Source organism: Salmonella sp. SAL04214, assembly GCF_046550615.1.
Classification (GTDB): domain Bacteria; phylum Pseudomonadota; class Gammaproteobacteria; order Enterobacterales; family Enterobacteriaceae; genus Salmonella; species Salmonella enterica.
In genome coordinates, this window is the sequence record NZ_JBGDXT010000001.1 from 591,514 (window position 1) to 649,184 (window position 57,671).

The following is a 57,671-nucleotide window of genomic DNA, read 5'->3' on the forward strand; positions in this document are numbered from 1 at the left end:
TCCCGATGCATCCGTAGCTCAGCTGGATAGAGTACTCGGCTACGAACCGAGCGGTCGGAGGTTCGAATCCTCCCGGATGCACCATCTCTTACTTGATACGGCTTTCACCGCGGTATCAATATCGGCAGTAAAGCAAGTTTTCCGATGCATCCGTAGCTCAGCTGGATAGAGTACTCGGCTACGAACCGAGCGGTCGGAGGTTCGAATCCTCCCGGATGCACCATCCCTTACTTGATACGGCTTTCCCGCGGTATCAAAATCTGCAGTAAAGTAAGTTTCCCGATGCATCCGTAGCTCAGCTGGATAGAGTACTCGGCTACGAACCGAGCGGTCGGAGGTTCGAATCCTCCCGGATGCACCATATTCTCCATACTTTATTCTCCGTACTTTCAGCGATGAAGATGCAGATAAGATAGCGGTAATCACCGCTGGCATCAGAAGGATAACGTTGCGTCAGCAACGGCCCATAAGGCGAATAATCCTCCCGGATACGTCACTGCCCCGCAATCGCTTTTCCCCTTATCCTGAACACACCTCTTCATCTCTATTAGCGACAAAATCAACCAATTGCGATAAAGTACTGTCTGGTTATTCGGTTTGCGAGAACACGATGTACGCACGTTATGCTGGTTTGATTTTTGATATGGACGGTACTCTCCTGGATACCGAACCCACGCATCGCAAAGCGTGGCGTGAGGTTTTGGGGCGCTATGGTCTTCGTTTTGATGAACAGGCAATGGTCGCGCTTAACGGTTCGCCAACCTGGCTTATCGCCCAGTCAATCATTGAGCTTAACCATGCCGATCTTGATCCCCTGTCACTGGCGCGTGAGAAAACCGACGCGGTAAAAAGCATCCTGCTGGACTGCGTAGAACCGCTGCCGCTGGTTGAGGTGGTCAAAGCGTGGCATGGGCGGCGTCCCATGTCGGTCGGTACCGGTAGCGAAAGCGCTATCGCGGAAGCCTTGTTAGCGCATCTGGGGCTGCGTCGTTATTTTGATGCGGTTGTGGCGGCAGATCACGTACAGCATCACAAACCTGCGCCTGACACCTTCCTATTGTGCGCCCAGCGGATGGGCGTCATGCCGACGCAGTGCGTGGTATTTGAAGATGCCGATTTTGGTTTACAGGCGGCGCGGGCGGCGGGAATGGATGCCGTGGATGTTCGACTATTGTGAGTGACGGACTGTCGCTCCTGTCTCTGTTTGCCAGTAGTTTTCTCAGCGCGACGCTGTTACCCGGTAATTCTGAGGTGGTTTTGGTTGCTATGCTGGTCTCCGGCGTCAGCCATCCCTGGGTCTTAGTCTTAACAGCAACAATGGGTAATAGCCTTGGAGGGGTAACTAACGTTATTCTTGGGCGTTTCTTTCCGCTGCGCAAAACGTCGCGCTGGCAGGAAAAAGCGACTGGCTGGCTAAAGCGTTATGGCGCAGCCACACTATTATTAAGCTGGATGCCGGTCATCGGTGATTTGTTGTGCCTGTTAGCGGGATGGATGCGCATCCCGTGGGGGCGGACGATCTTTTTTTTGTGTCTTGGTAAGGCGCTGCGCTATGTTGCGCTCGCAGCGGCGGCGGTTCAGGGCATGATGTGGTGGTAATAATTGTAGGTTTGGCATGTATGGCCGCCATTACAGTTATGCTTATTAAAACGATTTGGACAGGCGGGAGGTCAATTTGATCCCGGACGTATCACAGGCTCTGGCCTGGCTGGAAAAACATCCTCAGGCGTTAAAGGGGATACAGCGCGGGTTAGAGCGCGAAACGCTGCGTGTCAATGCTGATGGCACGCTGGCGACAACAGGTCATCCTGAAGCGTTAGGTTCAGCGCTGACCCATAAATGGATTACCACGGATTTTGCGGAAGCCCTACTGGAGTTTATTACGCCAGTCGATGGCGATATCCAGCATATGCTCACTTTTATGCGCGATCTCCATCGGTATACGGCCAGGAAACTGGGCGATGAGCGGATGTGGCCATTAAGTATGCCCTGCTATATTGCGGAAGGGCAGGACATAGAGCTGGCGCAGTACGGCACATCCAATACCGGGCGCTTTAAGACGCTCTATCGCGAAGGGCTGAAAAATCGTTATGGCGCTTTGATGCAAACCATCTCCGGCGTACATTACAATTTTTCATTACCGATGGCGTTCTGGCAGGCGAAATGCGGCGTTACGGAAGGCGAAGCGGCAAAAGAAAAAATTTCTGCCGGCTATTTTCGTCTGATTCGCAACTATTACCGTTTTGGCTGGGTCATCCCCTATCTGTTTGGCGCGTCTCCGGCCATTTGTTCCTCTTTCCTGCAAGGGAAGCCAACCACATTACCGTTTGAAAAAACGGACTGCGGTATGTACTACCTGCCGTACGCGACGTCGCTACGTCTGAGCGATTTGGGTTATACCAATAAGTCGCAAAGTAATCTCGGAATTACGTTTAACGATCTACATGAATACGTTGCAGGTCTGAAGCGGGCGATTAAAACCCCTTCCGAGGAGTACGCGCGGATTGGTGTGGAAAAAGACGGTAAGCGGCTACAGATTAACAGCAACGTTCTGCAAATTGAAAATGAGCTGTACGCGCCCATTCGTCCCAAGCGCGTGACGCGCAGCGGCGAATCGCCTTCAGATGCGCTTCTGCGTGGTGGTATTGAGTACATCGAAGTTCGTTCTCTCGATATTAATCCGTTCTCACCGATCGGCGTAGACGAGCAACAGGTGCGCTTCCTCGATCTGTTTATGGTCTGGTGCGTATTGGCCGATGCGCCGGAAATGAGTAGCGATGAGCTGTTATGTACGCGTACTAACTGGAATCGCGTTATTCTGGAAGGGCGTAAGCCGGGCCTGACGTTAGGCATTGGCTGTGAAACTGCGCAATTCCCGCTGCCCAAAGTAGGGAAAGATCTTTTCCGCGATCTGAAACGCGTGGCGCAAACGCTGGACAGTATCCACGGGGGAGAGGAGTATCAAAAGGTGTGTGACGAGTTGGTCGCCTGCTTTGATAATCCTGAACTGACATTCTCCGCCCGGATCTTACGGTCTATGATTGATGAAGGCATTGGCGGCACCGGGAAAGCGTTCGGTGAGGCTTACCGTAATCTGTTACGCGAAGAGCCGCTGGAGATTTTACAGGAAGAAGAGTTTATTGCTGAACGTGACGCTTCAGTACGTCGTCAGCAGGAGATTGAGGCGGCGGATACCGAGCCGTTTGCCGCGTGGCTTGCAAAACACGCCTGACCCAAAAGAAAAAGGCCACTCACGGAGTGGCCAAAATTTCATCGCTGAAAACAGGGATGATGATAACAAATGCGCGTCTTTCATATACTCAGACTCGCCCCGGAACAAAGAGTTCAGTTTATTTTTAAAAAATTATCGGAGGTGACTAAATGCCATTATTAGATAGCTTCGCAGTCGATCATACCCGGATGCAAGCGCCGGCGGTCCGGGTTGCAAAAACGATGAACACCCCGCATGGCGACGCAATCACCGTGTTTGATCTGCGTTTTTGCATTCCGAACAAAGAAGTGATGCCGGAAAAAGGGATTCATACGCTTGAGCATCTGTTTGCTGGCTTTATGCGCGACCACCTCAACGGTAACGGCGTTGAGATTATCGATATCTCGCCGATGGGCTGCCGTACCGGTTTCTACATGAGCCTGATTGGCACGCCGGACGAGCAGCGTGTTGCCGACGCCTGGAAAGCGGCGATGGCGGATGTGCTGAAAGTGCAGGATCAAAACCAGATCCCGGAGCTGAACGTTTACCAGTGCGGTACGTATCAGATGCACTCGCTCAGTGAAGCGCAGGACATTGCCCGTCATATTCTGGAGTGTGATGTGCGCGTGAACAGCAATAAAGAGCTGGCGCTGCCGAAAGAAAAACTGCAGGAACTGCATATTTAGTCTTATTGGTAAGCGGTTCCAGTATTTAAATTAACCCCGGTCTATGGCCGGGTTTTTTTATTGCTTAATATAATTTGCGTTTATTATATTTGCGGCGAGAATACATTTTAAATTAAGTAATGCCTGGCCTGTTAAATAATAAAATGTGATCTGGTAAACAGAAAAGGCGGATAACTCACGATGCCAGAGTGTATTGATCACATAAACTAAAAATCATAAATAATTAATAGAAAAACATAATGGAATGCGCCAGATATCCAGGTAATAACAAGACTCTACTAATAGCCGGTCGATGGGGTTTTTAGCAAATCTTATCTGGTATACATCAAACTTAAGGGATAAAAAATGAAGGCTAAATATTTGGCGCTGATGATCGGTGCTTGCTTTTCTCATAACCTTTGGGCAGCGAATAATATCACTATTGAGCAGCGTCTGGCTGAACTGGAGCAACGTGTTGTTAATGCTGAAAAACGGGCATCCGATGCCGAGGCGCAAATTCGCTCGCTGAAACAGCAGCAGGTCGCCGCTACGCCGACGGTGAATGTCCAGTCCGCCGAGCCCATTGCAGCAGATAAAACGCCGCCGAAGCTGACCTTATCCGGATTCAGCGATATTAAGTTCTATGGCGATGTCGAATTTAATATGGATGCGGCAAGCCGTTCCGGTAGTCTGACATCGACGAGAACGTCAGCGAATAAAGATTGGGCACCAGGAACCAATGAACGCTGGGATATTAACGGACGCCTGTTACTGGGCTTTGATGGCTATCAGCGGCTGGACAACGGTAATTTTGCCGGGTTCTCTGTACAGCCTCTGGCGGACCTGACCGGAAAAATGAACCTTGATGATGCCGTTTTCTTCTTTGGTCGTGAGAATGACTGGAAAATTAAGGTTGGTCGTTTTGAAGCCTACGATATGTTCCCGCTGAATCAGGATACGTTTATTGAATATTCGGGGAATACAGCGAACGATCTTTACAGTGACGGTTACGGCTATATCTATATGATGAAAGAAGGACGGGGACGTAGCGACAGTGGGGGTAACTTCCTGCTGAGTAAAACCATCGACAACTGGTATTTCGAAGTTAACACATTGCTGGAAAATGGCAGTACGTTATATACCGAGAAGCAGTACCACGGAATGGATTTAACCAACGATAAAAACGTGGCTTACGTCCGTCCGGTTATCGCCTGGCAAAACGGGCGTTTTTCAACGGCGATAGCGATGGAAAGTAACGTCGTTAACAACGCCTATGGCTATTATGAGAATGGGAAGTGGATCGATCAGTCAGATCGTACGGGCTATGGTTTTACCATGACCTGGAATGGTCAAAAAACTGATCCGGAAGATGGCGCAGTGATTAACCTGAATACCGCCTATATGGATGCGACCGATGAGACAGATTTTACCGCTGGGGTGAATGCGCTGTGGCATCGATTTGAACTGGGTTATATCTATGCGCATAACAAAATCGAAGCCTTCAATGCTACTAATATCGATGCCGTTTGTGAGGACGATTGCTGGATCACCGATCCCGGCAATTATGACATTCACACTATTCATGCCTCATATTTATTCCCCAACGTGATGGATATGAAAAACTTTAACATCTACCTCGGTGCCTATGCTTCATGGGTAGAGGCCAATCCGAATAATGGCGATAACAGTGAAGATGCGCGTTACGGCGGGCGTCTGAGATTCAAATATTTCTTCTGATTGTTGGTCTACTAAAAAAGGGATCCGCAGATCCCTTTTATCAGATAGTTAGTGCGCGCCGCCACCGCCGCCGCCCGCACCGAAGGGCGGTTTGGCGAACCACACCAGGCCGAGCAGCACCAGGAAGATCCCCGCCGACATCCAGAAGATTTCGTTGGCGGAAATAATCAGCCCCTGATTCGTGATTTGCTGGGCTATCCAGCCTGATGCCTGTTGGTGCGTCATCCCTAAGCCTTCCAGTTTATCGTACATAGCCTGAGCGTTTGGATTATACGCCGTAATCGACTCCGTGAGCTGCGCATGGTGTAGCGACTCACGATCGGTCCACATAGTGGTGGTAATCGAGGTGCCGATGGAGCCCGCCAGCGTTCGCGTGAAGTTCGACAGGCTTGATGCCGCCGCCAGCCGTTCTGGCGGTAACCCGGAGAGCGTAATGGTGGTCAGCGGCATAAAGAAGCAGGCGACGGCAAATCCCTGAATAAACTGCGGCCATGCGGAAGCGCCGAAATCCATACCCGGTTCGAATGTCCAGGCGCGCCAGTAAAAACAGACGGCGTACATAATGAAGCTGAACGTGACCAGTCTGCGCATATCCAGTTTATGCGCGAAGCGTCCGATAATCGGCGACAAAATTACCGGAATAATACCGACTGGCGCCGACGCCAGACCTGCCCACGTTGCGGTATAGCCGTACACCTCTTGCAAAAGCTGCGGCAGTAGAACAATGGCGCCGAAATAGAGCATATAGGCAAGGCTGATGCACAAGCAGCCAATCGTGAAGTTACGCGATTTAAAAAGAGAAAGATCGACGATAGGGTGATCGTCGGTCAGTTCCCAGACGATCAGGAAACTGATGGCGATGACGGCGACCACGGTCAGGATGATAATTTCCTGCGAGGAGAACCAGTCCAGCTCTTTACCGCGATCGAGCATAATTTGCAGGCTGCCGATGCCAATCACCAGTAACGCCAGCCCGACGGCGTCAATACGTCGCCGTTCGGTATGCGTTTCACGTCCGCGCAGCGTGTGTAACGTCATCAGGACGACGGCGATGCCAATCGGCACGTTGATGAAGAAAATCCATCCCCAGTGGTAATTATCACTGATATAGCCCCCCAGAATCGGGCCGCAAATCGGCGCGACAATGACGGTCATTGACCAGAGCGCCAGCGCAATGGAGCGCTTTGCAGGCGGATAGTTATTCAGCAACAGGCTTTGCGAGAGCGGAATCAGCGGCCCCGCGACCACGCCCTGCACCACGCGGAAGAAGATCAGCATATTCAGGCTGCTGGATACGCCACAGGCCCAGGAGGCCGCGGCAAAGGCGACCGTCGACCACATGAACAGTTTGACTTCGCCAAAACGTTTCGCCAGCCAGCCGGTTAAGGGAATCGAGATAGCGTTCGCCACCCCGAAAGAGGTGATAACCCATGTCCCCTGGCTTAGGGAAGAACCCAGGTTCCCGGCGATAGTCGGAATCGCCACGTTGGCAATGGTGGAGTCCAGCACCTGCATGAATGTCGCCAGCGACAGCGCGATCGTCATGATGACGAGCTGCGCGCCCTCCAGCGGTTTTTGCTGTTGCATCACACGCACCTCAGGATTAACCCGCGTTAGCCTGTACGATGTCGTCGATCAGTTTATTGACCGGCGCGAGATTAATTTCGCGTGCGTTACTTTCGGCAACCGGCGTCGTTCGTACCTGGCTGGCCAGTACCTGACCGTCGCGATTAGCGGTATCCACGGTGACCAGCGTCGATAAACCAATGCGCAGCGGATGTTGTTCTAACTGGCGGGCGTCCAGTTCGACGCGTACCGGCAGACGTTGAACCACTTTAATCCAGTTACCCGTCGCATTTTGCGCGGGCAGCAGGGAGAAGGCGCTGCCTGTTCCCATATCCAGACCGACGACTTTACCGGTGTATTTTACGTCGTCGCCATAAATGTCAGTAATAATCGTCACTGGCTGCCCAATGCGCATATTCGCTAATTGGGTCTCTTTAAAGTTAGCGTCCACCCACAGATCGGTTGCAGGCACCACGGCCATCAGCGGCGTGGTGGGGCTGATTTGCGCGCCAGGCTGGACGGCGCGGCGGGAGACATAACCGGTCATTGGACTGACGATGCGAGTACGCTCCAGCGCCAGCCAGGCGTTACGCACTTCGGTCGCCGCTTGTTGAACCGCGGGCTGATCTTCCAGTTTACTGTTGAGTATCATTGCCTGGTTGGCATTGTACTGTTGAATGGCGACATCCAGCTGTGCCTGCGCGCTGGCGACGGCATCGCGGGCGTGTTGCAGCTCTTCACGGCCAATAAGATTGGCATTACCCAGCGGCACACGACGGTTAAGGTCGCTTTGCGCTTGCGCCAGGGCGGTTTTTTGCACGTCGATATTCGCCTGCAACTGCTTGCTGTTAATCATCAACTGGTGCGTCTGGCGCACGCTGGAGGCCAGCGCCGTTTTAGCTTTTTCAAACGCTTGTTTGGCGTCAGTCTGATCGAGCGTGACCAGAACATCGCCCTCTTTTACAAAGTCGGTGTTATCAGCCCAGACTTTCGTCACGCTGCCTGACACTTGCGCCATGATTTGAACCTGGTTCCCTGCCACGTAAGCATCATCTGTCTCTTCAATATGACGCAATACTAAAAACCAATAAATTCCATATGCCACGGCAATAATAACAAAGAGCAAGGTAAGAAGTAGCAGCGCTGTTTTGCGTTTGCCTTTCTTCTTAGCCGGTTGCTGCGGGGTTTGGATCTCCGCATTTGCGCTCATGTTGTTCTCCACGATCTTATTATTCACATCGGCTGAGCCGACCTGTTGTCAGAAAGGCCAGCAGTAACGCGTGCCGGCCTGTCCGCTTTCCTGTTATTAATCTGGATTTTTGAGCGGGTCGGCGCTTTAGCGCAGCGCCTCAAGAACAGTGCCTTCCTGCTCCATTTGATCAAGACGCGTCAGGAGTTTACGAGTGATGTGCTCAAGTTGATCTTTTTCGGCAGTGCTAAGTGATGACCAGAGTTGATGCAGACAATGATGCTGAGGCGGAAGCACTTCTTGCAAAAATGCCTGACCTTTCTCCGTTAATTGCAGATGCAGGCAACGGCGGTCGTTATCGCTCTCACGACGCTCAATCCAGCCGCGTTTTTCCAGCTCATCTGCAATGCGTGTCGCATTGGTGCGAGATGAACCCAGCGCGCAGCTTAATTCAGACGGCTGAATACTGTGGTTTTCCTGAGACTCCAGCGTAATCAACGCCATAAACAACGTCTCGTTAATCCCTTGAGCCTTCAGCATCTTATTGCGGTTTTCCAGGAGCTTGCCTTGCATGTGCATACAAAGACGAGTCAAAAGAATTTCCTGATAAGGAAAGTCTTCGTGACGGCTGGCGCGAAATTTTAGCATTTGTTCAATGGGCGTAAACGAACTATCCATTTGGGCATGACCTCATTAATTTCAGCCGATATAGTAACGACAGTGACAAATAAAGTAAATGTATTATTAATACAAAATCATTCTTTCAGGCTATAAAGCAACCAATGATACGCAGACTGAGACGTCAGCGGGAACATTGGGCCCGGTAAAGCGCCGCCTGCGGCAAATCCAGGAATGACGAGAAAAGCGTGAGTGCCTGCATGAAAAAATCAGGAGAGAACGATAAGCGGGAGGGGCGAAAGCCAGGTAAACGGCTTTACAACCCGATGCAAAAGCCACCGGAATACCACGGATAGCTATCGGTGAACGACCTTCGAATCCTTGAACGGGCGCTATTGGCCTGGGAGCAGATGGGGATGCAGGGCTTTCCATAGAATTATATTATTCTTCACCGGTATAAAAATAACCATGATAAATGAATAGCATAACCTTAACAGACTGGGGAGCTCCTTAACACCCTAAGGAGCTTAAACAAAGGTAAACACTCACTATCCGCTTAATTTACGGCTTCCTGTCGGTGAAAACCTCGCCACCAGACCAGTAAATTAAGTAAGGCTACCGTGACACCCGCCAGACAAACACCGGCCCAGCCGGCATGTTGCCAGGCGGAGGCGGAAATCAGCGACCCCGCGGCGCCACCGATAAAGTAGCTGGTCATATAGCCGGCGGTGAGCCGGTTACGCGCATCCGGATGCAAACGATAGATGACCGTCTGATTGGTGATATGTACCCCCTGAACGGTGAGGTCCAGTACCAGAATGCCAATAATCAGCGCCAGTACCGAGGTGTGCCCAAGCCAGATCGCCAGCCAGGAGAGTAACAGCAGCAGTAAGCCGAACGTGGTGGTGAGGTGAGATTTACCTTTATCGGCAAATCCGCCAGCCGGACGCGCGCCTAAAGCGCCGGCGGCCCCCGCCAGGCCAAACAGGCCAATCATCCCCTCGGAATAGCTAAACGGCGGCGCGGCGAGCAAAAAGGCCATTGACGTCCAGAGGATGCTGAAATTAGCAAAGGTCAGACAGCCCAGCAGCGCGCGGGTACGCAGCAGCTTATCGTGAATAAACAGGCTGAATACAGAACCCAACAGCTGCGGGTAGTTAAGATGGGTGTCGGATTTGAGCTTTGGCAGTCCGCGCCACAACGCGACGGCCATCAGCGCCATCAGCGCCGACGCTACCCAAAATACGGTGCGCCAACCGCCGAGGTTTGCCAGCAGTCCGGCGACCGTTCGCGCCAGCAGGATCCCCAGCAACAGGCCGCTCATAATGGTGCCGACCACTTTACCGCGGGTGGCGGGCGTCGCAAGCGTGGCGGCCAGCGGAACCAGAATCTGCGCCACCACGGAGAACAGTCCAGTTAAGGCCGTTCCGAGTATCATCATGCTAAGCGACTGACTGCTGGCGGTGATCAGCATTCCGCCAGCCGCCAGCAACGTCATGGAGACAATCAGCGTTCGGCGTTCAAACATGTCGCCGAGCGGCACCAGAAACAACAGGCCAGCGGCATAGCCCAACTGCGCGGCGGTAACGATAAACCCTGCGGAGCTGGCGGAAAGCGAAAAGTGATGCGCGATGGTATCAAGCAGCGGCTGGGCATAGTAGTTGCTGGCGACCGCCAGACCCGTGGCCACAGACATTAAAACGATCAGCGCCGGGCTAAGCCCATGAGTGGGTTTCGTCATTATGGTAATCGTGATTCAGATAATTATTTCCTGGGAAAACAATCATAGCGGATGTTGATGAATAAAGGGGAACGGTGACGTGATGAATCGTGCGCTTTGAGGAGAGATTGCGTTGGCCGGATAGCGGCGCATGAACTGCGCCTTATCCGGCATAAAAAACGATCTTATTTCTGCGCGGCCAGCGCTTCTTTCACCCAGCCGTCAAACTGCTGCTGGTGAGCGTTGATCCAGCCGTCCACGTGGCCCTGAACATCGGCTTCAGACGATTTACCGGCATGCATCATGGCGTTCTGCGCGTTGATATCCGCCAGCGGCAGCTTCATGATGGCGAACAGTTTCGCCGCCGCCGGGTTTTTCTCCGCCCATGCCTTATTGGCGACAATATGCATGGTATTAACCGGGAACCCATAGTTCGCGCCGTTCGGCAGTTTAGTATCAATATTTTTCTGTTCGCCCGGCAGAGAGGAGAACGGCACCTGTAGCCAGACGACATCTTTACCCGGCTTCATTACGTCGCTCACCCAGTACGGGGTCCAGGTGTAATACAGCACCGGCTTGCCTTCTTTAAAACGGGTAATGGTATCAGCCATCATCGCCGCATAGTTACCGTGGCTGACCTCAACGGTTTTTTGCAGATCAAACGCTTTATTCTGGTGATTGATTACGGCTTCGCAGCCCCAGCCCGGCGAGCAGCCCATCATGTCCGCTTTTCCGTCGCCATTGGTATCGAAGATTTTGGCGATTTTCGGATCTTTTAGCTGAGCGATATTGGTGATGTTGTACTGCTCGGCGGTTTTTTTATCGATCAGATAGCCCTGCGCAGCGCCGGAGACGAAGACGCCCTCGCGGTAAAACTTTTTGTCTCCGCCTGCTGCGGCATACATATCATCATGCAGCGGCTGCCAGTTCACGGCGGTAAACGTCGCATCGCCAGAGGCGATAGAGGTGTAGCCTACGTTGTAATCGACTTCACTCGGCTTATTTACGGTATAACCCAACTTTTCCAGCGCCCGGCTGACCAGTAACGTCTGGAAGGACTCTTCAGAAATCGTGCTTTGGATTGGTTGGACGGTAATGCCTTTGCCAGGCAGGTCGGCAGCGAAAGCGCTGGCGGTGACAAGGGTGGCAAACGCTGAGGCAAATATCACAGTATGTCGCATCGTTGTTCCTTTAATTATGGTAGGGAGTTGTAAGCCCGGTAAGCGCAATGTCACCGGGCGTCAGGAGAGTTACTTAACGAAAGGGCGGGTGATTAGCCCAACAGGACCGGTGGTATACCAACGACGGTTACCGCGGCTACGCGAGTCACGCCCGACGGCCTGCGTCAGACGGTCCAGAATGATGGCGAGAATCACAATGCCGACGCCGCCGACGGTTGCCAGCCCCATATCAAGACGACCAATGCCGCGTAGTACCATCTGACCAAGCCCACCGACCGCAATCATCGAGGCGATGACGACCATCGAGAGAGCCAGCATCAGCGTCTGATTAACGCCTGCCATAATGGTGGGCATCGCCAGCGGTAGTTGCACTTTGAACAACATTTGGCGCGGGCTGGCGCCGAACGAGCGCGACGCTTCAATTAAGTCGGCAGGCACCTGGTTAATGCCCAGGATCGTCAGGCGTACAATCGGCGGTAGAGCAAAAATAATCGTCACCACCACGCCCGGCACGTTACCGATGCCGAATAACATGACAATCGGCACCAGATAGACAAACGCGGGCGTGGTCTGCATCGCATCCAGCAGCGGACGAACTATTTTGGCCGCGCGCGGGCTGCGCGCCAGCCAGATTCCCATCGGTAATCCGATCACGACGCAGAACAACAGGGCGGTCAACACCAGCGCCAGGGTAATCATCGCCTGCGACCAGGCACCGATCGCGCCGATGGCGATCAGCGATATCAGCGTTGCGATCCCCATGCCCACGCCGGAAACCTGCCAGGCAATCAGCGCAAAGAGAATAATCGCCACAGGGGCGGGCATTCCCAGCAGCAGTTGCTGAAAGCCGTTAAGAATGTAATCCACCGGCACACGAATCCCCTGAAAAAGGGGACGGAAATGGGTGACGACCCAGTCGATTCCCTCTGTGACCCAGCTATCCAGCGGGATCAGCGTCTTATGGAACGGGTCCAGAAGAGAAAAGTGTTCAGGGGCTGGCGCGGGCGCGCTGTTCAACCAGTCGGTACTGCCGCCGTCCGTGGCTACGCCTGCCGGTGTTCCCCAGGCATCAGCCGTTTGCGTCGTAGTATCGGCCACCTGTGCGGTATCCCACGGATTCGTTTGATCAGCCATTGTTACCCCCCTCGCGATCTAAAGCCTGTAGCAACATACGTTTTGAAATAATGCCAACATACTGGTGTTCTTCATCGACAACCGGCACCGCGCAGGGCGCCTGGCCGACGTGAGAGAGCAACTCGCTGAGTGGGGTTTGCGCATCAACGACTAAAGGGTCGTCGATAAGCGCCGCTTCAATCCCTTGCGCCTGGCTTAATGCCGCTTTTAATGAGTCGATGGACACGACGCCCACGAATTTATTGCCACGCTCAATGACGTAACCATATTCACGGTCTTCGTCCTGTAATAATTTCAGTGCCGAACGGGGACCGAAACCTGGCGTTTTACGAATTAAGCCGACCGGACTGCGACGGGCAATATCTTTGGCGCTAAAGACCTGACTAATATCCACGCCACGGAAGAACGTGCGGACATAATCATTTGCCGGATTATTCAGGATCTCATCCGGCGTACCAACCTGTACGACCTCGCCATTTTGCATAATGGCAATCCTGTCGCCAATACGCATAGCCTCATCAAGATCGTGGGAAATAAAGACAATGGTGCGCTGATGTTTCGCCTGTAATTTCACCAGCTCATCCTGCATTTCGGTACGAATTAATGGATCGAGGGCGGAAAACGCTTCATCCATTAATAAGATATCAGGGTTGATTGCCAGCGCGCGGGCAAGTCCAACACGCTGACGCATCCCACCGGAAAGTTCATCCGGGTAGGCGTGAGCGTAATTCTCAAGCCCCACCTGACGCAAGGCGTCCAGCGCTTTTTCGCGACGCTCTTGCGCCGCGATGCCCGCTAATTCCATACCGAATGCCGTATTATCCAGCACGGTCATATGCGGCATGAGCGCAAATGACTGGAAGACCATCGCAATCTTTTTCCTGCGCACCTCGCGAAGCTCAGCGTCTGATATTTTGGCAATATCAACGCCGTCAATCAGTACCTGTCCGCGGGTGGGTTCAATCAGGCGATTGAGAAGGCGTACCATTGTGGATTTACCCGAACCGGATAATCCCATGATGACAAATATCTCGCCTTCTTCAATGGCCAGACTGGCGTCTTTAACGCCAAGCGATAGCCCCGTTTTTTCCAGTATTTGCTCTTTCGATAGTCCCTTTTCAATATATTTGAAGGCACGCTGCGGATGCTCTCCAAATATTTTATACAGATTCTTCACTTCTAATTTAATTGCCATGCAATAGAATGATTCCTGTTATTTACTTATGTCGATATGTTACCTGATAGAAATAGTTACCTTTTTCTACCCTAACATACTCAGAATCTGAGACAACCCTGAATTTGCTTCTGGCATGAATATTGCGAGGTGCTATTGGCTGTGATTTCCCATGATATAAGGGCTGAACGCGAATGGGGAGGAAGAGATATTTTTTGGAACAACCAGCAAAAATCCACCTGAATTTGAGGAATCCAGGTGAATAATGTCACTCGTATTGAGTGTAGGACATGTTGTAATATTTGCGCGATTTAACCCGGTATTGCTTGAAATAAAGGCATGGGAAATGTAACGTTATTTCCCATGCCCGTAAGGTTAAAAGTTCCAGTCTTCGTCTTCGGTTTCGACTGTTTTCCCCATCACATAAGATGAACCTGAGCCGGAAAAGAAATCATGATTTTCGTCGGCATTCGGCGAGAGCGCAGCAAGGATTGCGGGATTCACGTCTGCCATCTCCGGCGGAAATAACGCCTCATAACCCAGGTTCATTAAGGCTTTATTGGCGTTGTAGCACAAGAAGGCTTTGACGTCGTTAACCCAGCCGGTTTCCGCATATAACGCTTCTGTGTAGCAGATTTCGTTGTCGTACAGTTCCATCAACAAATCCAGCGCGAAAAGCTTTAACTCTTCACGCTCGATTGCCGATAGTTTTTGTAGCGCTATCTGATACTTATAGCCAATATAATAACCGTGAACCGCTTCATCGCGAATGATTAAACGAATCAGGTCGGCAGTGTTCGTGAGCTTACCGCGGCTGGAGAAATACATCGGCAGCCAGAAGCCGGAATAGAACAGAAAAGACTCTAAAAAGACGCTGGCAATCTTTTTCTTTAGCGGTTCATCGCTGACGTAATGAGCCAAAATAATCTGCGCCTTACGCTGTAGCGGCGGGTTTTCTTCGCTCCAGGCGTAGGCGGCATCAACCTCTTTCGTCTGGCACAGCGTGGAAAAAATAGAACTGTAAGAGCGGGCGTGTACCGCTTCCATAAAGCTGATGTTCGACAGTACTGCCTCTTCATGCGGCGTGATGGCATCTGCCATTAACGACGGCGCGCCTGCGATGTTCTGGATAGTGTCGAGCAGCGTAAGACCCGTAAACACGCGAATGGTGAGCTGCTGTTCGGCGGCGCTCAGCGTCTGCCAGGCCGGAATATCATTCGACAACGGCACTTTTTCCGGCAGCCAGAAGTTACTGGTCAGCCGGTTCCATACCTCCAGATCTTTGTCGTCCTGGATCTTGTTCCAGTTGATGGCGCTAATACGAGATAATTTCATATGGCTTTCCTTATAGCGCGCAGGATACGCAGCCTTCAATTTCAGTACCTTCCAGCGCCAACTGGCGAAGCCGGATGTAATACAGTGACTTAATACCTTTTCGCCAGGCATAGATCTGCGCTTTGTTGATATCGCGGGTCGTGGCGGTATCGGGGAAAAACAGGGTGAGCGACAGCCCTTGATCGACGTGGCGCGTGGCCTCGGCATAGGTATCAATAATTTTTTCCGGACCGATATCGTAAGCATCCTGATACATGTCCAGGTTTTCATTGGTCATAAACGGCGCGGGGTAATACACACGCCCGGTTTTGCCCTCTTTGCGAATCTCAATTTTGGCCACAATCGGATGAATGCTGGAGGTCGCATGATTAATGTAAGAAATCGAACCGGTCGGCGGCACCGCCTGCAAATTTTGGTTATAGATGCCATAGCGCATCACATCGTCGCGCAGCTTTAGCCACATTTCTCGTGTGGGCAGCGTAATGCCGCTGCGGGCAAATAGCGTTCTGACTTTCGCCGTTTTCGGTTGCCAGTCGTCCTGTAAATACTGCGTAAAATAGTCGCCGCTGGCATAGCACGACTGCGCAAATCCGGCGAAGGTTTTGCCGCGTTCGCGGGCCAGCCGCATTGAAGTATGCACGGCATGCCAGGTAATGGTGTAAAAATAGAAATTGGTGAAATCCAACGCCTCCGGCGAACCGTAGGCAATGCCTTCTCTCGCCAGATAGCCATGCAGATTCATCTGGCCCAGACCGATGGCATGAGAGGCGGCATTACCGGCGGCTATTGAGGGTACGCTGCGTATATGGCTCATGTCCGACACCGCCGTCAGGCCGCGAATAGCGGTTTCTACGGTACGACCAATGTCCGGTGAATCCATGACGTGAGCGATATTCAGCGAGCCGAGATTGCAGGAAATGTCATGCCCGATGTGGGTATAGTCAAGGTTATCGTCGTAACGGGAGGCGCTATTGACCTGTAAAATTTCCGAGCACAGGTTGCTCATATTAATGCGACCAGCAATAGGATTCGCGCGGTTTACCGTATCTTCAAACATGATGTAGGGATACCCGGATTCGAACTGAATCTCCGCCAGTGTTTGAAAAAAGTCACGGGCGTTAATATAGGTTTTGCGCACGTGCGGATCGGCAATTAATTCATCGTACCGTTCGCTAATGGCGATATCGCCAAACGGTTTGCCGTAGCGTCGTTGTACGTCATAGGGCGAAAAGAGCGCCATTTGCGCGTTTTCTTTCGCCAGCCGGAAGGTGACATCCGGGATCACCACGCCGAGAGAGAGCGTTTTGATCCGGATTTTTTCGTCAGCATTTTCCCGTTTGGTATCCAGAAAACGCAGAATATCCGGGTGGTGCGCATGGAGATAAACCGCGCCGGCCCCCTGGCGCGCGCCAAGCTGGTTGGCATACGAAAATGCGTCTTCCAGCATTTTCATCACCGGGATCACGCCGGAAGACTGATTCTCAATGCGTTTGATCGGCGCGCCCGCCTCGCGCAGATTGGAGAGTAAAAACGCGACGCCGCCGCCGCGTTTGGAGAGTTGCAGCGCCGAATTCACCGCTCGCCCGATCGACTCCATATTGTCTTCGATACGGAGCAGGAAGCAGGAGACCAGTTCCCCACGCTGCTGTTTGCCGCAATTTAAAAAAGTCGGGGTGGCGGGCTGAAAGCGACCAGAAAGCATTTCATCGGTCAGTTGGGTGGCCAGCGTTTCGTCACCCTGCGCCAGCGTCAACGCCACCATTGTCACCCGATCTTCAAAGTGTTCCAGATAACGTTTGCCGTCGAAGGTTTTCAGCGTGTAACTGGTATAGAACTTCCAGGCGCCAAGAAACGTCTGGAAGCGAAAGCCGCTGGCATGGGCGTGCTCGAACAGGCGAAGGACGAAGGCGCGGTCGTAACGCGCGAGGACGGCGTCATCGTAATACCCTTCCCGAACCAGCGTCTCCAGACGTTCATGCTGGCTGGCAAACGTCACGGAATGCGGGCGGACGTGAGCGGCAAAGAAGGCGTCGATCGCCTGCTGGTCCTTGTCGAACTGAATATGGCCTGCTTTATCATAAAGATTCAGCATCGCGTTCAGGGCGTGGTAATCCATGGTTTCCTGCATTACGCGCTCCGGGGTAGTTGTTGCCAAAATTCATTTACTCCTTTTCGGACGTTATCGATGTCGCGTTGTGTGCCCATGAGCTCAAAGCGGTACAGCCAGGGGACGCCGCATTTTTGTGCTATCACATCGCCAGCGCATCCCCAGGCATCGCCGAAATTGCGGTTACCGGAGGCGATGACGCCGCGAATGCGCGCCCGGTTGTGTTCATCATTTAAAAAGCGGATCACCTGTCGCGGCACCGCACCGGCCATCCCGCCGCCGCCGTATGACGGCACAACCAGAATGTACGGTTCGTCTACCTGAATTCGCTCCCGTTCATTGAGCGGAATACGCGTGGCGGGCAGCCCCAGACGCTGCATAAAACGGTGCGTATTTTCAGAGCTGCTGGAGAAGTAGACGAGCGCGCTCATGCGTTTGCCGCGTGGGGTGTCGGGTGCAGACGGTTAATCATGTCCGGACGGAAGCCAGACCAGCTCAAATCGCCCGCCATCACCACCGGTAATTGACGAAACCCTTGCGCCCGGAGCGTATCCGCTGCATCCGGCACCAGATCGACGTTCACCATCTCAAATTCAAATCCACGGCTTTCCATCGCCCGCTTTGTGGCGTGGCACTGGACACAGTTATTGCGAGTGTAAATAGTAATGCTCATGATTCGTATTTCCATTTAAAATGAGAAAACGGCGCGATGAAACGCGTCGGATTGTCGTGTGTTGATACAGGAAATACTAGATGTAGTTGAATTAAGATTCAACCATACAAGATATGGGAATTTTCGATTGATTTTAACGTCGCTGATGAACGCAGCGGGGTAGGGGCGGCATGGCTAATTTCTGCCGGATGGCGGCGTGAACGCCCGATCCGGCCTGCAGGTTGACGCATAACAGAGTTGGCTGACATCTGCGCCATCCGGCAACAATGCGTCACATTCGCATACCAATCGCCAGACGGTTAAAGCAGTTCATTAAACCGATGGCGAAGGTCAGATCGCTGATTTGACGCGCGCTGAAATGATCGAGCAGCGGCAGGTAAACATTATCTTCGGCGTGGGTTTCAGCAATGTGCGTCACCGATTCCGCCCAGGCTAACGCCGCGCACTCTTGCTCGCTGAAATGGTGGCTTACCCGCCATCCTGCCAGCGCATCTAATTTAGCTTGATTTACGCCAGCCTTACGCAGCGCTTTACTGTGCATCTCCAGGCAAAATGCACAGCCATTTATTTGCGAAACACGCAGGTAAATCAGCTCCATCAGAGTGAGGTCAAGCGTGCTCTTTTCCAGCGCGTTTTTCGCCTGCACCAGAGCGCTATAAACCTCCGGGCTCAGTTCATAATAGGGTTGGCGTAACGTCGTCATCATGTTTCTCCTCGTGTTGATGACGAGCACTGTAGCACTATAATGGTCTGTAAAAGAGAGCCATATTTTTACAGAAAAAGCAGACCATATGCCGCGCTATCAGCACATCGCTCGTCAGTTAAAAACGGCCATTGAGCAAGGAGAACTCGCGCCAGGAACGCGTTTGCCTTCCAGCCGAACGTGGGCGCAGGAACTGGGCGTTTCTCGCGCCACGGTGGAAAATGCCTATGGCGAGCTGGTGGCGCAGGGCTGGCTGGAGCGACGTGGCCAGGCAGGCACGTTTGTGAGCAACGCTCTACGGTTTGAGACGGCGCCGCCGATACCCGCTGTTTTTGCCGGAGAAAGTCCGGAACCGAAACCCTTTCAGATGGGGTTACCGGCGCTGGATCTCTTTCCACGCGAGAAGTGGGCGCGAGTGATGGGACGTCGGTTGCGCACGCAGACGCGCTTCGATCTGGCATTAGGCGACGTCTGCGGCGAGGCGATTTTGCGCCAGGCGATAGTCGATTACCTGCGGGTTTCGCGTAGCATTGAATGTCTGCCGGAACAGGTATTTATTACCTCCGGATATGCGGATTCTATGCGGCTAATCCTGCGTACATTGTCTGTGCCGGGAGACAGCATGTGGGTGGAAGATCCCGGCTTTCCGTTAATTCGCCCGGTGATAACGCAGGAGGGGATTACGCTGGCGCCGATTCCGGTCGATGCCGATGGGCTGAATGTCGCGGCGGGGATGCGGGATTGCCCGCAGGGACGCTTTGCATTGGTGACGCCCGCCCATCAAAGTCCGTTGGGGGTGGCGCTGTCGTTAATTCGCCGACGGCAACTTCTGGCATGGGCGGCGAATGTGCAGGCCTGGATTATTGAAGATGATTACGACAGCGAATTTCGTTATCACGGTAAACCGCTTCCGCCGCTCAAGAGTCTGGATGCCCCGCAGCGAGTGATTTACGCCGGAACGTTCAGTAAGTCGCTCTTTCCGGCATTACGTACCGCCTGGCTGGTGGTGCCGATAAAGCAGATTGAGCATTTCCGCCAGCAGGCGTCGCTGATGCCCTGTAGCGTACCGTTGTTATGGCAGCACACGCTGGCTGATTTTATCCGTGATGGCCATTTCTGGCGGCATCTGAAAAAGATGCGCCAACATTATGCTCAGCGACGGTTATGGATTGAAGAGGCGCTGGCAGAACAAGGATTTGTCGTGACATTACAGAAAGGCGGTATTCAATTGGTTATTGAGGTTGAAGGCGATGATAAAGCGCAGGTAGCAAAAGCGAATCAGGCCGGACTGGCGGTACAGGCGCTAAGCCGTTGGCGAGTGGTTTCGTCAGGAAAGGGGGGCATTTTACTGTCGTTTACCAATATTACTTCCGCTGGCATGGCGAAACAGGTCGCATGGCAGCTTCGACAGGCGATACAGTAACCGTTTCGCCGAATGGCACGGCCTGGGCCTGCGGCAATGATGCAGGCCCAATAAAGTATGTCGCCATCCGGCAGCGCACGTCGTTAGCGACGCAGGCTAAGCAGCGCCCCGATAAAAATCCCTACCGCTGCGGCGGTTCCTACGCTACACCAGGGTTTTTCACGCACAAACGTATCCGCGCACCCCATCGCATCACAGGCGGCTTGTTTTACGCGAGTACGACCCTGCATCCGCGCCCGGGTCTCTTTCAACAACGCCTGTGCTTTACGTCGCGCAGCCTCGGCTTCGTCTTTCGCATCGCTTCCCCAGGATTTAAGGACATCTTCCAGACTGTCGGCTAATCGATTGACATCATTCTGAATATCCTGAACACCATCATCGACGTCGTTTCGGTTCGGTTTGTTAAGCATATGATCCTCCATTGATTTCGATGTAGCTTTCAGTGTAGTTCATATTTTTACCTGCTGAGGCTTGTTACGGCGATATCATGCGTTTCTGGACTTTTCTGAAAGCGTTGATAACGCGCTATCGGGTAAGGTAAGCCCGCAGTACAAGAGAATGAGGATAAAATATGTATTTACGACCTGACGAGGTGGCGCGGGTACTGGAAAAGGCAGGGTTTACCGTCGATGTGGTGACGAATAAGACGTATGGTTATCGACGCGGCGAGAATTATGTTTATGTTAACCGCGAGGCGCGTATGGGGCGTACCGCACTGATCATTCATCCCAGATTAAAAGACCGTAGCTCATCACTGGCTGACCCGGCTTCGGATATTAAGACCTGCGATCACTACCAAAATTTTCCGCTCTATTTAGGCGGCGAGACCCACGAACATTACGGTATTCCCCACGGCTTTAGCTCCCGAATAGCGTTAGAACGTTATCTGAATGGGCTTTTTGGCGACGAAAAAAGCGACTAAAAGCGCGACTGGCAATGCCAGTCGCGACGCTAGCTTACGCCTTAGCCTGATGATAGCTGCTCACTTTAAACAGGCGGCGACAATAATCCAGGAAGTAGCCATAAACCGCGCCCATTAACATTGAAACAACAATGTTTGAACTCACGGCGGCCACTATCTGATGCCAGCCGGCACCGACGGTCAGCAAGATGATAATATAAACGGGTGACTGAAAGGTGACATAAGCCAATACATCCGCCAGGTTTTTGGCCCATCCCGCCGGGCTTGCCTTACGCGCGACGCGCATAATCAGATCGCGGTAAACGCCGTATGGCCATGCAATCAAAATGTTGACAGGTATCGCCACCAGCCTGGAAGAAAGCGACTGCTCAAAGCTCATTCCGGAGAGGAATATCTCGATCAACATGTTCACAACAGAACAGTAAACAACCATCGCAAACGTGTCTGCTACGGCATGACGCAAGCGTGACTGTGGAGAGAACATGTTAATGCTCCTTGTAGCGTATCGATCAGAATGAGGTGATGGTTGGTAGTGAAATCATAAAGCACTTTTGTCTTTGCATAGAGTATATCCCTATATAATAACTATCAACTAGTGTAATATTTTTATTTATAGGCTTTTTGTCGATAAAATACTCTGGGATTGTGTGTTTTTTGCTCGCGGCGAGATTTTCGTTGTTGTTAGTCATTAATTACTTTTAAATCAATGCATTATAATGCATTGTTTTTCTGGCGATTTTCAGCCACATTCCAAATGTTGTCAGATGCGATGTATTCTCGGCTAACGGCACGCGCTCTACTTTTCTCAGCATAATTATAGCTATTGCAGGCTGATTTTTAGCATAAAGCTCTGATGATGATTTTTGAATAGTTAATCTCTTATTGTGCTGAAATATTCACTTCTGTATAAGGTCAGCCACCGTGAGGGTCACCGTGGTTACTGAGATACGCAATACGCTATATACGCTATGGATTTCGAGTTGCTTAAAGGCGGCAAGGGAGTGAGTCCCCAGGAGTATAGATAACGATGTGACTGTGGGGAGCGACAAATCTGCCGGGAGCAGATTTGAACGTCGCGTGCGACGACCCGTCAGGGCGAGGCCCATGGATGGGCCGGGTAATCCGTAGCCAACACATAAGCAACTTGAAGAATGAAGGGTATAAACAGCCGAACGGGAAACCTACAGATATACCGTAGGCAGAATAACCTGAAACACACAGGGGGTAATGAATATAACCTTCTGGTTAACAGATTAATATAATTAATCGAGTTATACTGAGTATATCTGTATGAACTTTAGGATCTGGAAATATAATCAATAATCGCATACAATACCGCCTGTAATAGTTTTTGTTTTCTGCGTTAAAAGGTTTTTATTGATATGAATTTGATGTTACAGAACTTAAATAATATCCGCACGCTGCGCGCTATGGCTCGCGAATTCTCCATTGACGTTCTTGAAGAAATGCTCGAAAAATTCAGGGTTGTCACTAAAGAAAGACGCGAAGAAGAAGAATTGCAGCAACGCCAGCTTGCCGAGAAGCAGGAGAAAATTAATGCCTTTCTGGAGCTGATGAAAGCAGACGGTATTAACCCGGAAGAGTTATTTGCCATGGATTCAGCAATGCCGCGTTCTGCTAAAAAGCGCCAGCCGCGTCCGGCAAAATATCGTTTTACTGATTTCAATGGCGAAGAAAAAACCTGGACCGGACAAGGTCGTACGCCTAAACCGATTGCCCAGGCGCTGGCGGCGGGGAAATCTCTGGATGATTTCTTAATCTAATCACGGATAACCTTTAACAGATGGCGCTTCGTTTCCTGTCTCTATTAACCGGGACTCAGGGAACGTTGCGCCATGCTCATTCTGATAAATCAGCACACGCCAAAATCGCCCTCTTCGCAATAGGGGGTGACATCTGCCGCTTTGAGGATCAATTTTTCGCCCTGCTCATTACCGACCTGTACCGCGACAATATGATCCTCGTTGACTTCAATCACTTTCAGTTTCGGCCCACCCATTCGGGGCTGTACGATATCGCCTGGTGTGAACATCACGCTCTCCTGTTGAACAATGGTATAAACCCGCCTTCAGTCTACTACACACCTACCGACGCGCGGTGAAGGTACCGCTTAATGAGTACGGGTATTCCAGGGCATTTTTTCCAGTAGTCGCGCCATTCCGCAGAAGCCGGTCATGCCTGCCAGCATTAACCCGGCCCCGACAAAACCGCTAATGAGGAAAAAGCCGCCGTGGACCGTATAGCCCAGAATCACCCCAAGCAACGTCAACCCGCCGGCGGCGATTTGCACCTGACGCATCAGCGGCAACGGTTGCGATTTGTCTTCTGTGACGGGCAATCCTGCCGCTTTCCATCCATCGATACCGCCTTCCAGTAGACTGACCTGAGCAGGGGCGGCAATGGCCTGTAGTTTTGCTGCATTGCTACTGGTTCGTTTACCTGACTGACAGTGAAAAATAATCTGTTCCGCTCGCAGGTTGGCGGGCAAATCGCCCTGTTCAAGCCGGGAGAGCGGCGCCAGTTGCGCATGTGGAATATGCTCGCGCAGATATTCATCGGCGTCGCGCACATCAATCAGTTTCGCGCCTTGCGCTATCAGCGCTTGCGCCTCACGGGGGGAAACTATCCCAATGGACATCGTGCCTCCTTATGGACAATAGAGATTCTTTAACGTGGCGATAAGCGTATTAACCGCCTCATTTTTAATGAAATAGTGAATGCGCTGGGCATCGCGTTGACTATCAATCAGCCCTTCTTCTCGCATCCGCGCCAGATGTTGCGACGTCGCGGAGGGGCTTAGCCCGGTAATGCGCGCCAGTTCGCCTGCGCTGGTTTTTGGCGAACCGCAAAGCATACATAAAATCAGTAATCTTTTTGGGTGGCTCATCGCTTTGAGCAGGGCCGCCGCCTGTTCTGCGCTGGACTGAAGTTGTTCAAGCTCTGTCATAGTTATTTAAGCATTTTCTAAATTTAGTTAATTCTAAAATAAACGTCAACCTAATGCCAGCGTAAAGAGCGTAAAGGAGGGTAAAAGCGCGGCGCGTGACTGGCAGGCTCAGGTAAACTGACTATGCTTAGAGATAAAATCTCTTTTTAAACAATGACTAATTTTGCTTGTATGGAGTGTATATGGGTTTCTGGAGAATTGTATTTACGATTATTTTGCCTCCGCTCGGCGTACTTTTAGGAAAAGGGTTCGGTTGGGCATTTATCCTTAATATCCTGCTGACATTACTCGGATATATTCCGGGGCTTATCCACGCATTTTGGGTTCAGATGCGTCATTAATTACCGGCCACCGGCGGCGCATAAGCGCCGCTTATCAGGATAACCTCATTCCCTCTGCTACACTTTTCTTTGTGTGTATTTTTGACAAGCGAGGTGAATATGGGACTTTTCAATTTTGTAAAAGATGCAGGTGAAAAACTCTGGGACGCGGTAACCGCTAATCATGATAAGGACGATCAGGCGAAAAAAGTCCAGGAACATTTAAATAAAACGGGAATACCCGACGCTGACAAAGTGAATGTGCAAATTGCTGATGGAAAAGCGACAGTGACGGGTGATGGGCTGAGTCAGGAGGCAAAAGAAAAAATTCTGGTTGCCGTGGGGAATATCGCCGGGATTAGCAGCGTTGACGATCAGGTTAAAACCACGACGCCAGCGGCTGAAAGTCAGTTTTATACCGTAAAATCAGGCGACACCCTGAGCGCTATTTCAAAGCAAGTGTATGGTAACGCCAATCTGTATAATAAAATCTTCGAGGCAAATAAACCGATGCTGAAAAGCCCGGAAAAAATATATCCGGGACAAGTGTTGCGTATTCCTGAAGAATAATGGCTATCAGGCCGCGCCAGACTACATTTTTCCTGCCATCGCCTGGCGAATAATGGGAATCGGCGTCAGCAAATGCTGACGCATTAATTCGCTGGCGCGTGCCGCCTCGCGCGCCAGTATCGCTTCGGTTAGCGTGTGATGCTGGATATGTTTATCTTCCAGCATCTCGACGGACAGAACGGTTTCACGTAACCAAATAAAGCGGTAGCGGGCCGCCAGGTCAAATAAGCGTTCGCGCATCTGTAGCAAGTAATGGGAGCCGCACCCGGCGACAATGGCGGAATGAAACGCCTGGTGGCGCTGATCCCATTCATCAAGCATATGTTCACTGGCATCGCTGGCTTCCAGTTTACTGAGCATATGCGCTCGCGCCAGGATCTCCGCCTCCCACGCATCATCGCCGCGTTCAATCGCCAGGCGTACCAGCATCGCTTCCATATTGGCGCGCGCGTCAAAAATATCGAGGAGTTCCGCCTCTGACATGGACGCCACGCGATAGCCTTTTTGATTCACCACGGTGACCAGCCGTTCCGCCACCAGTTGTGACAGCGCCTCGCGCAGCGGCCCTACGCCAAGCGCATAGCGGGCGGTTAATAAACTCATCCGCAGTTTCTCATCCGGCTGATAAGTGCCGCGAATAATGTCATTTTTAAGCCAGCGATAGCCATCTATGGCCGTCGGTTGGGAAAGGGCGGTCATCTTTTACTCCTGAGAAGCTTCCCGGCTGACGCCGGGAATAACTAACGTAGGTTTTGCAGGGGGGCTTTTTGCCACCTTATCAGTTTTTTCCAGCGAGACATAATGGGGACAGTACCTATTATGCCCAGCCCTAACAGCCCGGTCGAAATGACTTCTAGTTGCTGTGCCGGTCGAAACAGCATCACCACCAGGACAAAGCAGATAAAGCCGATAACCAGCCAGGTGAGCCACGGATAAAGCCACATTTTCAGCTTAATTTCTCCGCCCTGCGCCAGCAGAATTTTACGCATCCGCAATTGCGAAATCGCAATCACCAGATAGACCAGCAGCGCGATGGCGCCGGAACTGTCGATAAGAAATTTAAACACTTTTGCCGGGGCATAATAATTGACAATAACGGTTAAAAAGGCCGCGCCGGTAGAGAGGAGAACCGCTACCCAGGGCGTTTTGCTACGGTTAGTTTTTCCCATTATCGCAGGCGCATCGCCGCGGCGGCTAAGGGAATAGAGCATCCGGGAGGCGGTATATAATGCGGAGTTCAGACAACTGGTCACCGACAACAAAATCACGCAGTCCATAATGAATTTTGCGTGCGGAATATGAAGCAGCTCCAGTACCGAGCGGTACGAACCTACGCTTTTCAGACCCGGCATATTCCACGGGATCAGCGCCACCACCACAAAAATGGAACACAGGTAAAAGATGGAAATTCGCCAGATAACAGAATTGGTGGCGCGTACGATATGTTTATCCGGCGTATCGGATTCCGCGGCAGCAATAGTGACGATTTCCGCGCCCATAAAAGAGAACATGGTGATCAACATGGCGCTTAACACCGCACCGAAGCCGTTAGGCATAAAACCGCCGTGATCCCAGAGCCGGGAGATACCGCTTACCTCAGCATACGGATAAAAACCGCTAATCGCCGTCGCGCCCAGCGCGATAAACGCCAGAATGGCAATTACTTTACATAGCGCCAGCCAGAATTCGAATTCGCCGTAATTTTTGACGCTCAATAAATTGCTTCCGGTTAAGGCAAGCGTAATCACTAATGAAAATAGCCACACCGGAATACCCGGTATCCATGAATTCAGAATAATGGCGGCAATATTGGCCTCCAGCGGAATAACCAGCACCCAAAACCACCAGTATAACCAGCCGATGGTATACCCGGCCCAGGGGCCGATCGCTTTATCCGCATAGGTGGAAAAAGAACCGGTATCCGGCGTGGCGACGGCCATTTCAGCCAGCATTCGCATAATCATGACGACTAAAAGTCCTGCGAACAGATAGGCCAGCAGTACCGCAGGGCCGGCCTCCGCAATCGCCACGCTGGAACCGACAAACAGGCTGGCGCCGATGACGCCGGCGATCGATAACATGGTGACGTGGCGTGATTTCAGCCCGCCCCCTAATGCATGTGATTCTGACAATTGCCCCATCCTAAAACCTCTTTATTGTTATTGCGCTCGTTTACCGGATGGCGCCTGGCTTAATTCGGCCTACAATCGAAACGGTTTTTGTAGGCCGGATAAGACAGTTACGTCGCCATCCGACGCTGCTTATTGGACATTACGCTTGTTTCGCCTCATCAAAGCACCGGGCGATAATCTCCAGGCCTTGTCGAATCTGCGAGGCCTCAATAGTGAGTGGAACGAGGATGCGCAAGATGTTGTAGTAAGGACCGCAGGAGAGCAGAATTAACCCTTTCTCGCGGGCGCGGGTCACAATGTCGGCGGTCAGAGCCGCGTTCGGTTTGCCGGGGTCGCCATTTTCAAACAACTCAATGGCGATCATGGCGCCCAGTCCGCGCACGTCGCCAATCTCACGGTGCGTTTCCGCTATCTCCATCAGGCCATCGCGCAGCGTTTTGCCAAGCGTATTCGCCTTTTGCAGTAAATTTTCCTGCTCGAAAATGTCCAGTACCGCCAGCGCGGCGGCGCAGGCAATCGGGTTTCCGGCATAGGTGCCGCCCAGCCCGCCCGGCGCGATAGCGTCCATCACGTCTGCCCGGCCGGTAACGCCTGCCAGCGGAAAGCCGCCGGCGATCGATTTCGCAAACGTGGTAATATCTGCCGCAACGCCCATCTGTTCCATGGCGAACAGCGTACCGGTCCGGCCCGCGCCGCTTTGCACTTCGTCGGCAATCAACATAATGCCGTGTTGGTCGCATAGCGCGCGCAGTCGCTGCATAAACGCGGGAGAGGCGGCGTAAAATCCGCCTTCGCCCTGTACCGGCTCAATAATAATGGCGGCGATATCTTCCGGCGCGGCATCATTTTTAAAGATGCGTTCAATGCTGGCGATCGCGTCGTCGTCGCTGATGTTGTGTAGCGGGCAAGGATAAAGCGCGCGGTAGACATGGCCTGGCATCAATCCCATACCAGCAGAGTACGGGTGTACTTTCCCGGTCAGAGAGAGCGTGTAGTGGGTACGACCGTGGTAAGCGCCGCTAAACGCGATAGCGCCGCTGCGTTTTGTCGCCGCGCGGGCGATTTTCACCGCGTTTTCAACCGCTTCTGAACCGGTCGTGACCAGCAACGTTTTTTTGGCGAAATCGCCCGGTACCTTCTGGTTCATGCGTTCGCACAACGCCAGGTACGGTTCATAGGCCAGCACCTGAAAACAGGTATGCGACAATTTCTTCAACTGCGCTTCGACCGCTGAAACAATGCCCGGATGTAAATGACCAGTGTTCAGGACGGCAATGCCGCCCGCGAAATCGAGATACTCACGGCCTTCGACATCCCAGACCCGACAATTTTCCGCCCGCTCGGCGAAAATCGGGTGAATCTGCCCCACGCCGCGAGGAACGGCGTTATGGCGGCGCTGCATTAAAGCGTTATTGGTATTCATTAGCGACTCTCCTGTTAAAGGCCGATGCACATATATTTGATTTCTAAATAATCTTCGATGCCGTATTTGGAACCTTCACGGCCTAATCCGGAGGCCTTAATACCGCCGAAAGGCGCGACTTCGTTGGAGATAATGCCGGTATTAATACCGACGATGCCGTATTCCAGCGCTTCGCCGACGCGGAAAACGCGGCTTAAATCGCGTGCATAAAAATAGGCTGCCAGGCCGAACTCGGTATCGTTAGCCTGCCTGATGACATCCGCCTCGTCGCTGAAGCGGAACAGAGGCGCGAGCGGCCCGAATGTCTCTTCTTTGGCGACTTTCGCGTTATCAGGAACATCCGCCAGAATGGTCGGTTGAAAGAAGTTGCCGCCCAATTTGTGCGCTTCACCGCCCGTAATGACGCGGGCGCCTTTTTCCAGCGCGTCGGCGATATGCTCCTGGACTTTCGCCACGGCTTTTTCATCAATCAGCGGCCCGATAGCGACGTCGGCTTGCAGGCCGTCGCCGACCGCGAGCTTATTTACCGCCTGGTTGAGTTTTTCCGCAAAACGATCGTAAACGCCGTCCTGAACATACAATCTATTGGCGCAGACACAGGTCTGCCCGGCGTTGCGAAACTTCGAAGCCAGCGCGCCTTCGACGGCTTTATCCAGATCGGCATCGTCAAAGACGATAAACGGCGCATTGCCGCCCAACTCCAGCGACACTTTTTTAATGTCTTTGGCGCATTGTTCCATTAGCTGGCGGCCAATCTCCGTCGAGCCGGTAAACGACAGTTTGCGTACCAGCGGGTTGCTGGTCAGCTCGCCGCCAATATCGCCTGCCGAACCGGTAACGACGTTAAATACGCCTGCGGGAATTCCGGCGCGCCGGGCCAGTTCCGCCAGCGCCAGCGCGGAAAACGGCGTCTGGCTGGCGGGTTTGAGTACCATTGTGCAGCCTGCGGCCAGCGCGGGGCCGGCTTTACGGGTGATCATTGCCGAGGGAAAGTTCCACGGGGTAATCGCGGCGGTGACGCCGATGGGCTGTTTAATCACCAGCAGCCGTTTATCGGCCTGATGACCTGGAATCGTGTCGCCATAGATACGCTTCCCCTCTTCGGCGAACCATTCAATAAACGAGGCGGCGTAGCTAATTTCGCCTTTCGCTTCCGCCAGCGGTTTACCCTGTTCCAGCGTCATCAGACGCGCCAAATCGTCCTGATGTTCCATCATCAGATTGAACCAGCGACGCAGGATATTGGCTCGCTCTTTGGCGGTGAGCGCTCGCCAGGCGGGCAGGGCGCGATTGGCGGCGTCGATGGCGTCGCGCGTCTCTTCCGCCCCCATTTTGGGCACATTGCCGAGCGGTTTCCCGTTGGCGGGGTTGCTCACGGGGATGACATCGCCGCCGCGCGCGTCGCGCCAGTCGCCATCGATAAAGGCCTGCTGGCGGAACAGGGTAGAGTCGTTAAGTTGCATAATTGCTTCCTGTCTGAAGGGTTAACGGGTAAATGCGGCGTGTAATGCGTCCACGCTGCGTGCCGCACGCAGCGTACGTCCGGGGTTGCTCTGGCTTTCGCGTAGCGCCTGAACTTTGCTGACGATATGCGCGCCGATAGGTATCGCTGATGTCGCCGCCGGGGAGGGGGCGTTACAGGTGTGAATGGAACGCGGCGTCGTGACAAACAGAAAATCATCAATCAGTTTGCCGTCCGGCGAAACCGCCTGCGCCCGCACGCCTGCCGGCCAGGGCTGGAGATCGTTGACGGTCAGGCTGGGGCAATACTTTTGTACTCGCCGCAAATAGCCGCTTTTGCACAGCGAGTTTTTCATCTCGCCCAGCCCGGAAAGCAGATGGTTTTGCAGTACGCGGCGAATGCCGGCGGAGCGGAAAATCTCCAGGGTGTCGGTGAAGGAAACGTCGCGCTTACGGTAGCCTTCGCGTTTAAGCGCCAGCACCGCATTCGGCCCGACCGTAACGCTGCCGTCGATCATGCGGGTAAGATGGACGCCGAGAAACGGCATTGCCGGATCGGGGATCGGGTAGATCAAATGGTTAACGATCCGGTTGTGTCGCGGGGCCAGACGAAAGTACTCGCCGCGGAAAGGGCAGATAATAAAACCGGGCTCCACGCCCAGCATTTTGACCAGCCGATCCGCCATCAGTCCTGCACAGCCGATAAGCGTAGCGGTTTCGATTTCCCGACCTTGCGAGGTGCGAATGACAACGCCAGCGGCATGTTCTGTTAGCGCGCTGACCTCGGCATGGTAGATGATCTCGCCGCCTTTGGCCTGAAAGCGGCTCGCCATGGCCGTCGCGACATCGCGATAGCTGACAATCCCGCTGGAAGGGACAAAAATCCCGCCCAGGCCAATGATATTGGGTTCGCGTTCACGCAGCTCCGCCGCGCTTAACCACTCGCGCTCTAAGCCGTTGGCCGCCGTCCGCTCCCATAGCGCGCGCATCCGCGCCATTTCCAGCTCCGAGGTGGCGACCAACATTTTGCCGCAGGTGTCGTAGCGGATGTTGTTTTGATCGCAAAAGGTTTTGGTCGCCTGATTGCCCGCCAGACAAAATCGCGCTTTGAGGCTGCCGGGCGTGTAGTACACCCCGGCATGGATCACGCCGCTGTTATGCCCGGTCTGGTGGCAGGCTGGCGCGGACTCTTTTTCCAGCAACGCGATGCGCGCATCCGGGTAGACATCAATAAGTTGCATGGCGGTCGACATGCCGATAATGCCGCCGCCGATAATCACAAAATCATACATCCGCGTAATTCCTTCGCCGTGGCGCTTATTGGTGAGTTTGATAATGGCTGGCGGCGTAGGCGAAGTAACCGCGCTGGCGCATCAGTTCGCGACGCAAGTCAGGATGCGGCGTAAAACGATCGCGTCCATGTAGCCAGAACAGATTGTTAATCAGCAGGAATTTGCCGACCGGTACCGGCACGGAGAGGATGTTTTGACTGGTTTCCAGCGCGTCTGAAAGCTCGCTGAGCCAGACGCCTTCTTCAAAGTCTTTTGGCTGGACGAACTGGTCGATATAACGCATGACCGGGCGGCCTTGTTGGTCGACATCAAACACCGGGTGCCAGACGTCATGGCTAACATTCTTGCTTGGCGGCGCCGCCCAGCGCATGACGCGACGCGCCAGCGGATGGGTAAAAAACGACTCCAGATGTTCCCAGTCATCAAGGTGCAGCAGTAGCGAATTACCGCCTTCCATATTTTGTTCGTCGATTTTCATCATCAGCACGTAGTCGGTCACCTCCTCAACATAGGTACCGTCATTGTGCAGTTCCATTACGCGGTGGGGCTGGCGCAGATAACTGTCGGAGTTGTCGACGTTTTTGACCACGAAACGCGCGTAATACTGGCCGCTCATCGCATCGTAGTTGGAGCGACCAATAAGATGCGCCACCGCCGTCGCCAGTTTGACCATCTCTTCTGCCTGTGCGACATCATCGATCCCTTCGGCGCTGATCAACAGCGCGCCTTGTGCACGGTTGAGGAGCGTTTTGATCAACAGTGGTTGTAGCTGATTGCCGCACAGATCGTCGAGGATCTTGCCGATTTTAAAACGTAAGAAAGATTTGTATTCCAGCGCCTGCACCGGCCACTGCGCAACCTGATGAAGAAATTGTTTTGTGGTATCCGCCGTAAACGTTAACGCCAGCAGGCGCGGCGACTGCGCCGAAGGGGCAAGGGTGAAACCAGTATGGCGTTGGGCTAAATCATCTGTGTTCGCTTTTACGGCAGTCAGTGCATTCATCAGAATCATTCCTCTCGGTAGATGGTCAGGGAGACATGGCGATGCTCATTTCGTAGCCATAAATTAAAAATATCGACATTTTCCAGAAACGCGTATGAAACAACCGCTTTTGTTTAATTATTGTGATCAAAAACAACAAATATTTAACAATACGAAAGGTGAGGTTAACGGCGCCACGAGCCTGACAACGGCAAGAAGGGGTGTAAAATGAGCGAGTTATGGAAAGAGTGATGCTGGCGGGGTTGCCCGGCCTGGCACATGAGCGCGTAGGCCGGACAAGTACAACGTATTTCAGCAGTCAATTAACCGGCGTCAACCTGCGGTTTACGGCTGTGTTTACGGATCAGACGTAACATTGGCGGTACGACAATGACCATGATCGCCATGATCAGCAGGGCTTTGGCAACGCCGCTTTGCCACAAAATCGCCATATTGCCGTTACTGATGGAGAGTGCGCGGCGCAGGTTCTGCTCCAGCATTTCCCCCAGTACGAATCCCAGGATCAGCGGCGACATGGGGAAGTGCATTTTACGTAAAATGTACCCTAACACGCCGAGCGCGACCATCAGCACCAGATCGAAGGTGGTGCTGTGTACCGCATACACCCCTACCGCCGATACGGCAGCGATGGCGGGTACCAGGAACCACAGCGGAATGGTGAGCATACGGGTGAACAGACCGATCAACGGGATATTCATGATCAGCAGCATCACGTTCGCAATCAGCAGCGCAGCGATGAGTCCCCAGACGATATCCGGCTGTTCGGTGAACATCGCCGGGCCTGGCGTGATGTTGTACAGCGTCAGCGCCCCCATCATCACTGCCGTAGTGCCGGAACCGGGAACGCCCAGCGTCAGCATCGGGATGAAGGAGCCGCAGGCAGAGGCGTTGTTTGCCGCCTCCGGCGCCGCGACGCCGCGAATATCCCCTTTGCCGAAGCTATCGCTGTTGCCGCTGAGTTTTTTCTCGGTCATATAGGTAATGGCGCTGGCGATGGTCGCCCCGGCGCCGGGCAATACGCCGACAAAAAAGCCGATTACCGAAGAACGCAGGGTGGTGCCGATACACTGCGCGCCTTCTTTCAGGTTGAACAACATTCGACCCGTTTTGCGGACCATTGTTTGCCCGCTGCTGGTATGTTCCAGCATTAAAAGTATTTCTGATACCGAGAACAGGCCGATCACCACGACGATAAACTGTACGCCGTCGGAAAGATGAACGCTGTCAAAGGTAAAGCGATAAACCCCGGTGTTGGCGTCCACGCCGACGGTCGCAAGGCCAAGACCGATCAGCGCTGCCAGAAATGATTTAAGCGGGTTTTGCGCCATCATGCTGCCAAGACAGGCGATGGCAAAAACCATTAAGGCGAAATATTCCGCCGGACCGAAGGCCAGCGACCATTGCGCCAGTAAAGGGGCGAACAGAATGATGCCGCCGATAGCGATTAATGAACCGAAAAATGAGCTGACTGCGGAAATCGACAGCGCTACGCCGCCTTTCCCTTGCTGTGCCATCGGGTAACCGTCCAGCGCCGTCATGATCGCCGCCGCATCGCCGGGGACGTTGAGCAATATGGAGGAGATCCTGCCGCCATACTCACAGCCAATGTACACCGTCGCCAGCAGAATTAGCGCCGACTCCGCAGGCAGATGCAACGCAAAGGCCAGCGGCAGTAAGATTGCCACGCCGTTGATCGGTCCCAGACCCGGCAGCAGACCGACGATCGTGCCCACGAAGCAGCCAATCAACGCGATAACCAGGTTTTCCGGCGTCATCGCCACCGCAAAACCCTGAGAAAGATATATCCAGGTATCCATCGTTGCTCCGTTAACTCAGCCAGGCGCCGAGAGGTAAGGTGACATCAAGCAGCCGGTCAAAGGCATACCACAGCAGAATACCTAATACCGCGCCGGAGATACCCGCCGCCGGAATCGTGGCGCCGAACAGCATCCCGATAACCATGGTGAGAAGCGCGGTGGCGATGGGAAAACCCAGCCATTCGAATCCCCAGGCATACATCAACAGGATGATGATCATGGTAATTAGCTTTTGCAGCACATGGCGGCGCGGCCAGCTCACCGTGTCGGGATGGCGCAATAACAGCGCCAGCGCGCAGAGCGCCATCAGGCCGATAATCCCCAGCGGAAAAGGGCGGGGGCCGACGGGTTCATAGCTGTATTCGCTTTGGATCTGCCAGGCGATGAATAGCCCGGCGATACAGAGCAACAGCCAGATACCCGCAAAGATACGATCGCTCATCATTGCCTCCGCGATTATTTCGCGAGTCCGAAGGCTTTCGCCTGTTCACGGTAATCAGTAACCTGTTTTTTCACGTAGTCATCGAGCTGCTGGCCGGTCATGTCGAACTCAAACAGGCCGCGCAGATCGCGCTGCTTTTTAAACTCGTCGGTTTGCTGAAGCTTCTTGAAGGTATCCACCCACCACTGGTAATCGGCATCGCTGACTTTGGGCCCGACGTAGAAGCCGCGAATAATCGGCCACACCAGGTCGTAGCCCTGTTCTTTAGCGGTAGGGATATTGGCAAGCTGGCCCGGCAGACGATTTTCTGAAAAGACGGCAAGCACGCGGATTTTGTCGCCGCCCAGATAAGGCACCATTTCACTGAGATCGCCGGAGACAACCTGAACATGGTTGCCCATTAATGCCGTCACCGGCTCGCCGCCGCCCTCAAAGGCAACGTAGCGCATCTTGTGCGGGTCGACGTTCGCCTTTTGCGCCAGCAACGCCGACTTCATCCAGTCCTGGCTGCCAATAGAGGCGCCAGCGCCAATGACCACGCTGTTGGGATCTTTTTCCATCGCCGTCATCAGATCTTTCAGCGTCTTCCACGGGGAATCCGCACGCACGGCGATCATGCCGTAATCAGTGCCCACGCTTGCCAGCCAGCGCACATCATCCACGCCGTAGCGACCAAATTTCCCCTGCGACAGGTTGAGCAGCGAACCGCCGGAAAAGGCGACCACAGTCCCGGGTTCGCCAGGGCGTTGAGCGACTATCGCGTTATAGGCCACAGCGCCGACGCCGCCGGGCATATACGTTACCCGCATGGGTTTCTCGATAGCGCCAGTCTCCAGCAAACTCACCTGAATCAGCTTACAGGTAAGGTCGAAACCGCCGCCAGGTTTGGCTGGTGCGATACATTCCGTTCGCGACGGCGCCTCCTGCGCCAGAACAGAGGTACTCATTAATAAAATGCTTGCAGTAAGGGTACGAAGTAATTGTTTTTTCATTTTTTATCCTCACGCCGGACGTCCGGATTTTTCAGGTTCGGAAGAAGATTTTTGTGATTATGTGAGCCGACATGTAGCAGTTCGGTTGCGTGATTGTTAAAACAATAACCTTTCAATTCCCTTTCAATGCGGCAGAAACTTTACAGGATGTGATATGCGTCTCTTATTGGCGGAAGATAACCGTGAGCTGGCTCACTGGCTGGAGAAAGCGCTGGTGCAAAACGGCTTTGCCGTGGACTGCGTATTTGACGGCCTGGCGGCTGACCATCTTCTGCACAGTGAAATGTACGCGCTGGCGGTGCTGGATATCAATATGCCGGGAATGGATGGACTGGAGGTGGTGCAACGGCTGCGTAAACGCGGTCAGACCTTGCCCGTTTTGCTGCTCACGGCGCGAAGCGCGGTGGCGGATCGTGTAAAAGGTCTCAACGTCGGCGCCGATGACTATCTGCCGAAACCCTTTGAACTGGAAGAGCTGGATGCCCGTTTACGGGCCTTGCTGCGACGCAGCGCTGGGCAGGTTCATGAAGTTCAGCAACTGGGGGAATTGATCTTTCATGATGAAGGGTATTTTCTGTTACAGGGACAGCCGTTAGCGCTGACGCCGCGTGAGCAGGCGCTCTTAACCGTATTGATGTACCGACGAACGCGGCCGGTTTCGCGTCAGCAGCTTTTTGAACAGGTGTTCAGCCTGAACGATGAGGTAAGCCCTGAAAGCATCGAACTTTATATTCATCGACTGCGTAAAAAACTCCAGGGAAGCGATGTACGAATTACGACGCTGCGCGGCCTGGGTTATGTGCTGGAGCGCGGCGATGAAGTGGGTTAAGCCGCAATCGTTGTACCTGCAACTCTTGCTGTTCCTGGGGTTGCCGCTGATTCTGCTATGGGGGCTGTCGGCGTTTAACAGTTATGTCAATGCGCTACAGGCCGCCACTCAGGCTTATGATCGTACGTTGCTCTCCTCGGCGCGAACGGTATCGGAACGGCTGGTGGTGCGCAATAACCATCTGGAAGTTAACGTGCCCTGGGTGGTGCTGGATAGCTTCGAGCTTAATATGAATGATCGACTCTATTACAAAGTCGTCGACCCTTCCGGAAAGGTCATTTCCGGTTATGACGATCTGCCTGCCATGCCGCCCGCTACGCCTCGTACCCGGCTTTATCCGGCGCTGGCGTGGTTCTATCATACCGAGTATCGCGGCGAGGCGATCCGCGTGGCGCGTTTGCTACAGCCGGTCAACGAAGGCGGCATTATCGGCATGGCGGAGATTTATGTCGCAGAGACGCTGCAGTCCCGTCGTTATCTGGCGGGCCAACTGCTGTTCTCTTCCTGGATCTCACAGGGGCTGCTGGTGTTGCTGACCCTGGTGCTGGTTGGCTGGTTATTACGCCGGATCCTGCGCCCTATGCGTCAACTTTCGTCATTAATGGTACGCCGCGAACCGGGTCTGCTAACGCCGCTGCCGGAACTGCTGCCGTGGTCGGAAACACGCTTGTTAATCGTGGCGTTTAATCGCTACATTGACAGGCTCCGCGGCATCCTTTCCCGGCAGGAACGCTTTAGCGCCGATGCTTCTCACCAGTTAAAAACGCCGCTGGCGGTGTTAAAAACGCAGGCGGCGGTGGCGTTAGCCAGCCAGCACCCTCATCACTGGTACGAAAGTCTGCAGGCGATGAGCGTAACGCTGGATAGCACCATTCAGCTCACGGAAAGATTGTTGCAACTTTCTGCGGTAAAGCATAAAGAGCAGGGCGAGCGGCGTTTTTCCCCGGTGAATCTGTACGATATCGTACAGAGCGGCTGCTTTACCCGCCTGGCGCAGGCGCGGAGTAAACATATCGACCTGGGCTACGAAGGCGAACAGGAAGCGATGTGGATCGAGGGGGATGAGGTACTGCTTAGCGAGCTGTGCGGAAACTTGCTGGATAATGCGCTGAAATACACGCCTGAGCAAGGCATCGTCACCGCGCGGCTTGAACGGGATGGCGATGCCGTGACGCTGGTTGTCGAAGATAGCGGCCCCGGCATTGATGATGAACACATCCATCTGGCGCTACAGCCGTTCCACCGGCTCGATAACGTAGGAAATGTGGCCGGGGCGGGTATTGGTCTGGCTTTGGTCAATGATATCGCACGCCTGCACCGTACTCATCCCCATTTTTCCCGTAGTGAAGCGTTGGGAGGGCTATACGTTCGGATACGCTTTTTAAGCCTTGTTCCGCAGTAATGCGCACAAATGTGTCAGCGGTAAAGCACGTTTACAAAAAGTCGCATCTTGAGGTGTGACGTTTTAATCAAATGATCATACATTCCCCCTACAAACCGTAGCGTTAATTAAAAATATAGTGGGTGCAGGGGCATGAATAATCATACTAAACGACGGGGAATAGCATTAACCGTCTTTCTTGTCGGGATTAACATCCTGGCCTGGATTTGGGCATTCTGTGTTTTTCATCACCATGCAGTCATGCTAAGTGCAGCCATACTGGCGTATAGCTTTGGGCTGCGTCATGCGGTTGATGCCGATCATATCGCAGCCATCGATACCGTCACCCGTAAACTGATGCAGCAGGGTAAAACGCCTTTAGGCGTGGGGGCGTTTTTTTCATTGGGTCATTCGACCATTGTCGTTCTGGCATGTCTGGCGATTGTTGTGACGTCGATGGCATTTCGCGATCGTATTGATGTTTTGCATCAATATGGTTCGTTGATTGGTACGGCTGTTTCCGCTTTTTTTCTGCTGGCGATGGCCCTGCTTAACCTGTTTATTTTGTTCAACGTCTGGCGGCAATTTCGCTCGGTTACCCGCGGCGAGTCAGTGAGGGCGCATGACGAGGCGATACCTGGCGGGCTGATGACGCGTATATTTCAGCGTACGTTTCGTTTAGTCACTTCCAGTTGGCATATGTATTTTGTCGGTTTTCTGTTTGGTCTGGGATTTGATACCGCAACCGAGGTTGGGTTGCTGGGCATTTCCGCTTCAGCAGCTAACCAGGGGCTATCTCTCTGGTCGATGATGATTTTTCCTGTGCTGTTTACCGCCGGGATGGCGCTGGTGGATTCCCTGGATAACTTTGTCATGGTCGGCGCTTACGGTTGGGCTTTCTCGCATCCATTACGTAAGCTTTATTATAATATGACCATTACCGCCGCATCCGTCATTGTCGCGCTGGCGATTGGCGGGCTTGAGGCGCTGGGGTTGATTGATGATGCGTTACAGTTAAGCGGAACATTTTGGCAGACCGTCAGCACGCTTAACGATCATATGGGGAATGTGGGCTTCTGGGTAGTGGGCGCTTTCGTGCTATTCTGGCTGCTCTCGTTGTTGAATTATCGCTGGCGCGGCTATGATAAAATCACCCTCAATACCTGATTGATTTCTGTAAAAATAGCATTTCGGCAGTGGTGTCATATCATTGCCGAAGCATTTTATCTCCTGAGAGTATATTCTTCCCGGTAAGTGCGTTATTTTTCATGCTTGCCTTTCGTTATCAATTTAAGCAATCCGATATAACATACAATACCAAAAATAATAATAACAGTTGTATACCCAAGAATCAGCCAGTCTGCATGTGTCATAATATAATCCAGTTATCAGGTATCCCGTGTTAAGGCGATCTTTAAGCCTGTTGTCAGCAAGAACCACTGTACCCGTTCAGTGCTGTTGGCAATAACGTATTGTTTATGCACAAGAGCGTTGTTACAAATAACGTATACATTGAGCATAGACCTCACCCACATTTTTGTAATGCCATAAAGCAAGGCTACACCTTTAATCTACTGACGGTATGCCAGGCCAGAAGAGATAAAAGGGTAGTTGTCATCATCATCTGTTCCTGACGCCAGGTTAATGACACATACATATGAAAATGTATAACCGCTGCACGCTTTTTAGCACGTTATCTGTAACATACCGTGTTAATCAATTCCGTAAAACCGAGTGTAGTGTAAGTGAATTTCGAGTAATTGTCATTATGATTATATGGTGGTTAACTTATTTTTCAAATTATGATTAAACTTTCGTTTTTTATCAGTTCATCAGGACTTATGAAAAATCTGGACGTAAAAAACATATTTACGTCCAGGCTTTCTTTTTAGCAAATCGATTTTCCGGTAAAATAGGGGGTCGACCACATGCGCTTATATTCCCATTCAGGCCTTAGTATGCCGATGGAAAAAAGTAATTTTTTTTGTCTTTCCTGGCAGTAATGTCTGGCACGGTTAATATTTAGCCACATTAGTATGCTGCCGGGACTGAGTGGCCTGAACTCATTTTTAATTGCACCATTAGATACGTCAAAGTAGACGTTCATCTGGCTTTCAGATTTCAATACGATATCAAATGCACAGGGTATCCCTTCAATATAAAGAATATGCCCAAACAGAAGGTGATGCAGTTGACTAAAAAAGGTGGCAAGGTTATCAGCGGGATAGCAAGATAACGTATTGCCGAAACGAGACTGAAATAACTCGATAAAAATATGAGTCAGTTCATCAGAAGAACAATCAGCAACGCTTTTTACACTACCGCCTTTTTTAAGAAATTGCTGATATTCATTACGGCGTCTTTTTTCAAACTTAGAAGAGAACGTTTCTTTGACCAGACAATTTTGTTTTTTTCTGGTGAGTTTCCATATGGCATTGCGTATTTGTGGCTGATGCAACGCCGAAAGCCGGTTAGTACGATCGGGTAAGAAGCAGCGTAAATCTGGTGCCATCGGAATAAGTATCTCATCTGACGATAGCGGGAAGGTTCTGCGCGTCAGGATGCCAATATTCTGATCATTACAGATAAAGTAGGCGCCTTTAATCTTATCATCTTCTTTATAGTGGAAGAATTTAAAATGCCAGTTATGGCGCTTCATAAAATAATCCACAATATCTGGGTGCATATTGATACTACCGCCGTATTGCGTAAACACCTCCCGGTATAGGGCAAAGGAAGACGGCTGCCAGCGGGTTAATATACGCTTAACTTCTTGTATTTTCACCAAAACTCCTGACTTAGCTTACTGAAAATTCTATTTTGTATTATTTTTTTGCTCAACCAAATAAAAATGTGACAAATGTTTAGCTTGTATTTAATGGTTAACATGCTAATCGATGACGTTATGGTGAAGGGAATAAGATTAAGATGTTGATCATAGCATGAGTGAAAGCGACGGTTTAATGCCGCGCTTTTCACTCGCAAGCCATTCTGTATTTAACCATCCAGTAGCGATACAGATTTCAAAGAGATCCGCTGAACGGTAGCAGGATCTGCACATCCGCGTATGAAATAGTTCTACCGGGAGAGGCTGTTAACCTCTTGTATTATTGTATCCAGAATATGATAGCGTTTCCGATACTCTGCGCGTTTTTTGCTGGGGATACTTTCAGGCGCTTTACGCATCACCTGTGATGGCAGATGATATAAGGCACCTTTCTTAACGCCGTTTAGCGACTCCCAGAATTCACTATAGCTGGCCACAAAAGTTTTTTTCTTCTGGAATAAGTACCTGAGTTGACGATAAACATGGTTGTTTTCACTTACCGCATAAATCTCGTCGACATTACAGGCCAGCATCAATGTCGCAAATGCTTCATACAGCATCCGTTTAGGAAAGAGACCGTAACAATCTTTGGTGGCGTTACGTATGACTTGTGGGCCGACATGTTTACTGGGCCCTTGTAACCCGGCAACCAGCGCTATTTGCTTCCCTTCATGGCGGATAAAGGAAAATGATAAACGTGCCAACGGCGTATCATTGAAGCACAGCGTTAATGTCAGTTCACCTTCCCTGTCATAGCCACAGGGACCGCAGTAGATATCCACCAGAGCGCCGTTTTTTCCTTCCAGGTGAGCGAGCAAGATTTGTTCCTCGGACAGGAGGATCTTTTTAATTTTATTTTCCGGAAAGGACTGAACGAACTGGTAGTGTTCCAGAATAGCTTTTGCCCGGCAACGTATGCTAAGCCCGGTATACAAATAGGGCCGCTGGATTTTTGCCGGCAACAGTGGACGATGAATGATCAGCGTTCTGGGCTGAGACAGATGGCATAATTCATTGAAGTATTTAATTGTCGTTACAGGGTTAATAAGGCAACGTAATACAAATTTATAGCGAAACTTACGCTCTCCCCAGCGTTTATGGCGATAAGGCGTCTGCGCCATGACTTCTTTTAACATTAATAATGGATTATATCTTTCCATATCACTTTGCTGCATCGTCATACTACGTCCCTACTACTCGATAGACTTATAACCGAGACGGTAGCCTGATTGAGTTAAACGTAAAGGCAACGAAGAAGACCTGTACAGACGACGTTGTTAAACAGTTTATCAATGGCAGCAATAAAACGCCTGAACACGCTTTTTAATAGGTTTTCTGCTAATGAGTGGGATGAGTCCTGAACGTAGTATTAAAACGAATGCCGTGTTTATTATTTTAAATAATGTTTATACTCTAAATAATTCGAGTTGCAGGAAGGCGACAAGCGAGCGAATCCCCAGGAGCTTACTAAAGTAAGTGACTGGGAGGAGGGAACGCAGCCGCAGCACATGCAACTTGAAGTATGACGAGTATAAGCCAATATATTTATTTGGCTGCTATTGTGTAAGCCAGACAGCAAAGCGTCGTGATACGTTATTATGTAACCAAACGCAAAGGGGGTATTCACCTTATCTCTAAATGCAAATCTATATGATAAATTTTATCATGTACTGTGTTGCTCTCTCTGGGAGAAAATATATGCAGCGTTCACTCGGTAGTCTGGCCGGTATGGCTACATCTGCTTTTGGCGCGGGGACTTCTGCTGCTATGCGGCAAGCTACCTCTCCCAAAACTATTCTGGAATATATCATCAACTTTTTTACCTGTGGTGGGGTACGTCGGAAAAATGAAGCACAATATCAGGAATTGATAGACACTATGGCTGATACATTGAAAAGTTCAATGCCTGACAGAGGTGCTCCGTTGCCAGAAAACATTATACTGGATGATATGGATGGGTGTCGTGTCGAATTTAATCTTCCTGGTGAGAATAACGAAGCTGAACAAGTTATTGTACGGGTCAGTAAAGGCGACCATTCTGAGACGAGAGAAATTCCGCTTGTCTCTTTTGAAAAAATATGTCGAGTTTTACTATTCAGATACGAATTTTCTATCCCTCAGGATTCTGTAATGTTAACTGCCCAGGGAGGCATGAATCTTAAAGGCGCTGTCCTTACCGGAGCAAATCTGACGGCAGAAAATTTATGTGGCGCAGACCTAAGCGACGCAGATTTAGGGGGGGCAGTACTGTTTATGGCGGATTGTGACGGTGCAAATTTTAAGGGTGCAAATCTATCGGGAGCATCATTAGGCGACAGTAATTTAATGAACGCCTGTCTGGAACATAGTATTATGTGTGGCGCTACCCTCGATCGCGCTAATCTTACTGGCGCCAATTTACAATACACAAGTCTGTTAGGCTGTAGCATGGTAGAATGTCTTTGCTCCGGTGCAAATATGGATCACGCTAATATTTCAGGCGCAACCCTTATACGTGCTGATATGAGCGGTGCGACATTACAGAGTGCTACTATAATGGCTGCTGATATGGAAGGCGCTATCTTAACCCGGGCAAACCTGCGAAAGGCTAGTTTCATTTCTACGAACCTGGACGGGGCTGATTTGGCTGAGGCTAATTTAAACAATACCTGTTTTAAAGATTGTACACTAACCGATTTGCGTACCGAAGACGCCAGAATGTCTACAAGTACACAAACACTCTTTAACGAATTTTATAGTGAAAATATTTAGCCTTTTTGACGTAAATCTGAAATAAAAGCAATGTAAGAATAACTATCTGCTACTGAATAGTAGCTGAGAGTAAATTATTTACAGTATCTTTTATTATTACAGGAGTATGCGACGATCAAAATATCTGAACAACCATTTCTATTTTCTCAAGTAGAACTTCCAACTAAAGCGAATTGTTTGAAAAGGAAAACGTTATGCCTGGATGTATAAGTGCCTGTTCGTGCGTTGCCAGCCCGACGCCTCCCGATCCTAAGGCCCCCCCTAAGCCTAAGTTGATAGAGTTAAAAGGTTATTGTGTTACATGTACTAGTCAGGAGGATATTCGTCCACCTAAAGAGGGTGAACCAAAGCAAAAAATGACACCCAGCGAGTTAGTGCTGTTACGAGGTCTTTTAAAAGACCTGGGGGTAACACAACATCCCTGGCAAGACCCGACAGTAAAATCCACTAACTGTGGGTTGCCATATTTTCCAGTAGATCCTGGAGAACGAGAAACCGATGTTTGATGGTTTTCTGTCTGCAAAGCGCCTGATAAATATTACCAGGCGCTTTGTATTTTGGCGCCAACATCACTTTCATCGTCATATATCGAATGATTACAATCGTATCCGATCCCACCATTACCCAGACGGAAAGTCGCTGGCAAACTGTAAGAACGGCTCGCCGTCGGCAGGGAAGCGGCGGTGAACCCTGAACCGTGCTATACCATCTTACCTGGTTGTTTATTGTCATTAACGCTTTGAAAAATAATTAATTTCCTCTATTCCTGTTTTGTAAAACCTTCGTTCAGTAGACGCATTCTGCCCCCCTTCCCGGATTTACTGGCAAAGTGGAGCCCGGACAGAGAGTCATATTGCAAAATCCCGTTTCCGTTTTTTTATTACCAGATTTTTGCGGTTGAAAGATTGCCTTTTTCTTAATTGAATGATAATTATTATCATTAGCATATGATAATAATTACTATATGGCCGTAACCTGGCAAGGATGTGAGTTTGAGGGCAACAGCGCTACTTTAGACATTATTTAGGGAATGGGTATGAGAGTTAAGAAGTACATCTGGTTAATAACCGTGGTTTCTACAGGGATTAATAGTCCATTATCAGCAGCAGAATCTACAGACGACAACGGCGAAACGATGGTGGTTGAATCCACTGCCGAGCAAGTATTAAAGCAACAGCCGGGCGTTTCGATTATTACTCGTGACGATATTCAAAAGAATCCTCCCGTTAACGATCTTGCCGATATTATTCGTAAGATGCCTGGGGTTAATCTTACCGGCAATAGCGCCTCGGGGACGCGCGGAAATAACCGACAAATTGATATTCGTGGTATGGGGCCGGAAAATACCTTAGTGCTGATTGACGGCGTGCCGGTGACGTCGCGAAATTCGGTTCGCTATAGCTGGCGCGGAGAACGCGACACCCGTGGCGATACAAACTGGGTACCGCCGGAGATGGTAGAACGTATTGAAGTGATCCGTGGGCCCGCCGCCGCGCGCTATGGCTCCGGTGCCGCAGGCGGGGTGGTGAATATCATCACCAAACGCCCCACTAATGACTGGCACGGCTCGCTGTCGCTCTATACCAACCAGCCGGAAAGCAGCAAAGAAGGTGACACCCGGCGGGGTAACTTTAGCCTTAGCGGCCCGTTGGCTGGTGATACGTTGACGATGCGCCTGTACGGTAATCTCAACAGAACCGATGCCGACAGCTGGGATATTAACTCCTCCGCCGGGACCAAAAATGCCGCCGGACGGGAGGGGGTCACCAATAAAGATATTAATAGCGTCTTCTCATGGAAAATGACCCCGCAGCAATTCCTTGATTTTGAAGCGGGATATAGTCGGCAGGGGAATATTTATGCTGGCGATACGCAAAACAGTACTTCAAACGCGGTTACCAAAAGTCTGGCGCAGTCCGGGCGGGAGACCAATCGCCTGTACCGGCAGAATTACGGTCTAACTCATAACGGCATCTGGGACTGGGGGCAAAGCCGCCTGGGGTTCTACTATGAAAAAACCGATAACACCCGCATGAATGAGGGGCTCTCCGGCGGCGGCGAGGGGCGTATTACCAACGACCAGACGTTCACCACTAACCGCCTGACCTCGTATCGCACCAGCGGCGAGGTGAATGTCCCGGTGATATGGCTATTTGAGCAAACGCTCACCGTCGGCGCGGAGTGGAACCGCGATGAGCTGAACGATCCTTCCTCTACCAGTCTGACGGTTAAGGATAGCAATATCGCCGGGATTTCCGGTTCGGCGGCTAACCGTAGCAGCAAAAATAAATCGGAAATCAGTGCGCTGTACGTTGAAGATAATATCGAACCCATGGCCGGTACCAATATTATTCCGGGTCTGCGTTTTGACTATTTGAGTGAATCCGGGAGTAATTTTAGTCCCAGTCTTAACCTTTCCCAGGAGTTAGGTGAATACGTCAAGGTGAAAGCCGGTATTGCCCGTGCCTTTAAGGCACCGAACTTGTATCAAACCAGTGAGGGGTATTTACTCTATTCGAAAGGCAACGGTTGTCCAAAAGATATTACGTCAGGCGGCTGTTATCTGGTCGGTAATAAGAACCTCGATCCTGAAATTAGCATCAATAAAGAGATTGGGCTGGAATTTACCGTAGACGATTACCACGCAAGCGTCACGTATTTCCGTAACGATTATCAGAATAAGATTGTCGCAGGTGATAAAATTATTGGCAGAAGCGCATCTGGCGCTTATGTATTGCAATGGCAGAACGGCGGTAAAGCGCTGATTGAAGGTATTGAAGCCAGCATGGCTGTTCCGCTGATGCCGGATCGTCTGAACTGGAATACCAATGCGACTTATATGATCGCTTCTGAGCAAAAAGATACCGGCAATCCCTTATCGATAATCCCGAAATATACGGTGAATACCTTCCTCGACTGGACTATCACCAGCGCGCTCTCCGCTAACGTCAACTGGACGTTATACGGCAAGCAAAAACCGCGAACACATGCGGAGTCGCGTAGTGAAGAGACCAAAGGATTGTCCGGGAAAGCGCTGGGGGCTTACTCACTGGTCGGCGCTAACGTTAACTACGATATCAACAAGAACCTGCGTCTTAATGTCGGTATCAGCAATATCTTCGATAAACAGATCTATCGCTCCGCCGAAGGGGCAAATACCTATAACGAACCGGGTCGGGCTTATTATGCCGGTGTGACGGCCTCGTTTTGATGGATTATGCCCGCCGCTGGCGGGCATATTCTGGCGGCGGGTTAATGGCAGCGTGGTTTTTGGCTTGCCGGTTCGCGACTGATATCCAGCAATGCACTGCGAAAAGAGGCGTTAAACATGGGCCCGTGGCCCAGGCCCGGGTAATGCTGCAGGGCCGCGTTAACGCCGTTGTTCTCAAGCGTTCTCACGGTCTCCTGAACTTTTTGCAGGAGCTCGGCCATCTGGCGTTGCCTGCTATCTCCATTCGACGCTGAACCTTCCATTATAATGAGTTTCTTATGGCAGAACGGCGACGGCTTCACTGCCGTAAGGCGATTCAACAGGGCAAAATTATCCCTGCTGAGTGACGGGCTGGCGCTGTAATAGATATGAAAGAAGGATGACGACAGCCAGGAGTCCAAAACGAACAGGCCGCCATAAGAATGTCCCCATACCCCGCGCCGTTCGGGGTTGATGGTTATTCCTTGTTCCACCTGCGGCGCGATATGTCTCTCCAGTAGCTGGCGGAACGCTGGCCCGCCGCCGGTTTTACGATGAAAACGCGGGTTATTTTCACTGCCTTCGCGATCGATTCCCGGCGCCGGCGTATAGTCATAAGCTCTGCCGTTAAGATCAAACGGCAGGTTAGTCTGATAGCCAATCGCCACAATCACCGGCGGCGAGTGGTCTGCCAGTTGTTTGAGCAGCGCCTCCGGCAGCCTGTCCATCACTGCGTTGCCGTCCAGCATATATAAAACAGGATAACCCGACGGCGGGGCGGCTTTATTGGGAATAGCGGTCCATACCCGGTAATGTCTTGCGCCATCGGCAGATTGAAAGTCATTGACCCTAAAATGGTAATATCCCGAACCTTTATCAGCAATATTCGGCCCTAATGGCTGCATGTCCGGCTGCGCATAACTCAGCGCGCTAAAACAAAAACTCACTAAAAATAGCGCCATGCGATAGCACTTGTTGTGGTACTGGCGACCATACATCGGATGTGATTCCTTTTTGGCAGGTGAAGTTTTATCGGGGCAGTAGACGTAATCCGTCAATCAGCGCGCCGCGCCACCAGGCATAATCGTGACCGCCGGTGTACACGCTGCAATGGCTTTCGACGCCGGCGGTGCACAATTTTTCATGCAACTGTTTGACCTGCGGGACCGTCGAACCTTCCAGCGATCCCACGCACAGATGCGTACGTACGGCTGGCGAGGGCGCGGATAACACATGTTCGCTGACCCATGAGCGCTCTTCTGCGCTGAAATGGTCCGGGCGGTTGCAGTTGTCCGGCGTCCACCACATTGAGGGGGAGTGGCTCAGCACCAGGCCGAAGCTCTCTGGCGCGTGGCGGGCCGCCATCAGCGCGGTCACGCCGCCGAGGCTTTGCCCAGCCAGCACCGTTTGTGTACGGTCCGCCCACCGCCGTTCCGGGTAGTTGGCGCGAAGGGTTGGCAGCAGGCGTTCGGCAATGTCGAGCACCAGCTCGCGGCGACCGCCGAGGATTGCGACGCGTTCACCCGCGTTGATGTTATCAATGCCGAGTACGGCCACCGGCGCGATGCGTCCGCTGCGGATGGCGGCGTCAATGGCGGCGCTTACCCCAAGATGGTCGAACCAGATCTCGCCATCCGTGAGTACCAGTAAGCCCAGCGGTTGTACGACAGGAACGTCAGGAAGATACAGCCGCACACGGCGACGTTGTCCGGCGAGCCGATGTTCTGAGGTGAAAAGCTGCCCGGCGTAAGCGCGACAGCCTGACCACTCCTCCTGTGCCGGGGCATGATCCAACGCCAGAACGGACTCCTGCGCATTGCCCCAAACATTTATTCCCGGCGTGCTGTTCAGCGGGTCCGCCTTCCCGACAAGGGAGGCGAAACGGCTTCCAAGCTGCAACACCGTCTCGTCCGGGGTTTCCGGTGGTATTTCGACCATCGTATAGGAACCGCAGTAGGACGCCGGTAAGCGAAGCGTCAGATGCCAGATATCCGTTGTGGGCAGTTGCGTCATCATACCTTTCGCCACGTTATCTTTATCGGTGACACGGTTCAGGCGAACATAAACCCCCCGCAGAGGAGAGGCGGCACGCCACAGGAAGGTGACTTCCCGTTCATCGTCTGCGTCGTTAATGGCTGTCACCAGCGGCAGCGCGAGCGAGTTTGCTTCTCGCCAGAAGTGAGAAGCGTCAACCTGGCTTCCGGCGGCGAGTTGACGGCGAAGGCGCGTAGCGGTCTGTATAGCGACAGGAGCGACGGGCGGGCTCAGTCTCATTCTTTGTATTCCATCTCATTTATATTTCGGTCAGTATCAATAGCTAAAGCGGCTGTTACAGGAACAGCCGCTTACGGGCTTTCTTTTGCGTAAATAGTGGCGATAAAAACTATCCTATGACCTCTCCTTGCGTATCGCGTGTCTGGCCGATGCTGTCCCGCCACAGACGAGCATACAGGCCATGAGCCGCTATCAACTGCTCATGGCTGCCATATTCAGCGATACATCCTTTATCGATTACGACAATCACATCGCAGCGGCGAGCGGTGGTCAGCCGGTGCGCGACGATAAGCGCGATGCGTTTCTCGGTATGCGTCACTCCGGTAAGCGAGGTTATTAAGCGCTCCTCGGCGCTGCGGTCGATACGCGCTGTCGCCTCGTCGAGCAGCAGAATGTGCGCCTGTGCCAGTTGGGCGCGGGCGAGGGCAATCAACTGACGCTGGCCCGCGGATAGATCCGTGCCGCCGTTATTGACCGGAGTACGAAACCCCAGCGGCAGATGTTGCACAGTTTCAAAGAGTCCCGCCCGTCGCGCCGCGATCTCCACCTCCGTGTCGCTGCTGTCTGGCCGCGAATAGCGGATATTTTCGGCAATATCGCCGCTAAATAATGCGACATCCTGAGTGACCAGCCCCGTCTGGCGACGATAATCACTAAGCGACGCGGCATCAATTAGGCGCTCACCGACACGGATTTGCCCGCTGCCGGGAGAGTAGAGCCCGGCCAGCAGCTTGATCAGCGTCGATTTGCCGGCGCCGCTACGTCCGACCACCGCGACTACCGTTCCTGGCGGAATGGTGAGCGAGAGATTATCAAGCACAGGTTGCGTTTTTTCGGGATAGCGGAATGTCAATGCCTCCAGACGTAGCGCGCCGCCAGTGCCAGGCGTTATGGAGGACGGTTCAATATTCTCCGTTTCCTCAGTCGCCAATAGCGCATTGATATGTTTGCCGCTGGCGGTCGCCTGCTGCCAGGAATCAACAATGCCTGACAACTGCTGTACCGGGCCATAAAATTGTCCCAGTAGCAGGAAGAACGCCGCCAGTATCCCGGGCGTCATTTCGCCTCCGGCGACCCGGGTCGCCCCGATTAAAAGCACGGCGGCATAGGCGGCCTCGGTGCAGAAGGTCAGGAACGGAAAATAGACAGCAAGGTATTTTTGCGCCCGCACGCGGGTGGCGCGGAAGTTGTCTGATAACGCCCGTAGCCTGGCGGCTTCCTGCTTTTGTTGACCGTGTGACTGCACTACCCGCATACCGGAGACCTTTTCCTGAAGCGTACTGTTCACCTTACCAATTTCCAGCCGTGCCTGGGCGTAAGCAGGCGAGCTCAAACGGCGGTAAATCCACGTCGCCAGTATCACGACAGGTACGGCGCTTAATGCCGTTAACGCAAGAATGGGGTCAAGCCAGAACATTGCCGCGGCGATAGCGACCATCGTCACGATGCTGGTGGCCGCGCTGGCAAGACCGTTTTGCAGAAATCGGGCGAGTGAATCAACGTCGACGGTCATGCGAGTAAGACGCGAGTCGATGTGCTTCTCGTGCCAGGGAAGACTCAGGCGTAGCAGGTGGCTGAAGCTGCGTAAGCGTACCGTATGCTGTACCGACTCTGCCGCGCGGGCGGCGAAGATCGTTTGCAGCGCATAGCAGCACCAACCGTTCGCCACCAGGCACAGCGCGAGCAGGGCGCATATGCCAATAGTCGACATATCCCCTGCGGCAACGCCTGAGTCAATACCGCGCTGCAAAAGCACCAGCACGCCAACGCCTGCGGCGGAATCAAGCGCGATAAGCAGGGCGGCGATGACGAACATCCAGGCTACTGGCGTCAGCAGCGATGAGACTTGACGCCCGTGGCCTGCCAGCGCCATCTGTACGGCGCGTTCTGGAACGCGCGTCATCCGGTCGACAAAACCTTTTCCGGCGGTTGTCTGGCGCTCATGCGCGTCGTCGGATTTTACCGCCTGCGTTGTTGGCCATAGCGTACGTTGTTCTGCCGGGGCAAGGGCGAGAAAATCCCCCTCGCCGCTCATCAGCGAGCGAAACGTCGGACACCTTGCATCCAGCTCCGCCTGGGTACCGATATCCACGACGCGGCCTTTATCCAGCACGACGATCCGATCGACTAACTGCAGTGTTGAACGGCGGCGTGCAATCACCAGCAGCATATGCTCATTATCGGCATAACGACCAAGAGCCGTGTTAATTTCCGCTTCAGTACCGGCATCGACCGCCGAGGTGGTGTCATCGAGAATCAGCAGTTCCGGCGCGGTAATCAGTGCCCGGGCTAGCGCAATACGCTGGCGTTGGCCGCCGGAGAGGTTGCTTCCGCGTTCGGCCAGTCGGGTGTTGAACCCCTGCGGTAGCGCATTGATGAACCCGCTGGCGCCTGCGGCATCGGCGGCGCGTCGAATGTCGTCCTGAGTCGCTTGCGGGTGCCCATAGGCGATGTTTTCCGCCACCGTACCGGCAAACAGAAACGCGTCTTCAAATACTACGCCAACGCGACGACGAAGCGCCGTCAGTTTCAGGTCGCGAATATTCTGTTGACCCGCAGTGGTGTTGAGCCACACCCCGCCGGAGGTGGGATCGTAAAAGCGCGCCAGCAACATCAGCAATGTTGATTTTCCGGAGCCGGATGCGCCAACCACTGCCACGGTTTCACCGGCGTGAATGGAAAACGAGATCTCATTGAGGATACGGTTACCGTTGTCGTAGTGGAAACTCATCTTCTCCACGTCCAGCCCGATAATCTGGCCCTCAACCGACTCAGTACCGTCTTCCATGCGAGAACGCGTGTCGATAAGCGCGAAGACGCGCTCTACCGACGCCTGTGTGCGCTGTGCGATAACCAAAAACGATGCCAGTACGCGGGTAGGGCCGGTCAGCATAGCGAGAAAACTCGCGAACGCAACGAAGGTTCCCAGATCGATGCGCCCGTTCATTACCGACCAGCCGCCATAGCACAGCAGGACGATTTGCCCTATCACCGGTAGCGCCAGCATGGTTGCGCCCGGCATCGCCTGCGAGATAGCGGCGCCGATGCGTACCCGCACCATCTGCCGCGACTGACCATCGAGCCAACGCGTTTCGCGCAACTCCGCCACGCAGGACTTCATCACTGAGATCTGTTCCAATACTTCGCGCATATGCTCCGTCATGTGCGCCAGCCGGTCTGAGGCAAGCCCCGTTTGCGCGAAAACACGGCGACGGGCGCGCAGGGCGGTAATAGCAAGGGCGGCCAGTACGCAAATCACGATAAGCGTCATGGATGGCGACATCCATAGCATCACCGCGATACCGGCCACATAGTAAGTGAGCACCGCCAGCGGCACCGGACACATCTGTAGCAAGGTGTGTACCTGTTGAAGATCGCTGTTGGTACGCGAAATGACCTGCCCGGTACGCAAGGCGTCCTGGCCTGCGCCGTCCAGTTTTTGAATACTGTCGAACGCACGGTTACGTAACGTATGCTGAACCCACAGCGAGAGTTCCCCGGCATAGCCGCGGCGCACGTAATTCCCGATAAAATCAAAAAGGGCAATTAACAGCAGGCCGCAGGCAAGTAACGGCAGGTGGGTCGTATCGCCTGCTATCGCGTCATTGACGGCCTGACGCGTTATTAGCGGCGTCAGCGCAGCCAGTAAAATGGTCGATACTGATGCTACGATGACAATGATGCTCAGTGTTTTACGTTCCCAACACACGCGGGCAAGGCGAACTATCCAGGCACGAGCGGGCATGGGGGAATGAGTCGCGGGCATTAAGCCTCCTTATCGATGAAAGATGAGATATGGCGACACACGCTGGGTTCAGCCGCCATATTGTCATTGCGCTGCCGCGGTTAGCCGTGTTGCAGCATGGCGATCAGTTTTTTTGCCACCTCGGTCGGGCAAGGCTGGGCCGCCATTTCCGCCGCGACCTCCTGCGACGCCTCGCGAAGCGCGCGATTACCGAGGAAGGTATTGATCATGCTGCTCGTAAGCCCGCTCTTACCGGGAATAATGCCGCATCCGCGCTCGACCACGGCGCGGGCATTGACGGGTCTGTCTGCCCCCTGGCCAAAGACTATCTGCGGAATGCCGGCATGTAGCGCCGTCAGGGTGTTGCCTGCGCCGCCATGGTGGATAAAACCGTCGGCGCCGTTAAGGAAAACGCCCATCGGAAGCCAGTCGACCAGACGGACATTCGGCGGCAGTGAACGTAAATCCGAGCGGGCGTTTGCCGGAAGATGCAGGATGATTTCGGCATCTACTTCGCCGGCAGAATCCATTACCCAGGAAATCAGATCCAGGCCATCCACCATCGGTTTGACGGTGCCGAGGCTGACCAGAAGACGCTTGCGATCAGGTGTACGTTCCCACCATTCTTCCCAGACGGCGCCGCCGTTATACGGGACGTATTGCATGGAGATAACCGGCTCTCCGTCATTTTGCAGTATGCTCATGCTGGGCGGTGTGACGTCTATCCACGCCAGATCTCTTGGTGTCGCGCTGACCCCATGGCGGCGGTAGGCGTTAGAAAGTGATTTCGTCACGCCTTTGATGTGCCAGGGCGTATGACCGAAGCCGACGGTTTGCATCACTACCGGAATGTCATACTTAGCGGCAATCAGTGGTCCAACGACCCCAAGGGGAGGGTAGACGATGAGATCTGGTCGCCACTGCCCGGCGAACGCGACCAGCGGGTCAGTCATCTCTTCGCTGAAGAATGAGAAGTTCCCCATTTTTGTTCCAATGTTATTTTCTTTTCGCAATGCCTCCTGACGGCGATAACCCGCTTCCGAATCGAAACCAGGCGCAGCGTCAAATACCACCAACCCCGCTTCGGCTGCTTTCTGTGCAAATTTTCCACCGCTTGCAATCAGTACTTCATGGCCATTAACACGAAACGCTTGCGCCAGGGACAGCACAGGGTATAGCAGTCCATACAGTGGGGGACCGACAAACAGAATACGCATGAGAAATCCTCTCTCTCCACGTCATAAATCGAACAAGTCGTTAATGAGAATGATAATAATTACCAATATCATTTGTAAAATGCAATAACAAATACGACCCTTGTTCATGTGATGATTTTTTGCGTAAAAATTGGGGAAGAGGAGAGCGTTAAGCGGTGAAGTTTGGTTTCAGGCTTATTTACGCGCGTATGGTCGCGAAGGCAAAGCGTCAGGATTGGGGAACTGGATTCGCATACCAGACGCCCGTGGATTATTAATGATAACTTCGCAAATAACCTTTCAGACAATGAGGTAAACGTACCGACAGCAAGGTAACGGGAAACGTAGGGAGTAGTATTGATAACACGTTGCGGGGCAATTTAACGGTGTCCGGCGGCGGATCGTGTTCTGTGCAGACTTTCCGGCGTTAAATCCCGTATCACCTGCGAGCCTGGACTATCTCTGTGGTATCAACTCTGTAGTAATTTTGTCCCCTTCGTCTTCATTAGCCAATGAAACCGGCTTTAACGTCACCGTTCGAATGTTGCGAACGAACAGCTCCTTATGCGGATATCGTCACCGCTCTGCGATTTTTATAGCGCATCAGCCACACGATTTATTGGTTCTTGAAAACCAAGGTTTTTGATAAAGCAATCCTCCATGAGAAAAGCGACTAAAATTCTTCCTTATCTGATGTAAAGGAGAAAATCATGGCTACTATTGGGTATATTCGGGTGTCAACAATTGACCAAAATATCGATTTACAGCGTAATGCGCTTACTTGTGCAAATTGTGACCGCATTTTTGAGGACCGTATCAGTGGCAAGATTGCAAACCGCCCCGGCCTGAAACGGGCGTTAAAGTATGTAAATAAAGGCGATACTCTTGTCGTCTGGAAATTAGACAGACTGGGCCGCAGCGTGAAAAACCTGGTGGCGTTAATATCAGAATTACATGAACGTGGAGCTCACTTCCATTCTTTAACCGATAGTATTGATACCAGTAGCGCGATGGGGCGATTCTTTTTTCATGTAATGTCAGCACTGGCCGAGATGGAGCGAGAATTAATTGTCGAGCGAACCCTTGCCGGACTGGCTGCCGCCAGAGCGCAAGGACGACTGGGAGGGCGCCCTCGGGCGATCAACAAACATGAACAGGAACAGATTAGTCGGCTATTAGAGAAAGGCCATCCTCGGCAGCAACTAGCTATTATTTTTGGTATTGGCGTATCTACCTTATACAGATATTTTCCGGCAAGCCGCATAAAAAACGAATGAATTAAAATAAAAATTACAACAGGATGGATATAACATTTTTGTAATACAGGCGTATGGCATAAATAAACCGGAAGAGTATACGAAAAAGACAGCATCTAATTAAAAAGAGAAAAAATTCAACGCATTAACATATATAGTGTAGCGCGCTCACGATAAGGCCTATGTTACATCCAGCTATAGACGACATCGCTCAAAACACTACCAGACACAGTATTCACCTGGAAAGGCTTTTTAATCAAAATGTTAGATGTAAGCAATTACGGACAGAAAAAATAGTAAAGTTTATGCCTCAAGTGTCGATAACCTGGATGACACAGGTAAGCCTGGCATAACATTGGTTATCAAAAACCTTCCAAAAGGAAAATTTTATGGCACAAGTAATCAACACTAACAGTCTGTCGCTGCTGACCCAGAATAACCTGAACAAATCCCAGTCCGCACTGGGCACCGCTATCGAGCGTCTGTCTTCTGGTCTGCGTATCAACAGCGCGAAAGACGATGCGGCAGGTCAGGCAATTGCTAACCGTTTTACCGCGAACATTAAAGGTCTGACTCAGGCTTCCCGTAACGCTAACGACGGTATCTCTATTGCGCAGACCACTGAAGGCGCGCTGAACGAAATCAACAACAACCTGCAGCGTGTGCGTGAACTGGCGGTTCAGTCTGCTAACAGCACCAACTCCCAGTCTGACCTCGACTCCATCCAGGCTGAAATCACCCAGCGTCTGAACGAAATCGACCGTGTATCCGGCCAGACTCAGTTCAACGGCGTGAAAGTCCTGGCGCAGGACAACACCCTGACCATCCAGGTTGGTGCCAACGACGGTGAAACTATCGATATCGATCTGAAGCAGATCAACTCTCAGACCCTGGGCCTGGATTCACTGAACGTGCAGAAAGCGTATGATGTTTCTGCGACAGACGTTATCAGCTCTACCTATAGTGATGGTACTCAGGCGCTTACGGCACCAACTGCAACTGAGATTAAAGCTGCATTAGGCAACCCGACAGTAACTGGCGATACATTGACTGCCACCGTATCCTTTAAGGATGGTAAATATTATGCCACTGTAGGTGGTTATACCGATGCGGGGGATACTGCCAAAAATGGCAAATATGAAGTTACCGTTGATAGTGCTACAGGGGCTGTATCATTCGGTGCTACCCCAACTAAATCTACTGTTACAGGTGATACCGCTGTTACTAAGGTACAGGTTAATGCTCCTGTAGCAGCAGATGCTGCCACGAAAAAAGCCTTACAAGATGGGGGCGTATCATCTGCGGATGCAAATGCCGCGACATTGGTCAAAATGTCTTATACCGATAAAAATGGTAAGACAATTGAAGGCGGTTATGCGCTTAAAGCTGGCGATAAGTATTACGCCGCAGATTACGATGAAGCGACAGGAGCAATTAAAGCTAAAACCACAAGTTATACTGCTGCTGACGGCACTACCAAAACAGCGGCTAACCAACTGGGTGGCGTAGACGGTAAAACCGAAGTCGTTACTATAGACGGTAAAACCTACAATGCCAGCAAAGCCGCTGGTCATGATTTCAAAGCACAACCAGAGCTGGCTGAAGCAGCCGCTAAAACCACCGAAAACCCGCTGCAGAAAATTGATGCCGCGCTGGCGCAGGTGGATGCGCTGCGCTCTGACCTGGGTGCGGTACAGAACCGTTTCAACTCCGCTATCACCAACCTGGGCAATACCGTAAACAACCTGTCTGAAGCGCGTAGCCGTATCGAAGATTCCGACTATGCGACTGAAGTCTCCAACATGTCTCGCGCGCAGATTCTGCAGCAGGCTGGTACTTCCGTTCTGGCGCAGGCTAACCAGGTCCCGCAGAACGTGCTGTCTCTGTTACGTTAATTTATTTCGTTTTATTCAGCCCCGTGAATCCGGGGCTTTTTCATTCAGCATAGATGAATATATCTTTATGGAATGTATAGCTGTAAATGATATTTCCTACGGGCGAGAGGCTGAAATATGGCCGCGGGATTATTCTATGCTTGCTCGTCGAGTTCAATTTCTACGTTTTAATGATATCCCTGTTCGATTGGTGAGTAATAATGCCCGGATAATCACAGGCTACATTGCGAAGTTTAATCCGAAGGAAAATTTGATTCTGGCTTCGGATAAACCTAAAGGAAATAAGCGCATTGAAGTTAAACTAGAGTCTCTGGCAATTCTTGAAGAATTATCAGGTAATGACGCTTTTAATCTTTCGCTGGTGCCGGCTGACGGATTTAATCTTCAGCAATATACTCCATCAAGAAGAGATTATTTCTCGATTTGCAATAAGTGCTATAAACAGGGAGTCGGTATCAAAATCTATATGAAGTATGGACAGGTTTTGACTGGCAAAACGACAGGCGTAAATGCGTGTCAGGTTGGTGTGAGGACATCCAATGGCAATCA

At 52.0% G+C, this 57,671-nt stretch carries 51 protein-coding genes and 3 tRNA genes (1 of these 54 running past the window's edge); 22 read left to right on the forward strand and 32 right to left on the reverse strand.

Annotated elements, in window-relative coordinates:
* The first annotated feature begins 7 nt into the window (after positions 1–7).
* The 8 genes from ACLJQD_RS02915 (at position 8) to ACLJQD_RS02950 (ending at position 5,613) form a co-directional block, all read left to right on the forward strand.
* Positions 8–84: transfer RNA gene (locus ACLJQD_RS02915), tRNA-Arg, on the forward strand.
* Between the two features lie 62 nt (positions 85–146).
* Positions 147–223 (forward strand) — tRNA-Arg (locus tag ACLJQD_RS02920).
* A gap of 61 nt (positions 224–284) precedes the next feature.
* Positions 285–361 (forward strand) — tRNA-Arg (locus ACLJQD_RS02925).
* 249 nt (positions 362–610) lie between these two features.
* Entirely contained in the window at positions 611–1,177 is a 567-nt protein-coding gene (gene yqaB / locus ACLJQD_RS02930) for a fructose-1-phosphate/6-phosphogluconate phosphatase (RefSeq protein ID WP_000271296.1), read from the forward strand.
* Positions 1,174–1,599: a YqaA family protein gene (locus ACLJQD_RS02935; RefSeq protein WP_017441157.1), complete on the forward strand. Its 426-nt coding sequence runs from the start codon at positions 1,174–1,176 to the stop codon at positions 1,597–1,599. The genes yqaB and ACLJQD_RS02935 overlap by 4 nt, the downstream gene beginning before the upstream one ends.
* A 76-nt stretch (positions 1,600–1,675) precedes the next feature.
* Positions 1,676–3,232 (forward strand): glutamate--cysteine ligase, encoded by a 1,557-nt coding sequence (gene gshA, locus ACLJQD_RS02940; protein WP_000611821.1) that lies wholly within the window; start codon positions 1,676–1,678, stop codon positions 3,230–3,232.
* 149 nt (positions 3,233–3,381) lie between these two features.
* Positions 3,382–3,897 carry an S-ribosylhomocysteine lyase gene (gene luxS / locus ACLJQD_RS02945; RefSeq protein ID WP_001130193.1) on the forward strand — a complete coding sequence of 172 codons (516 nt, stop codon included), beginning with the start codon at positions 3,382–3,384 and terminating at the stop codon, positions 3,895–3,897.
* Between the two features lie 345 nt (positions 3,898–4,242).
* Positions 4,243–5,613: a carbohydrate porin gene (locus ACLJQD_RS02950; RefSeq protein WP_017441158.1), complete on the forward strand. Its 1,371-nt coding sequence runs from the start codon at positions 4,243–4,245 to the stop codon at positions 5,611–5,613.
* 48 nt (positions 5,614–5,661) lie between these two features.
* Here ACLJQD_RS02950 and emrB read toward each other — a convergent pair whose 3' ends face one another.
* The 12 genes from emrB to ACLJQD_RS03010 form a co-directional block, all read right to left on the reverse strand.
* Entirely contained in the window at positions 5,662–7,200 is a 1,539-nt protein-coding gene (gene emrB, locus ACLJQD_RS02955) for a multidrug efflux MFS transporter permease subunit EmrB (RefSeq protein ID WP_001187297.1), read from the reverse strand.
* Between the two features lie 16 nt (positions 7,201–7,216).
* Positions 7,217–8,389 carry a multidrug efflux MFS transporter periplasmic adaptor subunit EmrA gene (emrA, locus tag ACLJQD_RS02960; protein ID WP_017441159.1) on the reverse strand — a complete coding sequence of 391 codons (1,173 nt, stop codon included), beginning with the start codon at positions 8,387–8,389 and terminating at the stop codon, positions 7,217–7,219.
* A gap of 126 nt (positions 8,390–8,515) precedes the next feature.
* Positions 8,516–9,046, reverse strand: a complete 531-nt coding sequence (gene mprA / locus ACLJQD_RS02965; protein WP_000378431.1) for a transcriptional repressor MprA — start codon at positions 9,044–9,046, stop codon at positions 8,516–8,518.
* Between the two features lie 496 nt (positions 9,047–9,542).
* Positions 9,543–10,727, reverse strand: a complete 1,185-nt coding sequence (locus tag ACLJQD_RS02970; protein WP_000165769.1) for an MFS transporter — start codon at positions 10,725–10,727, stop codon at positions 9,543–9,545.
* Positions 10,728–10,891: 164 nt separating this feature from the next.
* Positions 10,892–11,887, reverse strand: coding sequence for a glycine betaine/L-proline ABC transporter substrate-binding protein ProX (gene proX / locus ACLJQD_RS02975; protein ID WP_001216613.1), 996 nt, complete (start codon positions 11,885–11,887; stop codon positions 10,892–10,894).
* Between the two features lie 69 nt (positions 11,888–11,956).
* Positions 11,957–13,021, reverse strand: a complete 1,065-nt coding sequence (gene proW, locus ACLJQD_RS02980) for a glycine betaine/L-proline ABC transporter permease ProW (RefSeq protein WP_000775022.1) — start codon at positions 13,019–13,021, stop codon at positions 11,957–11,959.
* A complete protein-coding gene (proV, locus tag ACLJQD_RS02985; RefSeq protein WP_000985529.1) occupies positions 13,014–14,216 on the reverse strand; it encodes a glycine betaine/L-proline ABC transporter ATP-binding protein ProV in 1,203 nt (400 codons plus the stop codon). Before proV ends, proW begins: the two co-directional genes overlap by 8 nt.
* 354 nt (positions 14,217–14,570) lie before the next feature.
* Positions 14,571–15,530 (reverse strand): class 1b ribonucleoside-diphosphate reductase subunit beta, encoded by a 960-nt coding sequence (gene nrdF / locus ACLJQD_RS02990; RefSeq protein WP_000777901.1) that lies wholly within the window; start codon positions 15,528–15,530, stop codon positions 14,571–14,573.
* A gap of 10 nt (positions 15,531–15,540) precedes the next feature.
* Positions 15,541–17,685: a class 1b ribonucleoside-diphosphate reductase subunit alpha gene (gene nrdE / locus ACLJQD_RS02995; RefSeq protein ID WP_017441160.1), complete on the reverse strand. Its 2,145-nt coding sequence runs from the start codon at positions 17,683–17,685 to the stop codon at positions 15,541–15,543.
* The gene (gene nrdI, locus ACLJQD_RS03000; RefSeq protein ID WP_001275401.1) at positions 17,658–18,068 is read right to left on the reverse strand and encodes a class Ib ribonucleoside-diphosphate reductase assembly flavoprotein NrdI; all 411 of its coding nucleotides are present in this window, start codon (positions 18,066–18,068) and stop codon (positions 17,658–17,660) included. Before nrdI ends, nrdE begins: the two co-directional genes overlap by 28 nt.
* A complete protein-coding gene (nrdH, locus tag ACLJQD_RS03005) occupies positions 18,065–18,310 on the reverse strand; it encodes a glutaredoxin-like protein NrdH (RefSeq protein WP_000028870.1) in 246 nt (81 codons plus the stop codon). The genes nrdI and nrdH overlap by 4 nt, the downstream gene beginning before the upstream one ends.
* A gap of 271 nt (positions 18,311–18,581) precedes the next feature.
* Positions 18,582–19,013: a carboxymuconolactone decarboxylase family protein gene (locus ACLJQD_RS03010; RefSeq protein WP_000209808.1), complete on the reverse strand. Its 432-nt coding sequence runs from the start codon at positions 19,011–19,013 to the stop codon at positions 18,582–18,584.
* Positions 19,014–19,101: 88 nt separating this feature from the next.
* Here ACLJQD_RS03010 and ACLJQD_RS03015 point away from each other — a divergent pair, with 88 nt between their 5' ends.
* Positions 19,102–20,436 (forward strand): PLP-dependent aminotransferase family protein, encoded by a 1,335-nt coding sequence (locus ACLJQD_RS03015; protein ID WP_017441161.1) that lies wholly within the window; start codon positions 19,102–19,104, stop codon positions 20,434–20,436.
* A gap of 83 nt (positions 20,437–20,519) precedes the next feature.
* Here ACLJQD_RS03015 and ACLJQD_RS03020 read toward each other — a convergent pair whose 3' ends face one another.
* A complete protein-coding gene (locus ACLJQD_RS03020) occupies positions 20,520–20,846 on the reverse strand; it encodes a DUF883 domain-containing protein (protein ID WP_001519557.1) in 327 nt (108 codons plus the stop codon).
* Positions 20,847–21,007: 161 nt separating this feature from the next.
* Between ACLJQD_RS03020 and ACLJQD_RS03025 the strand changes: the two genes are divergently transcribed.
* Positions 21,008–21,358: a DUF2002 family protein gene (locus tag ACLJQD_RS03025; protein WP_000281304.1), complete on the forward strand. Its 351-nt coding sequence runs from the start codon at positions 21,008–21,010 to the stop codon at positions 21,356–21,358.
* Positions 21,359–21,392: 34 nt separating this feature from the next.
* On the opposite strand, the gene alaE is transcribed toward ACLJQD_RS03025, so the two are convergent.
* Positions 21,393–21,842, reverse strand: a complete 450-nt coding sequence (alaE, locus tag ACLJQD_RS03030; protein ID WP_000492669.1) for an L-alanine exporter AlaE — start codon at positions 21,840–21,842, stop codon at positions 21,393–21,395.
* An 898-nt stretch (positions 21,843–22,740) separates the two neighbouring features.
* On the opposite strand from alaE, the gene stpA reads away from it, so the two are divergent.
* Positions 22,741–23,142: a DNA-binding protein StpA gene (gene stpA / locus ACLJQD_RS03035; RefSeq protein WP_001051100.1), complete on the forward strand. Its 402-nt coding sequence runs from the start codon at positions 22,741–22,743 to the stop codon at positions 23,140–23,142.
* 89 nt (positions 23,143–23,231) lie between these two features.
* Here stpA and ACLJQD_RS03040 read toward each other — a convergent pair whose 3' ends face one another.
* The 3 genes from ACLJQD_RS03040 to ACLJQD_RS03050 form a co-directional block, all read right to left on the reverse strand.
* Positions 23,232–23,411, reverse strand: a complete 180-nt coding sequence (locus ACLJQD_RS03040) for a hypothetical protein (RefSeq protein ID WP_000494943.1) — start codon at positions 23,409–23,411, stop codon at positions 23,232–23,234.
* A 78-nt stretch (positions 23,412–23,489) separates the two neighbouring features.
* Positions 23,490–24,017, reverse strand: coding sequence for a rhodanese family protein (locus ACLJQD_RS03045; protein WP_000022011.1), 528 nt, complete (start codon positions 24,015–24,017; stop codon positions 23,490–23,492).
* Between the two features lie 9 nt (positions 24,018–24,026).
* Positions 24,027–24,326 (reverse strand): ArsR/SmtB family transcription factor, encoded by a 300-nt coding sequence (locus ACLJQD_RS03050; RefSeq protein WP_017441162.1) that lies wholly within the window; start codon positions 24,324–24,326, stop codon positions 24,027–24,029.
* Between the two features lie 182 nt (positions 24,327–24,508).
* On the opposite strand from ACLJQD_RS03050, the gene ACLJQD_RS03055 reads away from it, so the two are divergent.
* Both ACLJQD_RS03055 and lysM read left to right on the forward strand, forming a co-directional pair.
* Positions 24,509–24,667 carry a YqaE/Pmp3 family membrane protein gene (locus tag ACLJQD_RS03055; RefSeq protein WP_000508175.1) on the forward strand — a complete coding sequence of 53 codons (159 nt, stop codon included), beginning with the start codon at positions 24,509–24,511 and terminating at the stop codon, positions 24,665–24,667.
* Between the two features lie 99 nt (positions 24,668–24,766).
* Positions 24,767–25,216 (forward strand): peptidoglycan-binding protein LysM, encoded by a 450-nt coding sequence (lysM, locus tag ACLJQD_RS03060; RefSeq protein ID WP_000522406.1) that lies wholly within the window; start codon positions 24,767–24,769, stop codon positions 25,214–25,216.
* 21 nt (positions 25,217–25,237) lie between these two features.
* Here lysM and csiR read toward each other — a convergent pair whose 3' ends face one another.
* From csiR to ACLJQD_RS03105, 9 genes are all read right to left on the reverse strand, one after another.
* Positions 25,238–25,915 carry a DNA-binding transcriptional regulator CsiR gene (csiR, locus tag ACLJQD_RS03065; RefSeq protein ID WP_000126152.1) on the reverse strand — a complete coding sequence of 226 codons (678 nt, stop codon included), beginning with the start codon at positions 25,913–25,915 and terminating at the stop codon, positions 25,238–25,240.
* A gap of 41 nt (positions 25,916–25,956) precedes the next feature.
* Positions 25,957–27,357 carry a GABA permease gene (gabP, locus tag ACLJQD_RS03070; protein WP_000531282.1) on the reverse strand — a complete coding sequence of 467 codons (1,401 nt, stop codon included), beginning with the start codon at positions 27,355–27,357 and terminating at the stop codon, positions 25,957–25,959.
* 130 nt (positions 27,358–27,487) lie between these two features.
* Complete coding sequence (gabT, locus tag ACLJQD_RS03075) at positions 27,488–28,771, reverse strand: 4-aminobutyrate--2-oxoglutarate transaminase (protein WP_017441163.1); 1,284 nt, start codon at positions 28,769–28,771, stop codon at positions 27,488–27,490.
* Between the two features lie 14 nt (positions 28,772–28,785).
* Positions 28,786–30,234, reverse strand: coding sequence for an NADP-dependent succinate-semialdehyde dehydrogenase (gene gabD, locus ACLJQD_RS03080; protein WP_001176523.1), 1,449 nt, complete (start codon positions 30,232–30,234; stop codon positions 28,786–28,788).
* A 21-nt stretch (positions 30,235–30,255) separates the two neighbouring features.
* Positions 30,256–31,524, reverse strand: a complete 1,269-nt coding sequence (gene lhgO, locus ACLJQD_RS03085) for an L-2-hydroxyglutarate oxidase (RefSeq protein ID WP_017441164.1) — start codon at positions 31,522–31,524, stop codon at positions 30,256–30,258.
* A gap of 25 nt (positions 31,525–31,549) precedes the next feature.
* A complete protein-coding gene (glaH, locus tag ACLJQD_RS03090) occupies positions 31,550–32,527 on the reverse strand; it encodes a glutarate dioxygenase GlaH (RefSeq protein WP_000993096.1) in 978 nt (325 codons plus the stop codon).
* A 302-nt stretch (positions 32,528–32,829) separates the two neighbouring features.
* Positions 32,830–34,344: a tripartite tricarboxylate transporter permease gene (locus ACLJQD_RS03095; protein ID WP_017441165.1), complete on the reverse strand. Its 1,515-nt coding sequence runs from the start codon at positions 34,342–34,344 to the stop codon at positions 32,830–32,832.
* Positions 34,345–34,354: 10 nt separating this feature from the next.
* On the reverse strand, positions 34,355–34,789 hold the full coding sequence (locus tag ACLJQD_RS03100) for a tripartite tricarboxylate transporter TctB family protein (protein ID WP_001574835.1): 435 nt from the start codon (positions 34,787–34,789) through the stop codon (positions 34,355–34,357).
* An 11-nt stretch (positions 34,790–34,800) separates the two neighbouring features.
* Complete coding sequence (locus ACLJQD_RS03105; protein ID WP_000744413.1) at positions 34,801–35,778, reverse strand: Bug family tripartite tricarboxylate transporter substrate binding protein; 978 nt, start codon at positions 35,776–35,778, stop codon at positions 34,801–34,803.
* A gap of 154 nt (positions 35,779–35,932) precedes the next feature.
* On the opposite strand from ACLJQD_RS03105, the gene tctD reads away from it, so the two are divergent.
* From tctD to ACLJQD_RS03120, 3 genes are all read left to right on the forward strand, one after another.
* Complete coding sequence (gene tctD / locus ACLJQD_RS03110; protein WP_001237934.1) at positions 35,933–36,607, forward strand: transcriptional regulator TctD; 675 nt, start codon at positions 35,933–35,935, stop codon at positions 36,605–36,607.
* The gene (locus ACLJQD_RS03115; RefSeq protein ID WP_000872338.1) at positions 36,594–38,009 is read left to right on the forward strand and encodes a sensor histidine kinase; all 1,416 of its coding nucleotides are present in this window, start codon (positions 36,594–36,596) and stop codon (positions 38,007–38,009) included. The genes tctD and ACLJQD_RS03115 overlap by 14 nt, the downstream gene beginning before the upstream one ends.
* A 132-nt stretch (positions 38,010–38,141) precedes the next feature.
* Positions 38,142–39,155, forward strand: a complete 1,014-nt coding sequence (locus ACLJQD_RS03120; protein ID WP_017441166.1) for a HoxN/HupN/NixA family nickel/cobalt transporter — start codon at positions 38,142–38,144, stop codon at positions 39,153–39,155.
* Between the two features lie 721 nt (positions 39,156–39,876).
* Here the strand turns inward: ACLJQD_RS03120 and ACLJQD_RS03125 are convergent.
* Positions 39,877–40,773 (reverse strand): antimicrobial resistance protein Mig-14, encoded by an 897-nt coding sequence (locus ACLJQD_RS03125; RefSeq protein WP_000701504.1) that lies wholly within the window; start codon positions 40,771–40,773, stop codon positions 39,877–39,879.
* Between the two features lie 293 nt (positions 40,774–41,066).
* Complete coding sequence (locus ACLJQD_RS03130; RefSeq protein WP_000178739.1) at positions 41,067–41,996, reverse strand: VirK family antimicrobial peptide resistance protein; 930 nt, start codon at positions 41,994–41,996, stop codon at positions 41,067–41,069.
* Between the two features lie 517 nt (positions 41,997–42,513).
* Here ACLJQD_RS03130 and pipB2 point away from each other — a divergent pair.
* The 3 genes from pipB2 (at position 42,514) to ACLJQD_RS03145 (ending at position 46,777) form a co-directional block, all read left to right on the forward strand.
* Positions 42,514–43,566 (forward strand): type III secretion system effector PipB2, encoded by a 1,053-nt coding sequence (gene pipB2, locus ACLJQD_RS03135; protein WP_023242670.1) that lies wholly within the window; start codon positions 42,514–42,516, stop codon positions 43,564–43,566.
* A gap of 173 nt (positions 43,567–43,739) precedes the next feature.
* Entirely contained in the window at positions 43,740–44,072 is a 333-nt protein-coding gene (locus ACLJQD_RS03140) for a hypothetical protein (protein WP_077907224.1), read from the forward strand.
* A gap of 530 nt (positions 44,073–44,602) precedes the next feature.
* A complete protein-coding gene (locus tag ACLJQD_RS03145; RefSeq protein WP_023242669.1) occupies positions 44,603–46,777 on the forward strand; it encodes a TonB-dependent siderophore receptor in 2,175 nt (724 codons plus the stop codon).
* 41 nt (positions 46,778–46,818) lie between these two features.
* On the opposite strand, the gene ACLJQD_RS03150 is transcribed toward ACLJQD_RS03145, so the two are convergent.
* From ACLJQD_RS03150 to iroB, 4 genes are all read right to left on the reverse strand, one after another.
* Positions 46,819–47,754 (reverse strand): alpha/beta hydrolase, encoded by a 936-nt coding sequence (locus tag ACLJQD_RS03150; protein WP_000274361.1) that lies wholly within the window; start codon positions 47,752–47,754, stop codon positions 46,819–46,821.
* A 31-nt stretch (positions 47,755–47,785) separates the two neighbouring features.
* The gene (locus ACLJQD_RS03155; protein ID WP_017441169.1) at positions 47,786–49,030 is read right to left on the reverse strand and encodes an esterase family protein; all 1,245 of its coding nucleotides are present in this window, start codon (positions 49,028–49,030) and stop codon (positions 47,786–47,788) included.
* A 109-nt stretch (positions 49,031–49,139) separates the two neighbouring features.
* The gene (gene iroC, locus ACLJQD_RS03160; protein WP_017441170.1) at positions 49,140–52,796 is read right to left on the reverse strand and encodes a salmochelin/enterobactin export ABC transporter IroC; all 3,657 of its coding nucleotides are present in this window, start codon (positions 52,794–52,796) and stop codon (positions 49,140–49,142) included.
* An 80-nt stretch (positions 52,797–52,876) separates the two neighbouring features.
* A complete protein-coding gene (gene iroB, locus ACLJQD_RS03165; protein ID WP_017441171.1) occupies positions 52,877–53,992 on the reverse strand; it encodes a salmochelin biosynthesis C-glycosyltransferase IroB in 1,116 nt (371 codons plus the stop codon).
* A gap of 689 nt (positions 53,993–54,681) precedes the next feature.
* Here iroB and hin point away from each other — a divergent pair.
* The 3 genes from hin to fljA form a co-directional block, all read left to right on the forward strand.
* Positions 54,682–55,248, forward strand: coding sequence for a flagellar phase variation DNA invertase Hin (hin, locus tag ACLJQD_RS03170; protein WP_000190908.1), 567 nt, complete (start codon positions 54,682–54,684; stop codon positions 55,246–55,248).
* Between the two features lie 368 nt (positions 55,249–55,616).
* The gene (locus tag ACLJQD_RS03175) at positions 55,617–57,122 is read left to right on the forward strand and encodes a FliC/FljB family flagellin (protein WP_024137368.1); all 1,506 of its coding nucleotides are present in this window, start codon (positions 55,617–55,619) and stop codon (positions 57,120–57,122) included.
* Positions 57,123–57,189: 67 nt separating this feature from the next.
* Positions 57,190–57,671, forward strand: the 5' portion of a protein-coding gene (gene fljA, locus ACLJQD_RS03180; RefSeq protein WP_000388871.1) for a phase 1 flagellin gene repressor FljA. It continues 58 nt past the right edge of the window; the window shows 482 of its 540 coding nt (coding positions 1–482); the start codon lies at positions 57,190–57,192; the stop codon falls past the right edge of the window.

What these genes read in the sequence shown, in the direction of transcription:
- yqaB (WP_000271296.1), top strand. Translation starts at nt 611, where the DNA reads ATGTACGCACGTTATGCTGGTTTGATTTTTGATATGGACGGTACTCTC.
- ACLJQD_RS03010 (WP_000209808.1), bottom strand. Translation starts at nt 19,013, where the DNA reads ATGACGACGTTACGCCAACCCTATTATGAACTGAGCCCGGAGGTTTAT.
- stpA (WP_001051100.1), top strand. Translation starts at nt 22,741, where the DNA reads ATGAATTTGATGTTACAGAACTTAAATAATATCCGCACGCTGCGCGCT.
- mprA (WP_000378431.1), bottom strand. Translation starts at nt 9,046, where the DNA reads ATGGATAGTTCGTTTACGCCCATTGAACAAATGCTAAAATTTCGCGCC.
- ACLJQD_RS03045 (WP_000022011.1), bottom strand. Translation starts at nt 24,017, where the DNA reads ATGTCCATTGGGATAGTTTCCCCCCGTGAGGCGCAAGCGCTGATAGCG.
- proV (WP_000985529.1), bottom strand. Translation starts at nt 14,216, where the DNA reads ATGGCAATTAAATTAGAAGTGAAGAATCTGTATAAAATATTTGGAGAG.
- ACLJQD_RS03145 (WP_023242669.1), top strand. Translation starts at nt 44,603, where the DNA reads ATGAGAGTTAAGAAGTACATCTGGTTAATAACCGTGGTTTCTACAGGG.
- tctD (WP_001237934.1), top strand. Translation starts at nt 35,933, where the DNA reads ATGCGTCTCTTATTGGCGGAAGATAACCGTGAGCTGGCTCACTGGCTG.
- proW (WP_000775022.1), bottom strand. Translation starts at nt 13,021, where the DNA reads ATGGCTGATCAAACGAATCCGTGGGATACCGCACAGGTGGCCGATACT.
- gabP (WP_000531282.1), bottom strand. Translation starts at nt 27,357, where the DNA reads ATGGGGCAATTGTCAGAATCACATGCATTAGGGGGCGGGCTGAAATCA.
- ACLJQD_RS03015 (WP_017441161.1), top strand. Translation starts at nt 19,102, where the DNA reads ATGCCGCGCTATCAGCACATCGCTCGTCAGTTAAAAACGGCCATTGAG.
- gabD (WP_001176523.1), bottom strand. Translation starts at nt 30,234, where the DNA reads ATGCAACTTAACGACTCTACCCTGTTCCGCCAGCAGGCCTTTATCGAT.
- nrdF (WP_000777901.1), bottom strand. Translation starts at nt 15,530, where the DNA reads ATGAAATTATCTCGTATTAGCGCCATCAACTGGAACAAGATCCAGGAC.
- nrdH (WP_000028870.1), bottom strand. Translation starts at nt 18,310, where the DNA reads ATGAGCATTACTATTTACACTCGCAATAACTGTGTCCAGTGCCACGCC.
- ACLJQD_RS03040 (WP_000494943.1), bottom strand. Translation starts at nt 23,411, where the DNA reads ATGTTCACACCAGGCGATATCGTACAGCCCCGAATGGGTGGGCCGAAA.
- emrA (WP_017441159.1), bottom strand. Translation starts at nt 8,389, where the DNA reads ATGAGCGCAAATGCGGAGATCCAAACCCCGCAGCAACCGGCTAAGAAG.
- nrdI (WP_001275401.1), bottom strand. Translation starts at nt 18,068, where the DNA reads ATGAGCGCGCTCGTCTACTTCTCCAGCAGCTCTGAAAATACGCACCGT.
- ACLJQD_RS03120 (WP_017441166.1), top strand. Translation starts at nt 38,142, where the DNA reads ATGAATAATCATACTAAACGACGGGGAATAGCATTAACCGTCTTTCTT.
- pipB2 (WP_023242670.1), top strand. Translation starts at nt 42,514, where the DNA reads ATGCAGCGTTCACTCGGTAGTCTGGCCGGTATGGCTACATCTGCTTTT.
- ACLJQD_RS03055 (WP_000508175.1), top strand. Translation starts at nt 24,509, where the DNA reads ATGGGTTTCTGGAGAATTGTATTTACGATTATTTTGCCTCCGCTCGGC.
- ACLJQD_RS03050 (WP_017441162.1), bottom strand. Translation starts at nt 24,326, where the DNA reads ATGACAGAGCTTGAACAACTTCAGTCCAGCGCAGAACAGGCGGCGGCC.
- ACLJQD_RS03130 (WP_000178739.1), bottom strand. Translation starts at nt 41,996, where the DNA reads ATGACGATGCAGCAAAGTGATATGGAAAGATATAATCCATTATTAATG.
- ACLJQD_RS02950 (WP_017441158.1), top strand. Translation starts at nt 4,243, where the DNA reads ATGAAGGCTAAATATTTGGCGCTGATGATCGGTGCTTGCTTTTCTCAT.
- ACLJQD_RS03020 (WP_001519557.1), bottom strand. Translation starts at nt 20,846, where the DNA reads ATGCTTAACAAACCGAACCGAAACGACGTCGATGATGGTGTTCAGGAT.
- ACLJQD_RS03025 (WP_000281304.1), top strand. Translation starts at nt 21,008, where the DNA reads ATGTATTTACGACCTGACGAGGTGGCGCGGGTACTGGAAAAGGCAGGG.
- ACLJQD_RS03095 (WP_017441165.1), bottom strand. Translation starts at nt 34,344, where the DNA reads ATGGATACCTGGATATATCTTTCTCAGGGTTTTGCGGTGGCGATGACG.
- lhgO (WP_017441164.1), bottom strand. Translation starts at nt 31,524, where the DNA reads ATGTATGATTTTGTGATTATCGGCGGCGGCATTATCGGCATGTCGACC.
- ACLJQD_RS03105 (WP_000744413.1), bottom strand. Translation starts at nt 35,778, where the DNA reads ATGAAAAAACAATTACTTCGTACCCTTACTGCAAGCATTTTATTAATG.
- ACLJQD_RS03100 (WP_001574835.1), bottom strand. Translation starts at nt 34,789, where the DNA reads ATGATGAGCGATCGTATCTTTGCGGGTATCTGGCTGTTGCTCTGTATC.
- proX (WP_001216613.1), bottom strand. Translation starts at nt 11,887, where the DNA reads ATGCGACATACTGTGATATTTGCCTCAGCGTTTGCCACCCTTGTCACC.
- gabT (WP_017441163.1), bottom strand. Translation starts at nt 28,771, where the DNA reads ATGAATACCAATAACGCTTTAATGCAGCGCCGCCATAACGCCGTTCCT.
- ACLJQD_RS03175 (WP_024137368.1), top strand. Translation starts at nt 55,617, where the DNA reads ATGGCACAAGTAATCAACACTAACAGTCTGTCGCTGCTGACCCAGAAT.
- ACLJQD_RS02970 (WP_000165769.1), bottom strand. Translation starts at nt 10,727, where the DNA reads ATGACGAAACCCACTCATGGGCTTAGCCCGGCGCTGATCGTTTTAATG.
- iroB (WP_017441171.1), bottom strand. Translation starts at nt 53,992, where the DNA reads ATGCGTATTCTGTTTGTCGGTCCCCCACTGTATGGACTGCTATACCCT.
- ACLJQD_RS03150 (WP_000274361.1), bottom strand. Translation starts at nt 47,754, where the DNA reads ATGTATGGTCGCCAGTACCACAACAAGTGCTATCGCATGGCGCTATTT.
- alaE (WP_000492669.1), bottom strand. Translation starts at nt 21,842, where the DNA reads ATGTTCTCTCCACAGTCACGCTTGCGTCATGCCGTAGCAGACACGTTT.
- glaH (WP_000993096.1), bottom strand. Translation starts at nt 32,527, where the DNA reads ATGAATGCACTGACTGCCGTAAAAGCGAACACAGATGATTTAGCCCAA.
- luxS (WP_001130193.1), top strand. Translation starts at nt 3,382, where the DNA reads ATGCCATTATTAGATAGCTTCGCAGTCGATCATACCCGGATGCAAGCG.
- ACLJQD_RS03115 (WP_000872338.1), top strand. Translation starts at nt 36,594, where the DNA reads ATGAAGTGGGTTAAGCCGCAATCGTTGTACCTGCAACTCTTGCTGTTC.
- ACLJQD_RS03155 (WP_017441169.1), bottom strand. Translation starts at nt 49,030, where the DNA reads ATGAGACTGAGCCCGCCCGTCGCTCCTGTCGCTATACAGACCGCTACG.
- emrB (WP_001187297.1), bottom strand. Translation starts at nt 7,200, where the DNA reads ATGCAACAGCAAAAACCGCTGGAGGGCGCGCAGCTCGTCATCATGACG.
- iroC (WP_017441170.1), bottom strand. Translation starts at nt 52,796, where the DNA reads ATGCCCGCGACTCATTCCCCCATGCCCGCTCGTGCCTGGATAGTTCGC.
- lysM (WP_000522406.1), top strand. Translation starts at nt 24,767, where the DNA reads ATGGGACTTTTCAATTTTGTAAAAGATGCAGGTGAAAAACTCTGGGAC.
- hin (WP_000190908.1), top strand. Translation starts at nt 54,682, where the DNA reads ATGGCTACTATTGGGTATATTCGGGTGTCAACAATTGACCAAAATATC.
- csiR (WP_000126152.1), bottom strand. Translation starts at nt 25,915, where the DNA reads ATGACCGCCCTTTCCCAACCGACGGCCATAGATGGCTATCGCTGGCTT.